Here is a 50,683-nt window from a genome sequence, read left to right on the forward strand (position 1 = left end):
CGGAAAGCCGCGATGAACCATTTAAAAGGGGTTGGTATAGATACCACCCCCTTTCTTTTTGATTGAATCAAAGCGGAGCTCATCAAACTAACGGCTTATTGCACCAATGATTCATCCCACTCGAATCGTGCAAACAATTTTTGCCACGTTTCATCAATACCCGCTTTCATTACGATTTCTTGCTCGGTAAATGGGTGGACAAAACGTAACTCCGACGCGTGCAGCAACAAACGGTGAGAATCAAACTCTGTACGATACAACTTGTTATGCTTACCATCACCATGGCTGGTGTCACCGACGATAGGATGACGTAGGTGGGCCATGTGGCGACGCAGCTGATGCTTACGCCCTGTCTTTGGCTGCATTTCCATCAAGCAATAGCGAGTGGTTGGGAACTTACCTGTTGAATACGGCACCTCAACTTTCGCTAACGGTTTGTAGGCTGTCACTGCATCCTGCGCTTCTTTCTCTTGCGAAGCGAACTTATCGGCAATTTTATCCAGCTCAACTTTTAGCGCGTAATCGAGAACGCCTTCTTCTTCGATCCAGCCGCGAACGATCGCGTGATAGGTTTTCTCCATCTTATGTTCAGCAAACATCGGCATCACTTGCGATGCAACTTCACTCGACAATGCAAACACAAGCACACCAGACGTCGGACGATCCAGACGGTGCAAAGGAAACACATGTTGGCCAATTTGGTCGCGCAGCGTTTGCATCACGAAAACTGTTTCGTGTTTATCTAACCAACTGCGGTGCACCAACATACCTGCAGGCTTATTTACTGCAACAAAGTACTCATCCTGATAAACGATCTCCAATTCCACTGGAGTAACAACTTGTGATGTTTCTTGTTCTGACATTGAGATTACTTACATAGTTCGTCGATGGTTCGGATGGTTACAAGTAGCTCAGCATAATGTGGTTCTTGCTTCCAAGCTTCCGCGAAATACGGTTCGATAGAAAAGCCACGCGGCAAAGGCTGGTTACTTTCCACTAACGCGCGCATACGTGCAATAAAAATCCATTGTAACCACTCATGGGGATGCAGCGTATCAATCGCGAAAGGTTCTGTGCTCTGTAACGCTTCTGTCGTAGGCATGGTTTGTTGCCACAGCTCATAGTGCTGTAATTGCGCTTCAAGTTGTTGAAGTAAGTCGACCAATTGGATGTTTGTTGCCATTAATTCCGTCTCGAACCTTGAATTAGCCGAGAATGATACCATTTCTTGTGAAAAGAACATTAGGATGTCGTATTTAATGGAAAACATTCAAACACTCACCCAGTTGCTTAGCAACAGCCAATGTGAGTATCAAATCTTCGACCTTGGTCGTCGTATCAAGACCATCGATCCACAAGTCTTCGCCGACGTAGAAAAAGGCCAGTGCCCTTACCCATTCCCAATGCAACGTAAAGCGCACCTCGCGATAGCGTATTGGAATGAACAAAAACAACCGTGGATTTGGTTTCTAAAATTTGAGCTGGATGAACGTGGTTTGCTAAAGCAATCCGATATCGGTAACTTCATTAAATACGTTGTAGAGGCGATGGGAACTCGTCTGAATGAGGAAATGTCGGAAGAGCAACAACAAAAGCTTTCTAACAACCCATATACTTTCAAACCCGCTGAAGAGAAGATGGCGGTATTTCATAGCCGAGTTCGCGCTAGTTTAGATTTACCCACCAGCCAGTATTACGAACATACTCAGCACTATTTCACTGGTGGTCTCGGTTGGGAAAACTGGCAAACCGTTGGTCTACAAGGTATTACTGATATGGCCGCACGCCTTGGCCAAGAGCAAAATGCGGTGACACTACGTAAGGCCTTAAACCATCTACCAAACGAACCACGCTACGCTCTGCTTGGTGCTTTAGAACATGTAGAACTGCAAGAGCGCCTAGCACAGCGTATTGCAGAACAAGCACAGCAAGAGATTGAAAGTGATGAGCCTGATCTGTTCCTATTATCTGCGTTAATCCGTGCTCTAGCAGGCGCATCGTCGGAAATTTCACTGCCAGTGTTAAACACAATTTTACAAAGCCCACGTTTAAGTCATCAAGAGGTCTTAATTGGTATCGCAGGCCGCACTTGGCACTTATTGGCTGATGCAAATGTCGCTGAGCAGTTTTTACTGCGCCTTGCTCAAACAGGCAACCAAGCACTCTTCAACCAATTATTTGCCGACTTAGTGATGCTGCCAGAACTAAGAATGGTTCTGCTACCTCTATTACACTCTAGCCCATCGGAAGAGCTAGCGACGGCATTAGTCAAATTACAGCAAGCGACCAAGGGATAATAAAGGATTAGGGATGATTGGTGACTTACTAGCCATTTTAGGACTGTGCTTTTTCTGCTTTTTGTTTTGGCAACAAAGACGCCAATCAGAATTAGCGAAAGCGGCTATTACACGCAAATGCGAGCAACTTGATCTGCAATTGGTCAGCATCGCATTTGGTGCACATAAAATGAAAACGCCAGACGGAATCTGGCGTTGGCATACAGTGTATCAATTTGAGTTCTCATCTCTTGGTGACGATTGCTACCAAGGAGAATTGACGATGATCGGGTTTAGGCCGCTGAACTTTCACCTACCGCCACATCGCTTGTAAATTCCATTTCAAAGTAAGGGCCGTATAGGTCCTTACTTTCTCTTGTCTTTGTAAATCCAAGTTTTTCCAGTACTGCCATGGATGCTTTGTGATGACTATTCACATTTGCTTTGACTTTGTGTAGTCCAAGCTCACGGCACGCCTTCGGGAAAAACGCCTTTAGCGCTTCTGTTGCTAATCCTTTACCCCAATAAGCTTTATCAAAGATAAATCCCAGCTCTGGTTCATGCTCCAGATTCGAAATGAACACGTGTCCCATATAGTCACGGCTGGTACTTTCAAGTACCGCCATACTGTAGACATTCTCATCATCCAGAATCTTCTCAAACAACTGTTTCGCAGAAGACACGGTATGTGGTCCATTCATCTCTGCGCGATTCTTAGCGCAGCAATTTAACATCACGAACTCTAGTTGCAACGACTCATTGTAGGGTAGAAGAAGCATTCTTCTGGTTACTATGGTCACATCTGTTCCTTGATTACAGCAAACTTAATTTATCCGCATAGCAGAAGCTCAAGAGCTATTCATTTGTTATGCGGTACATAACGCCTTTTAGAGAAGCCGAAAGTTAAACCAACTGATTGGAAAGGATATTGATCTGGATTGTTTTTTATTCAGTGTTATGAGGAATTTATAAATTATGTGATATTGACACTTTTAATTATCTGAAATTATGAAAGTGCAAAATAAGAAAGACCCCGACACTAGCGTATCGGGGTCATAGTCTTACTCGCAGCAGTCCGGCTACTAAATAGTGCTCCATGCATCATCCATAATAGTGGCTGATTCCGTCAGCTTAGTCCTTACGTCGCCGTCCTAGCGGTGTCCTTATCATCCTGATAGCTAACAATCCTCGTTAGCGCGCATCACTTGTTCCTTGAGCGGTGTCCATTGCATCTTCCTGATGCTGTCCTTACCTCAATCCTAAGAGGGGTCCATTGTCTATCCTTAGTCATCAACATCCTATTGATGATTGTGTCCTTACAATGTCCTGCGCTCCGTGCTTGATCACTCATCCTGAATAATCAAATCGTCGTCCTGACGATGACCAAATCCTTGGTGCTTTCCTGTTCCATGTCTGCTTCCTGCCGACAAGGTTTAATTTACGCTTTTCCTTGTAAATCACAATCAGCCCAAGATATTCTTTTGTTTGAAAACTTAGTTAAAAAGATGTTAAATCGTTATTTTTCAAAATCTTATGCCAACTAATTTCTTTTGTTCTGACGACGAAATCGTTTTCTCTCACAACCTCTGTGAGAGATCTCGCACAAGGGTCTGCCGAAATTGCCATTCGCTAATTTCAGCGCCTCAACGTATGATGACAGAAGTCATTTTAGTAGGGACAAAATATGTTAACTCAAGACGTCACTAAAGAGCTGGAAGCCGTGATGGAGCAGTTGCAACAGCAAGGTAAAGAGCCAACCGTTGCTCTGGTCAAAGCTCGAATGAAAACGCCTGTGCCTATGCCAGCATTAATCGCAACCATCAAAAGTTGGAAAAGCGCGAATCGCATTCCTAAAGTTGAAGTTGCGGTACAAACACCGAAAGAAGAAGATCGCATCACTGTTCTGGAAAACACGGTAGCTAAACTGGTGGCTCGTGTTGAAGAGCTTGAAGCCAAACTAAATGAGAAAACAGCATGAAATTATGGGTAGATGCAGATGCTTGTCCGAAAGTCATTCGTGAGACTATCGTACGTGCGGCTGAACGAACCGGTGTTGAGTGTACCTTTGTTGCAAACCACGTAGTTCCTGTACCAAAGCGTGCCAATATTCACTCTCTGCAAGTGCCTGCCGGTTTTGATATTGCGGATAACGAAATTGTTCGTCGTGTCGAAGCCAATGATCTGGTGATCACATCAGATATTCCACTTGCAGATGAAGTCATTAGCAAAGGCGCATTGGCACTAAGTTCACGAGGCGAGCTTTACACGAAAGATACTATCAAAGCGCGACTCAATATCCGTGACTTTATGGATACCATGCGATCAAGCGGTATTCAAACGGGAGGGCCAGCAGCGCTGTCTCAAACGGAACGTCGCGAGTTCGCCAATCACCTCGACAGAATCCTCGCAAAACGGTAGGCATTCATTTTTACCCACGAAAATCGTCGCCAGTGAAATGAGAACCTCAAAACTCCGTTCTTTGTTGTTATAACAAGAATGGAGTTTTATTTATGAACGCACGGATCGTCGTCCCCTTTTCATTACTTTTCTTTTCTACGACATTGCTTGCCAGCCAAGAACCCTTTGGCATTGTTGGCGGTAGTATCACCTCTGGCGAAAGCGCTTTTTCCGTCAAAGACACACCTCAGTTGGGTGCGACACCTAACTTGTTCTATTCCGGCCCTATCGGTTTTGTCGATGGTAGCTTAGCAAACTGGCAGGCGTTACCTTATGTGGGGCTATCAGCAAACTGGCGCTTCGCGGAAGTCTCCGATACGTTTGCCGATCTGCCAAACGGCATTGACGATCGTGATGGGAATGGTGAACTTGGTATTACTTTGGGCACTGTTGGCGCAAGATTGACTTATCTGCATGATGTCACCTCAGATCACAATGGTTACGAAGTTCAACTGCATCTCGGCCGGACACTAGAGACTTGGTTACCACCGTTTACCCTCACCCCCTTTCTAGAAGTCGATTACCGAGATAAAAAACTCTCTAACCATCTGTACAGTGTCTCTGCGCGAGAAGCGGCAGCATCAGGGCTAAGAGAATTTAAAGCCAATTCTACTTTTGTTTACCAAGCAGGACTTATTGGTCTTTATGAAGTCACACCATCTTGGATTGCAATCACCAAAGCAGAATTTATTCATCATGACAGTGACAGCACATTGATACAGCGTGATATAGGTTGGTCGTTAGAAGTCGGTCTAACCTATCGTTTCGCAGGTCTTTGAACGAAAAAAGCCTGCGATAAACGCAGGCTTTGATTGAGCTGAGTGAGGTGCCTATTAAGGCGTGTAGTATGTCGCTGCACCAGGACCTACTGGTAGACCGAATACGAATACCCACAGATAGAACAGTACACTCCAACCAACAAGGAAGACAATCGAGTAAGGCAACATGGTCGCGATCAGCGTACCGATACCTAGATTCTTCATGTAGCGCGTTGCTACCGCAAGGATAAGACCGAAGTAGCTCATCATTGGTGTGATGATGTTCGTCGTTGAGTCACCGATACGGTAAGCCGCTTGAATGGTTTCAGGAGCGTAACCGACTAGCATTAACATTGGTACAAAGATTGGTGCTGTTACTGCCCACTGTGCTGATGCTGAACCAATCATCAAGTTGATGAAGCCACACATTAGGATGAAGGCGAAGAACAGCATTGGACCAGTTAGACCAATTTCTTGAAGGAAGCTTGCGCCTGCTACTGCAAACACTTGGCCAAAATTCGTCCACTTAAAGAAAGCAACAAATTGCGCCGCGAAGAATACCAGTACGATGTACATGCCCATTGAAGACATTGACTTCGACATGGCATCAATGACATCACGGTCATTCTTCATCGTACCAACTACGCGACCGTACACAAAACCCGGTACCGCGAAGAAAACAAAGATAAACGCGACGATACTCTTCAAGAATGGAGAGCCCGCTACTGTGCCAGCGTCAGAACGTAGAACACCATCAGTAGGAACAATAGTCCATGCTAGTAGTGCAGACACTGCCAATACTGCGATACCCGCAAGCTTAAGGCCTTTTTTCTCTACGTCAGTTAGACCGCCCATCTTGTCTTGAGACAAGTCTTCAGCCGCTTCTTCGTCATTATATTTACCAAGTTTTGGTTCAACGATTTTCTCAGTAACAAATGCACCGGTAATCGCGATGAAGAAGGTAGAAACAAACATGAAGTACCAGTTTACTTCTGGACCAACAGAGTAAGTTGGGTCAATCATCTGTGCTGCTGTTTCAGTGATGCCTGATAGCAGTGGATCAACCGTACCGATAAGTAGGTTTGCAGAGTAGCCGCCCGACACACCAGCAAATGCAGCGGCAAGGCCAGCTAGTGGATGACGACCTAATGAGTGGAACAACATTGCTGCCAGTGGAATCAGTACCACGTAACCAAGCTCAGAAGCCGTGTTTGAAATGATACCAGCGAAAACAACGGTTACAGTAACCATGCGCTGAGAAGCGCCCATTACTAGGCCACGCATTGCAGCAGAAAGTAGACCAGAATGTTCTGCAATGGCAACACCAAGCATCGCAACCAAGACGGTACCTAACGGTGCGAAGCCAACAAAGTTTTTCACTAGATTTGTAACAATCAGCTGTAAGCCTTCAGCATTTAGCAAGCTTACGACTTGAATCATACCATCAGCAGCACGGCCAGGCGCACCCTCTGGGCGCGGATCGACAACGGAAACTTCAAAGTAACCAGCGATACCCGACATAACTAGGATTGCAAGACAGAAAATGGCGAAAAGTGTGATTGGGTGGGGTAAAAGGTTCCCCAAATATTCAACTGTATCTAGAAAACGCGTGAACAGCGGCTTCTTTGGTGAGTTTTGTTTCATTGAAGCAGATGAACTCATCTGTTCCCTCCTTGTATTTATTCCTGCGCATTTGTGACAAAAATGTCATAAAGCTTGCGCAGGGTACTCGACACAAGGGTTAAGTGAAAGTTCAAAACGTTACAGAATGTAACTCAAAGGCGGATTTATGACCCATTATCGATAAAAATATAGTTATATCACCCACATACAGATCATAAATCAGAATTATAAGTCACAACATCCCATAAATCGACACGATATTTATGGTTATTTCTGCACCGCCTTAAAGCGTGGGTTCGTTTTGCAAATAACGTATAAACGCCCTCTTCTTTTTACGATCTGACAATCTGGGTGACGGCTTTTTGCGCTCTTTAATGACTTAACAACCTTCATTTTTTACTCCTTATCTTTATTGAATTGACCAAAGCGGCGATTGAAGTTCGCAATACGACCTTCAGCTTGTACGACACGTTGCTTGCCTGTGTAAAACGGGTGAGAGGCAGATGACACATCCAGTGTGAAATATGGGTAAGTCTTGCCGTCTTTCCATTCAATGGTGCGATCAGTCTGTAGTGTCGAACCAACAACAAAGTATTCGTCTACGCTGGTGTCATGAAATACTACAGGACGGTATTCAGGGTGAATGCCTGGTTTCATACTAAAATTTCCCTCTTGAAGAATTGTTATAATATAACATATCAATTAGGAATCATTCTCAACAAAAAAGCAAGCGGAATTTTGTGGTACTTTAGTTTTCATCTTCCATGTATAAGACACCATATTCATGTATTCCATTGAGCCTATTGGCGTAATTGAAAGCCCATATAAAGAGAAGTTTGCGGTCCCTCGACAACCTCGCTTGGTGCCTGCGGCGCATTCACGTGTCAAACTTCAAGGCGCAGCAAATAGTCCAGAAGCCCTTCGTGGTTTAGAGCAGTTTTCTCATGTATGGCTACTGTTTTTGTTTGATCAGAACTTAGAAGCGGGATGGAAGCCCACCGTGCGTCCGCCTCGTTTAGGAGGCAATGAACGTGTTGGCGTCTTTGCGTCACGTTCTACTTTCCGTCCCAATGGCATTGGCATGTCGGCAGTGGAAGTCAAAGGTATTAGCAAGAAAGGCGATCAGATCTATTTGGATCTTGGTAACGTAGACTTGGTCGATGGCACGCCAATTGTTGATATCAAACCATACATCCCCTACTCAGATTCTATTACAGAGGCACAAGGTGGCTACGCAGAAGACGAACCCGAAACATCTCAGATCGGCTTTTCTTCAGCTGCACTAGCGGCACTCAAAAAGCGCAGCGATACTGAGTATGTCAAAACAGTGATCGAGCAGGTTCTGGCACAAGATCCTCGTCCGGCTTACAAGAAAAACAAGCCTGACAGTAAGGAATATGCGGTAAATTTGTTCGATCTGAACGTTAAGTTCACGGTTAGCGATAACTTAATAACAGTTACTGCGATTGAAAGCTTTTGACAAAGGCATTTGGCTGATATTATAAGCGGCTAACAATTTTCCCTTTGTGGGACCTCATGCTCCTGTCCATTCTGGCTTGAGTATCTAACTTTAATAAACGGATAAATTTAATGCGTACCAGTAATTATCTTCTTTCTACTCTGAAGGAGACTCCAAACGACGCAGAAGTAGTGAGCCACCAGCTCATGCTACGCGCGGGTATGATCCGTAAGCTGGCTTCAGGTCTATACACCTGGCTGCCTACTGGTCTACGTGTGCTGCGTAAAGTCGAAAACATCGTTCGTCAAGAAATCGACAATGCAGGTGCAGTCGAAACTTTGATGCCCGTTGTTCAGCCGTTTGAACTATGGGAAGAGACAGGTCGTTCTGAGAAGATGGGTCCTGAGCTACTTCGCTTTACTGACCGTCATACTCGTCCGTTTGTTCTTAGCCCTACAGCTGAAGAAGTGATCACTAGCCTTGTGCGTAACGAAGTGAGCTCTTACAAACAGCTTCCGCTAAACCTGTACCAAATCCAGACTAAATTCCGTGATGAACGTCGTCCACGTTTCGGCGTAATGCGTGCACGTGAATTCTGCATGATGGATGCATACAGCTTCGACATCGACAAAGAAGGTCTAGAGAAATCTTACCAAGCGATGCACGACGCTTACTGTAAAGCATTCGATCGCATGGGTCTTGAGTACCGTCCAGTACTTGCTGACTCTGGCGCTATCGGTGGTAGTGGTTCTCAAGAGTTCCACGTACTTGCTGAAAGCGGCGAAGACCTAATCGCATTCTCTACTGAGTCTGATTACGCAGCGAACATCGAAAAAGCAGAAGCGGCAGCACCTGCAGGTGAGCGCGCTGAGCCAACTCAAGAGATGACGTTGGTTGATACGCCAAACGCGAAAACAATCGCGGAGCTTGTAGAGCAACACGGTCTAGCAATCGAGAAGACAGTAAAAACTCTATTCGTTAAAGCCTCTGATGAAGTAGATGCTGACATCATTGCTCTTATCGTTCGTGGTGACCACGAGCTAAACGAAGTGAAAGCAGAAAACCTACCTCAAGTTGCTTCTCCATTAGAGATGGCATCAGAAGAGGAAATGCGTGCACTGATCGGTGCTGGCGCTGGTTCTCTAGGCCCTGTTGGTCTTGAACTGCCATTCATCGTTGACCGCTCTGTTGCTGTAATGAGCGACTTCGGCGCAGGTGCAAACATCGACGGCAAACACTACTTCGGTATCAACTGGGGCCGTGACGTTGAATTAGGCCAAGTTGAAGATCTACGTAACGTAGTAGAAGGCGATCCAAGCCCATGTGGTCAAGGTACGCTAATGCTTAAACGTGGTATCGAAGTTGGTCACATCTTCCAACTAGGTAATGTTTACTCTCAAGCGATGAACTGTGGCGTTCTTGGTCCTGACGGTAAAAACGTTATCCTAGAAATGGGTTGTTACGGTATCGGTGTATCTCGTGTTGTTGCTTCTGCAATCGAGCAAAACCACGACAAATACGGCATCATTTGGCCAGACGCACTAGCGCCTTTCCAAGTGGCTATCGTGCCAATGAACATGCACAAGTCTGAAGAAGTGAAAGAAGCGGCTGAGAAGCTGTACGCTGAACTGACGGCTATGGGTATCGAAGTACTATTCGATGACCGTAAAGAGCGCCCAGGCGTGATGTTCTCTGATATGGAACTTATCGGCATTCCTCACACTATCGTGATCGGTGATCGTTCAATGAAAGAAGGCAACTTCGAGTACAAGAACCGCCGCTCTGGTGAGAAAACAGCGATTGCTATGGCAGACATCGTTGAACACATTAAAGCTCAACTGCAATAAGCTGCAATAAGCACATTGTGCTGAATACAGAGTGATAAAAAGGGTTGGCTTCGGTCAGCCCTTTTTTACGTCTGTTTTTTAAGCCTTTTGGCCCTACCTAATATTGGCGCTGTTAATCTTTGGTTCAGACTCATCACCTTACACTGGATTCAATCTAGTAAGGAGGTCATTCATGGATCTAAAAAGTCTTCTTAACCAAGCGCTCAAATCAGACCTAATCAAGCAAGGTACCGATGCGATTGGTAAACAAACCAGCAATATCAAATCCTCATCAAGCTCTAGCCAACTGAAAACACTTGGTGCCGGCGCGATTGGTGGCGGTCTTATCGGCATGTTAATGGGCTCTAAAAAGAGCAAAAAGATGACCAAGAAAGTCGGTACAGGCGCACTCAAAGTCGGTGGCGCAGCGGCATTAGGTGCTCTGGCTTACAAAGTCTACAATGATTGGCAAGCGAAGCAGGACACACAGGGCGTCAACGAAAGCTTCGATCCTGATGACAACAAACATGCAAAACTGATCCTTAAAGCCATGATTGGTGCAGCCAAAGCCGATGGCCACGTCGATGAACAAGAAATGGCTCGCATCGAACAAGCACTGACAGAAATGGGCGCAGATGATCATGTAAGACAGTTGGTTCATCAAGAACTGCACAAGCCGCTCGATCCAGCAGAAATCGCGCGTTTAGCAACGTCGCCACAACAGGCATCAGAAATTTATCTGGCGTCGTTGATTGTGGCCGATGAGCAAAACTTTATGGAGAAAACGTATTTGCAGGAGCTTGCGAAGCAACTCAACCTTTCTCCAGAGGTCACTTATCAGTTAGAAGCACAATTACAGTGATGAATGTTTGCTCAAGTTGCGTGTTAACTTGAGCCAAAACAATTCTCTGCTTTGAGTTTCAAAACGGCTATGTGTATATTTGAGAGCAGTTATCATTTCTTAAGGATTTAGCCATGCAAGTATACGGCTGTTGTGAATTAGTTCGTGAGCTTTACGCTCAAATCGGTAGTGGCGATCAAGGCTACATTCCTCAAGCGATCTCGTGTGCAGTAAAAGCGTTAAACGACATCGCTGCCGACGAATCCCTACCAAAAGAAGCTCGTGAAAAAGCCGCGTTTGCAGCAGCAAACCTGCTGATTTCAGATTTTGAGGATAAGTAATGAATCTGGCAAATTTTGAGTCCATGGATCCAATCATGTTAATGAGCATCGTCAATATGAAGCTGCGTGACGACTTTGCCGGTGATCTGGATAAGTTGGTCGTATTTTTTGATATCGACCGTGCTGCGCTTGAAGCAAAGCTGGCGACGGCAGGTTTCGATTTCTTACCTGATGCAGGTCAGTTCCGTTAATCGTGAGCCGAGACGGATAGCAAAAACACGAATAGAAAAAAGGGCTTGATGCATTCATCAAGCCCTTTTCTTTTATGTTTTGAGTCAGCTTATTAGCCGAACGAAGCCCAGATAACAGTCGCCACGAGAATCGGACAAACAAACTTCACGTATGCAGGCCACAACTTACCAAACCAACCTTGGGTGAACTCAGGACAACCTTGTTCAAGCTCTTTGATTTTCGAGTGACGATTCCATACCCAACCACCAAACAGACAGAACAACAGTGCTGCCATAGGTTGTAAGTATTGCGTCGCGATAGTCGCAACCATGCCAAATAGTGCACCGAAGTTAAATACGATAACCACACTGAACAGCGCAATCAGGCCACCCAATACCCAGCTTGTCGTGCTGCGTTTAGTGTTGAATCGCTCACCAACCAGAGCAACCGGACATTCAAGCATCGAGATAGATGACGTCAGTGCTGCAATCGTCAGCAGTAAGAAGAACACGATTGAGAACAGTTGGCCAAGCAAACCTAAGCTATCAAACATCAGCGGTAGAACTGTAAATACCAATGTATCTGAACTTAATAGCGAACCATCTTCTGCATAGATTTGAACGCCTTTTTGCATCGCAACGAACATTGCTGGCATCACCACTAGACCAGCAATAAAGGCAACTGCGGTATCGACCATAGTCACGTTCATCGCCATCTTCGGCAGGTTCTCTTTCTTACTTAGGTAAGAGCCATAGATAAGCATCGAACAGCCACCGATGGTCAGTGAGAAGAAGCCTTGGCCCATTGCGGCAAGGATAAGTTTGCGATCCCATACTTTCTCGAAATCAGGCACTAGGTAGTGCTTCAAACCTTCCATCGCACCGTTTTGCGTCATGATGTAGATGAACAGCAAACCGAACAGAACAAACAGTGCTGGCATTAAACGTGTTGACCACTTCTCAATGCCCTGCTTCACGCCGCCTTGTACGATCAAAATGGTTAATACATAAAATGTAATCGTACCAAACAAGTTGCGTTCAACGCTGAAGCCTTTCAACCATTGTGTCGCCGCTTCCATACCCATGATGTCGGTCACTGCGCCCAACATAAAGCAGATCAACCAACCGCCTACAATCGAGTAAAACGCCAAAACCGCACTTGGCACACTCAGACCAATCCAACCAACTAGGCCGCCAAGCTTCTTGCCCACAGGGTTGTCTGTTAGAGAACGCATGCTGTCTACTGGGTTTGCTTGACCATGACGACCGATCGCCATTTCAACCACCAGCATTGGGAATGCAACGATAAGAATCATCACCAAGTACACCAACAAGAAGGCACCACCGCCGTTACTTGCTGCTTGGGTAGGAAAGCCCCAAATGTTACCTAGACCCACTGCAGCACCTGCTGCCGCTAAGATGAATCCAAGGCGTGAGCCAAAATGCTCACGAGGCTGAGAAGAAGTTTGTTGTGTCATACCACTCACACAAAATATCAATGAACTAGCTGACTAGTACATTATAGCAATACCTTCTACTCAACAAGAGTCATTAGGTTAATTACTCGACAATCAGATCAATTAGCAGACATTCAGTTTGTAAATTTCCACGTACATCTCATATTCGCCAAGTATCGTTTTTTGTCTTTTTGATGAATTTATAAATCAGCGTGAAGTGAGCCGAAAAATAATGAGCCGAGTTGTAAAGTACGAATAGTTCAACGTGATTTCGTGTTGAAAAGTGAAACATAACGCTTCGAATTTCTCTCCTGATGTCTATTTATCAACTAGTTATCTAATTAGTTCAACAGAACATCTTGTAACTCAAGGAGAGAAAAATGAAGGTCACGCTACTGCATGGTGCGGTCATCGCGGCACTCAGTGTCAGCTACCAAGCTCAAGCTTATAACTGCCAAAATTTATCAGCATGGGATGGTACCACCGTTTATAACTCTGGCGATCAAGTACGGACCCAAGGCGCAGCTTATGAAGCGGCCTATTGGACCCAAGGCAATAATCCGGTAAACAACTCGGGACCATGGGAGGCTTGGAAAGGCCTTGGGCAATGTGATGGTGGCGGTACAAACCTACCTCCAACAGTCTCATTCTCTTCTCCAACCGATAACGCACAGATACCAGAAGGCAGCGTAATAACGCTATTAGCCAATGCTGCTGATGAAGATGGGCAAGTGGCTCAAGTAAAGTTCCTTGCTGGGAATCAAACTGTTGCAATGGTAAGCCAAGCCCCTTTCCAAGCTAACTGGACAGCAGTAGAGGGTGTCTCTCAGTTAACGGCAATCGCCACCGACAACGAAGGTGCGGTAACCACAACCAATGTTTCTATCTTCGTTCAACCACAAACCGAATTGCCACCTCCAACCGTTTCTCTAACGAGCCCAACAGGTACAGAAACACCAAGTGTAGGTGACACTATTTCGGTAACGGCCGATGCAGCAGACAGCGATGGTTTAGTCACCCAAGTTGAGTTCTTCGTAAACAACCAATCCGTGGCTGTCGATACTGCGGCTCCATATGAATATGTCTGGACGGCGGCAGTCGGTACTCATACCTTCAAAGCGCAAGCAACCGATGATTCGAACCTGTCAACCATGAGCCAAGAAGTCTCGCTCGTCGTCAGCGACTCTAGTTCTGGCGGTTGTGCAGACGCCGTGCCTTATGTGGCAGGTAACCGCTATGAAGCAGGTGCACTCGTCTCTAATCTCAACCAGAAATATCGCTGTGATGTTGCAGGCTGGTGTTCTTCTGATGCAGCCTGGGCTTATGAGCCGGGTGAAGGTTTGTACTGGCAGGATGCATGGACTGGGCTAGGAGCCTGTTCGACACCGCCTCAAGTCGCTATCACCGCACCAAGCGAAGGCCAAGTATTACTCGCAGGCGACAATGTTGAAGTCTCGGCGGATGCCAGCGATGCAGACGGTAACGTGACTCAAGTGGAGCTCTTCGCCAATGGCACCAGTTTAGGTGTGGTTGCTCAAGCACCATACTCAGTCTTGTGGAATACAACGCTAATTGGTACCAATCAACTTAAAGCCGTTGCAACAGACAACGATAACAACACGTCCGAGTCTGTCGTTAACGTGACTGTGAGTGACCAAGATTTGGTGATTTCATTGACGTCACCGAGTACAGGTCAAACCGTCGGTTTAGGTAAAAATCTCGTTCTAAGCGCGGATGCAACCTCACTAACCTCTGGCGTGAAACACGTCGACTTTATGGTGAACGGTGCAATTGTCGCAACCGACACGACAGCACCTTACTCGGCGAACTGGACACCTGCCGCGATTGGTAGCTTTACGGTAAGCGCTCAAGCCACCGATCTTGCAGGTACAACAGCGCTTTCTGATGCGGCATCGATTACGGTTGTTGAACAAACTGAGAAACGTCATAAGTTGATTGGCTACTGGCACAACTTCGTGAACGGTGCAGGCTGTCCTATCCGCCTCGCCGACATGTCTGATGCATGGGATGTGATTGATATTGCCTTTGCAGAAAACGACCGTAACAGCGATGGTACGGTGCACTTCAACCTGTACTCTGGTGACATCTACAGTGATTGTCCTGCGCTAGACCCAACTCAATTCAAGCAAGACATGGCCGCACTGCAAGCTAAAGGTAAGAAGTTCGTTCTGTCTCTTGGTGGCGCAGAAGGCACGATTACACTCAACACAGACCAAGATGAAGCAAACTTCGTATCGAGCCTAACCGCATTGATTGCCGAATGGGGCTTCGATGGTTTGGATGTGGATCTAGAAAGTGGCTCTAATCTGCTGCATGGTTCGCAAATCCAAGCACGTTTAGGTGGTGCTTTGTTGCAAATCGAGCAGAACATGGGCGGTGATATGTACCTAACCATGGCACCTGAGCATCCTTACGTACAAGGTGGCTACATTGCTTATAGCGGTATTTGGGGCGCATACATTCCTGTGATTAACGAAACACGCAGCACACTCGACCTGCTACACGTTCAGTTATACAACAACGGTGGCTTGCCAAACCCTTACTTACCAGGATCGGCACCAGAAGGCTCAGTGGATATGATGGTGGCGCAATCTAAGATGTTGATTGAAGGCTTTGAATTAGCAGACGGCACCATGTTTGAGCCACTGCGTGATGACCAAGTCGCGATTGGCTTGCCGTCGGGTCCAAGTTCAGCTAACTCAGGTCAGGCGCCAACACAGAACATCCTAGACGCATTAGATTGCTTAACCAAAGGCACTTCATGTGGCACAGTGAAACCAGCATTCAACTACCCGAACTACGCTGGTGTGATGACATGGTCAATCAATTGGGATGAACACGATGGCTTTAACTTCTCGAAACCAGTGGGCGATAAGTTAACTCAGATGAATGCGGAATAACTCGTATAGATACTGAATAGTACCCATGTAAAAAGAGCGCCGATAACAGGCGCTCTTTGTTATTTGTGTTTCGCGAATTAAATCGTGAAGACTTGGTAATCTTTTAACACTGGGATCTTCTTCAGCAGATCTTGCTCTTCACCTGCCATATCATCCAGTGATTCACACAAATCTTCCGCTTGTTTTTCGACGTCTTTCGAATGCTCAGCTAAGCGTTCTTGTACCTTGGCTTGCAGTTCCGTCATGCTTTCAGACAGCGCAGTCAAGTTCAAACCACCGTCTTCTTTCATCTTGGCAGACAAAGCGTCAAATGCGCTGGTTAGGAATTCTTTGTTAAAGATTTCTTGTGCCTTTTCGAAGTCTTGTGACCATGATTCTGTCATCGAGTCAAAACTGTCAGCAGGCAGAATAAAATCACCGTCTTTGTAGTAACGGGCTTCTACATCGGCAAAGAAATCCTTTACCGCAACCTTAACGTTATCAAACGAATCAGGCGCATCAAGGCTTACTGCGATATCATCGATGATGTCATTTGCTAGGGCTAAGCCATCACTCGCGAGCTGTTTCGCTTGCGGAATATAAGCATTCATCTTCTCGCGGTAACTTTCAATTGCCGCTTTTTGATCATCATCTAGCTCGATCATTTCACCTTTGATGAACAGGTTATTGTCTTCATCGACGACCGCTTTTTCACCATTGGCATGTACGATTTCTAAGTTCTGACCATCCATACGAACTTCGTTGTTAATATCAACGCGACACTGAGCTGCGTAGCCACTGGCACTGATAGTCAACAAGGAGAGCGTGAGCAGTTTCTTCATTACTTTCTCTTTTTCATGATTATTCTGTTTAACTATAACAGCCACCTATGGGTGGGATGTCAGCAAATCGTCACGACTTCATAACAAGTTGTTTTATCGCCAATTTTCATCTCTACGTCCTCCCCTTCTTCTTTACCCATCAAAGCACGACCAAGAGGGGATTTAGGGGTAAGTACAAACACCTCTTTGCCTTGCCATTCGACAGTCAGTCCGCCCGAGCGAGGGCCGATAAAGAAGGCTTTTTCAACATCGTTCTCGTCCACTAATTCCACATAAGCACCAACCGCGATACGAGCATCAACAAAATCACGCAACACAAGAGTGCGGTACTGGCGAAGCTCTTCTTCACTTTCTTGTACGCGCATTGCCTGTCCATGCGCAAGATAAGATGCCTCAAGTGCTAGCGTATCGTATTTATGCTCAGGGACAGTTTCTTCATCTGTCGCAGCGTCAATAGCTCGCTGTGTAGAGGCGTGAGCAACTTGCAGCTTCTCTTCTAAGTGTTGAATGATAATTTGGACTAAGTCAGCTTTGTTCATACTTTTAGGGCGCGCATTAAGCATTTAGAATGTGGTAATTTAAAGAATCGTTTTCTGCGACAGTTTACCATCAAATAGAGGTTTCCCTATTATGCAAAGTGACCCACTTCAGCAAACACTTCAGTCTGTGTTTGGTTTTGATTCTTTACGATCAGGACAGCAACCCGTCATTGAAGCTGTGATGAGTGGTCATTCCGCTGCCGCAATCTTTCCGACTGGCTCAGGTAAATCACTGTGTTACCAACTGCCCGCGACTTTGCTACCCAATCTAACGTTAGTGATCTCGCCGCTTTTGGCTTTAATGAAAGACCAATTAAGCTTTTTACAAAGTCGAGGGATTCCTGCGGCATCAGTGGACAGCAGCCAAAGTCGCGAAGAAACTCAACAAGTAATGGCGGGCGTAAAAAGTGGCAAGATTAAAATCTTGATGATCTCGGTTGAACGCTTGAAGAACGAGCGCTTTCGAGAGTTTATTCGTCAAATTCCTATCTCTTTAATGGTGGTCGATGAAGCGCACTGTATCTCTGAATGGGGCCACAACTTCCGCCCTGATTACCTCAAACTTCCGCAATATCAGCAAGACCTCAACATCAAACAATCTCTATTGTTAACCGCCACTGCAACCCCTGCGGTTATTGAAGATATGCAGAAGAAGTTCAATATCGCGAGTGAACACATTACAGTGACTGGCTTTTATCGCCCTAACCTTAATATCTCCGTTATTCCTTGTGAAGAAGCGAATAAGCCCACTCAACTTGGCGATCTTATTACGGCTGCACCAAAACTTCCGACCATCGTCTACGTGACACAGCAGCAAACCGCCGAGCAAGTGGCAAAGTCTTTGATCCATTTAGGCGTCAATGCACATGCTTACCACGCTGGCATGAAAAGCGAAATCCGCGAACAGATTCAACATCAATTTATGGCGTCACAAATTGACTGCATTGTCGCGACCATCGCGTTTGGTATGGGAGTCGATAAATCCGACATTCGCCGAGTAATTCACTTTGACTTACCTAAGTCAATCGAGAACTACGCGCAAGAAATTGGACGTGCAGGGCGTGATGGCGAGCGTTCAGAATGCATTTTACTTGGGAATACTTCGGGCTTAACCGTCCTAGAAAACTTTGTGTTTGGTGATACCCCAGAACCGAGCTCAATTCATTATGTGTTGGAGCAAATTCGCGAGCATGCTCCTCAATGGGAAGTAATGGCTTTGCGTTTATCTCGAGACAGTAACATTCGTCAATTGCCATTAAAGACACTGCTAGTTTATTTGGAACTCGCCCAAGTTATTACCGCAAAATACAGTTATTTTGCTGAATATCGCTTCAAGTTTTTGCAAGATCAGCAATTCATTCTCAACCAATTTCACGGTGAACGTCGCCAGTTTATTGAGGCTATTTTTACCTGTTCGACAAGGGCCAAAGTTTGGTGTCAGGTTGATTTGGAAGCGCTGTGGATGCATTACCAATCGGAGAGAAGTCGAGTGGTTGCGGCTTTGGATTACTTCCATCAAAACGGCTGGATTGAGCTGGAAAGCAAACAACTAACAGATGTGTATTCTGTCCTTCCAGAAACTCAAAGCCAAGACGGACTCGCTCAGCATTTGGTTGAATTATTTCAATCCAAAGAACGCAAGGATATTGAACGTATCCATACCATGCTGAATTTATTCCAATCTGACGATTGCTTGAGTCATCAACTGGCCCATTACTTCGCTGATCACAATGCACCGACGCAATGTGGTCACTGCTCAGTATGTCGCGGGCACGTCGCTACGTTTCCAAGCTCTCAAAATGAAATACCTGAACTCACTCACCTATCAGCATGGATTAACGAATTCATCCAACTATCACCTACCGCCGTCAGTAATGCAGCGGTTTCTCGCTTTTTATGTGGCATTAGTACGCCACTTATCACTCAGTTAAAAGCGAGCAAACTGCAAGGTTATGGAGCAATGGCGAATGTCTCTTTCGAGCAAGTATTGAAACAAGTGGAAATCGCTCGATCCTAGAAAAAGCTCAATTGACGAGCTTGTGCTTCGGGCTTGAGCATCACACTCAAGCCCAGTAAACGAATTTCTCGACCATTTTGGCGCTTAAGAATATCACGCAGCAGCACCTTGAAATCCTCTAGTTCCAACTGGGGATGAATGTGCTCAATCGTCGTAAGCTGAAAGTCAGCAAACTTGAGCTTGATGCCTTGCTTGATGATCGATTTATCTGGATTGGCTTTCTCTAGCCGTTTTTCTAATTCTGGGTAGAGTTTTTCTTCTATTACTTTCCAGCATTCATCGTAAGTCGAGATGTTCTCGCTAAACGTACGCTCAACACCAACTGATTTACGTTCACGCTCTACCACTACTTCACGATCGTCAATACCGTGACTGCGTTTCCATAACGAAGCACCTTGACGCCCGAACTGACGCAGCAGTTCACGATAGTCACTGTTTTTAATATCTTCACATAAGTAGAACCCAGCTTGATGAAGTTTCTCCAAACTGACTTTGCCTACTCCAGGAATTTTTTCGAGTGGAAGTTTGTCCACCACCTCCTGAACTTTATCCGGCGGGATCACAAACTGACCGTTTGGCTTATTCATGTCAGAGGCTACTTTGGCAAGAAACTTAATCGGTGCGATGCCCGCTGATGCGGTCAATCCCAGTTCAACATGTATATCGTGGCGAATCGATTCGGCAATTAAAGTTGCAGAGCCTCGACATGCTGATGAGTCCGTGACATCGAGATAAGCTTCGTCTAAAGAGAGAGGCTCGATGATTTGCGTGTAACGCTCAAAGATGGCACGAATCTGCTGAGAAACTTGTTTATACACGTGCATGCGCCCCGGAACCACAAGCAGGTTCGGACATAGTTGTAATGCTCTTGCGGTTGGCATTGCACTGCGTACACCAAACTTACGTGCTTCGTAATTGCACGTGCTGATAACGCCTCTCTGCTTTTCATGCCCACCAACCGCAAGGGCGACTCCCCGATAATTTGGGTTATCGCGCATCTCAACGGCAGCATAGAAACAATCCATATCAACGTGAATTATTTTTCTTATTCTTTCAAGCACGATCTACACACAAAACAAACACTGTTTAAAAAAACAGTATAGCCATAAATAGCCGCTTTGAAAATAGTGTTATTTGGAGTCAATAATCTGAATTATTGATAGCACTGTATTCACATTTCGTTATTATTGATGCAAGTAACACTAAAAGTAGGGACACTTCTTTGAGTAAGAAAATACTGGTTGTCGAAGACAGTCGCGCCTTCAGAAACTATTTGCATCAAATCTTAAGCCAGGCTGGTTATGAAGTGCTTGCCGTAGAGAGTTTTGAAGAAGCTAAATCCTTTTTGATGAATGAACATGACTTATTATGTGCCATTCTCGACTATTGTTTGCCGGACGCACAGGATGGAGAGATCATCGACCTCCTCCTTGCTTGTAAGCATAAGGTCATTGTGCTGACAGCCATGTTTCAGGAAGATATTCGAGAGCAAATGTTGGCAAAAGGTGTATTGGACTACATCCTGAAAGACAGCATGGCATCTGTCTCTTATCTTCTGCCATTGCTTAAGCGCTTGACCAATAACCAGCACCACAAATGTTTGGTTGTTGATGATTCGATGACCGTTCGTCACCATGTTGTTCAGCTATTAGAACATCAATACATTCAAACGCTTCAAGCCGAAAATGGACAAAAAGCCATTGAGCTCATTGAGCAAAATCCCGACATCACCTTAGTTTTGACAGATCATGACATGCCGGTAAAAGACGGCATCACTATGATCCGAGAACTGCGCCAAAAGCTGGATAAAAACCAACTGGCTATCCTAGGCATCTCTGGCAGTGACGACCACACCATGACCGCACGCTTTCTGAAGGCTGGCGCTAACGACTTTTTATATAAACCCTTCAACCAAGAAGAATTTTTCTGTCGCGTCCATCAAATCTTAGACATGAAAGAAGCGACTACCGAATTGTTCCGGATGGCCAACCAAGATTCATTAACTGGCTTATGGAATCGTCGATTTTTGTTTGGTCAAGCTTGTTGCGGGTGTGAACAGCGCAACATCGCGATGCTAGATATCGATTTCTTCAAAAAGGTGAATGATAATTACGGGCACGACGGGGGGGATGCAGCCTTGGTGATGGTAGCGAATATCCTGAAGATCTATTTCCCAGAAGACGTGATTGCACGCTTTGGTGGTGAAGAGTTCTGTATACAATCTTGTGGCAGTTATGATGAATTCGTCAATCGACTGGAACAAATGCGTCAACGTGTAGAGAAAACACCCGTACCTTATCAGGACGAGAGTATTCAAGTAACGATTAGCGTTGGAGTATCAAACATCGACGGCAACCTTGACCAACAGATTAAGGTAGCGGACGACCGGCTGTATCAAGCAAAAGGGAATGGCCGAAATCAGACCATTTACCAGTAACGAACATTCACTGCTCAGAAAAAATAAAACCCAGCGCGAAGCTGGGTTTTTCTGTCTAGGATTCACATATTAAGCAATGCGATCTTTTTCCCATGCAGCAAGTTTTTCAACACGTAGTGCTTCACGAGCTTCACGCTTTTTACGTGCATCACATGGTTCAGGACAGTTACATACCTTCTCGATGCCTACCGCACCAAGACCACCACAACTGCCTTTCACTACCTTCTTCTGGAAGATGTAGCCAACTGCCATCGCGGCAATCACCGCAACAAAGACAGCAAAAGTAATTAGAAATGTACTCATTGGGACATGCTCACTAAGTTGTTATTTCTTCATGAACGGCTTGTATGCTTCCGAAGCCAGTTCTTTAAAACCATCGTCCGTTTTCACAATCATGAAAACTGGGATGTTATTTTCATTCGCGATTTCCATGCCTTTGTCTTCACCTAGCACCATAATACCAGTAGCAAGGCCATCAGCTGTCATCGACGACTTATCCAGTACCGTTACAGACACTACCTTATGATGAATAGGTTTGCCTGTTTGAGGATTGATGATATGAGAGTATCGCACACCATTGCTCTCAAAGTAATTACGATAGTCACCGCTTGTTGCAATTGCCATATCACCAGGCTCAATAATTTCTTGGATTGAGCGCTCATCAATAGTTGGCTTTTCAATCGCGATGCGCCATGGCACACCTTCGCGGTTAAGGCCTTTCAAGCGCATCTCACCACCAACTTCCACCATATAGTTGTGAATGCCTTGAGAGTGCAAGTAATCGGCTACTACATCCACCCCCCAACCTTTCGCAATAGTCGATAGGTCCACGTATAGGTTCGGGATGTCTTTTGACATCTTGTTACCTTCAACGGAAAGATGATGAATGCCAGTATTCGCTTTGCGTGCCGCCAGTTCTTCATCTGAAGGCACCACATCAGGGCGCGCTTCAGGGCCAAACCCCCAAAGATTAACCAATGGTCCTACCGTTACATCAAGTGCCCCTAAAGTAAGACCGTTAAGACGAATCGCTTCTTTCACTACCGTAGCGGTTTGTGGCGAGACTTCAAACGGTTCACTGGTTTGATGCTGATTAAATCGACTCAGCTCTGAATCTTCACGGTATGTCGACATTTGATCGTTCACTTCTTCAAGTAAGCGATCAATCTCTGCCTGCAAGACATCTGGTTTTGGTAAACCATCTTGCTCGATGTATTTGATGTTATAAGTCGTACCCATTGTTGGGCCACTTAGATGAATTTGATCTGCTGGTTGGTCACAGCCAGCTAAAACCAATAGAGAAGCGAATGCAACAAGCCATTTACTCACTTGTTTACTCCTATTGTTGTTAAATTGATATGGAAAATGGGTTCTCTTGAGATAAACCGATTTCCTATAGCAACTGTTGAATATCATTTTGTATTTTACAAAAAAGAATGGCTAGCTCTTAGAGAGCTAGCCATAGATTCAATCACTTAGAGGGATTAACCACCGAAGTCATCTAGTAGGATGTTTTCATCCTCTACACCTAGATCTTTTAGCATGCCGATTACAGCAGCGTTCATCATAGGTGGACCACACATGTAGTATTCACAATCTTCTGGTGCTTCGTGATCACGTAGATAGTTCTCGTAAAGAACGTTGTGAATGAAGCCAGTGTAACCATCCCAGTTATCTTCTGGCATAGGGTCAGACAGAGCACAGTGCCATACGAAGTTATCGTTGTCAGCCGCTAGGCCATCAAAGTCTTCTACGTAGAACATTTCACGCTTAGAACGTGCACCATACCAGAATGACATCTTACGCTTAGAGTGCAGACGTTTTAGCTGGTCGAAGATATGAGAACGCATTGGAGCCATACCTGCACCACCACCAACGAATACCATTTCAGCGTCAGTGTCTTTCGCGAAGAACTCACCGAATGGACCAGAAATCGTACACTTGTCGCCTTCTTTTAGAGACCAGATGAACGATGACATGATACCAGGTGGTACGTCTGGGTTGTTCGGCGGCGGAGTCGCGATACGAACGTTAAGCATGATGATACCGTGTTCTTCTGGGTAGTTAGCCATAGAGTACGCACGGATCGTTTCTTCGTTTACCTTAGACTCGTAGCGGAACAGGTTAAATTTATCCCAATCACCACGGTACTCTTCAGGTACATCGAAGTCAGCGTATTTAACGTGGTGAGCTGGCGCTTCAATCTGGATGTAACCACCAGCACGGAAAGGTACTGATTCGCCATCTGGGATTTGTAGCTTAAGCTCTTTGATGAATGTTGCTTTGTTATCGTTAGAGATAACTGAACATTCCCACTTCTTAACACCGAAGATTTCTTCAGGAAGCTCGATGTCCATGTCAGTTTTCATTGCAACTTGACACGCTAGACGCTCACCTTCACGTGCTTCACCTTTAGTAATATGGTCAAGCTCGGTAGGTAGGATGTCGCCACCACCTGATTTAACTTTTACGCGACACTGACCACATGAGCCACCGCCACCACAAGCAGAAGATACGAATACGCCAGCACCAGCTAACGCAGATAGTAGCTTACCACCTGGTTGTGTAACGATCGCCAGTGAAGGGTCATCGTTCACAGAAATTGTAATGTCACCTGTTGGTACAAGCTTAGACTTAGCGAAAAGAATCACTAGTACTAGCGCAAGTACGATCAGAGTAAACATCACTACACCAAGAATAATGTCCATTGACTATTCCTTAATTAATGCGGTTTACCCGACTTACAGTTGAACACCAGAGAAAGACATGAAGCCTAACGCCATCAGACCTACAGTGATGAACGTGATACCAAGACCACGTAGACCAGGAGGTACGTCTGAATACTTCATCTTCTCACGGATACCTGCAAGAGCAACGATTGCTAGCATCCAGCCCAAACCAGAACCGAAGCCGTAAACAACAGATTCAGCAAAGTTGTAGTCACGTTGTACCATGAAAGATACACCACCGAAGATCGCACAGTTTACTGTGATCAGCGGTAGGAAGATGCCAAGCGCGTTGTACAAAGGTGGGAAGAAACGGTCAAGAACCATCTCTAGAATCTGTACAAGTGCCGCAATTACACCGATAAAGGTGATGAAGTTTAGGAAGCTAAGGTCTACGCCCTCAACTAACGCGTTCTCTTTTAGAACTAGGTTGTAAACTAGGTTGTTCACAGGAACCGCGATAGTAAGTACTACCACTACTGCAACACCCAGACCAAAAGAGGTCTTAACTTTCTTAGATACGGCAAGGAAAGTACACATACCTAGGAAGAAAGACAGTGCCATGTTTTCGATGAAAATCGATTTAACTAGCAGACTGATGTAATGTTCCATGACGTCCTTACTCCTTCGCTTCGATTTGTTCAGGTCTGATAATGCGGATAGCCCAGATCATGAAACCGATTAAGAAGAATGCTGATGGTGCAAGTAGCATCAGGCCGTTTGGCTGGTACCAACCACCGTTGCTCACTAGAGGTAGTACTTCTAGGCCAAATAGTTTGCCTGAGCCAAACAGCTCGCGGAAGAAACCAACAGTGATAAGAACGAAACCGTAACCAAGACCGTTACCGATACCATCAATTAGAGATGGGATTGGCGCAGACTTCATCGCGAATGCTTCAGCACGACCCATTACGATACAGTTCGTAATGATCAGACCTACGAATACAGATAGCTGTTTAGAGATATCGTATAGGTATGCTTTAAGCACTTGGTCTACCACGATTACTAAAGATGCGATGATCGCCATTTGAACGATGATACGCACACTGTTAGGAATGTGGTTACGGATTAAAGAAACAGAGAAGTTCGACAATGCGGTTACGAATGTTACCGCTAGTGTCATTACAAATGCTGTTTCTAGTTTAGTTGTTACTGCAAGAGCAGAACATACACCAAGAACCTGCAACGCGATCGGGTTGTTATCCAACACCGGCGCCATAATGCTCTTTTTAATGTTTTGTGCGCTAGACATTAGTTCAGACCTCCGTCACGAACTTTTGCTAGGAATGGACCAAAGCCCATGTCACCTAACCAGAAGTCGAATGTACCTTGAACACCGTTACCAGTTAGTGTCGCACCAGATAGGCCGTCAACGCCGTGTTCAGAACCTTCTGGAGCACCACCTTTAACAATCTTGATTGCTGGTTTGTGGTTCTCGTCGAATAGTTTCTTGCCAACGAATTGAGCACGCCATGCTGGGTTCTCTACTTCACCACCAAGTCCAGGAGTTTCACCTTGCTCGTAGTAAGTGATACCAGACACAGTGTCACCGTCAGTTTCAACCGCAACGAATGCGTACATCATTGACCAAAGACCTGTACCGTGAACAGGGATGATAACTTTAGATACTTCATCACCGCTTTTCACTAGGTAAACGATACCTGTATTAGCACGACGTAGGATCTTAGCTTTGTCTTCATCAGCTGTTAGCTTGATAGACTCTGCTGGATCTTTCGCTGCTTTACGTTGGTCATAGTTAGCTGCTGTAGAACCGTCTTCTGCAGTCTCGACAAAGTCACCTGTTTTGAAGTCAACTAGACGAGGTTCAATGTACTCAGCAAATAGCTCAGGTACTTTTTTACCGTCAGCTTCAATGCCAGCAACTTCTACAATCTTTGATTGCTTATCTAGGACAGCGTTAGCTTTTTGCTTATCACGCAGGCCTACTGCCGCTGTTGATACGATGATTGAACAAACAAGGCTCAACCCGATAACAACACCCAGCGTCTTTTTAATGCTGTCGTTATTACTTGCCATAGCGTGCTAGTCTCCGCTTGATGTTCTTCTCGATAACTACATGGTCGAACAGAGGTGCGAATAGGTTCGCGAATAGAATCGCCAGCATCATACCTTCTGGGTATGCTGGGTTAACTACACGGATCATCACACACATTGCACCGATAAGGATGCCGTACCACCACTTACCACCGTTGGTAAATGAAGCTGATACTGGGTCCGTCGCCATGAAGAACATACCGAATGCAAAACCACCTAGAACTAGGTGCCAGTGCCAAGGCATGTTGAACATTGGGTTGGTGTCAGAGCCAATCACGTTGAACAACGTAGACACTGCAATCATACCGATCATTACACCCGCAATGATGCGCCATGAAGCGATTCGCATGTATACGATCATCGCTGCGCCGATCATTAGAGCTAGAGTCGATACTTCACCAATTGAACCTGGGATGTTACCGATGAAAGCATCCATCCAAGTGATAGGAGCGCCAGTGATGTTGTTGATCAACGCGCCGCTACCGCCGTGAGCCCATTGGCTAAGAGCAGTTGCACCAGAGAAGCCGTCAGCTGCTGTCCATACTACGTCACCCGAGATTTGAGCTGGGTAAGCGAAGAATAGGAACGCACGGCCTGCAAGTGCAGGGTTAAGGAAGTTACGACCAGTACCACCGAAGATCTCTTTAGCTACAACAACACCAAATGTGATACCCAGTGCCGCTTGCCATAGAGGTAGCGTTGGTGGAACGATAAGTGCGAATAGAATAGAAGTTACAAAGAAACCTTCGTTAACTTCGTGCTTACGCACCATACAGAAAAGCACTTCCCAGAAACCACCAACAATAAATACTGTTGCGTAGATTGGTAGGAAGTAAGTCGCACCTAGTAGCATTTTACTGCCAACACCTGCTTCAGCACCTATGGTGCCGCCAAGCATTTCTGTTAGCCAGTAGTGCCAGTTACCAGAGATAACTGTCGCTAGTTGATCACCAGCGTACATGTGGTTAAGTGCTGCGATAGCTTGGCCACCCGCGTTGTACATACCCCAGAACATTGCTGGGAATACCGCGAACCAAACCATGATCATGATACGTTTTAAGTCAACGCTATCACGGACGTGCGAGCTACGTTTTGTTACTAGACCTGGCGTGTAGAAAAGCGTTGCCGCTGCTTCGTACAGTGCAAACCATTTTTCGTGTTTGCCGCCTGGTTCAAAATGATGCTCGATATCCTCTATGAATTTCTTAAGCATGGATTACCCTTCCTTCACAATGGTATCTAGGCATTCACGAAGTAGCAGACCGTACTCGTATTTACCAGGACATACAAAGGTGCACAATGCTAGATCTTCTTCATCCAGTTCAAGCGCACCCAGTGTTTGAGCACTGTCAGTATCGCCTGCACATAGATCACGAAGCAGCAAAGTAGGTTCCATATCAAGTGGCATTACACGTTCGTAGTTGCCAATTGGAACCATTGCACGATCACTACCGTTAGTCGTTGTTGTCATGTTGAACAACTGACCTTTAAAGATGTGACCAAGGAAAGATTTCGTGATTGAGAATTTGTTTTTACCAGGAACAGCCCAGCCAAACAGTTCTTTCTCACGACCTTCACGGAGGACAGAAACCTGCTGATGGTAACGACCAAGGTAAGCATGTGGACCAGACGCGTGAGTACCTGAAAGTACAGAGCCTGAAATCACACGAACTTCACCTGGCATCAATTCGCTGTCAGTTAGGTCTTCAAGAGAAGCACCTACAACAGTACGAAGAAGACGTGGGTTATTCACTACAGGACCAGCAAGAGATACAACACGATCTGTGTATAGTTCACCAGTAAGGAATAACTTACCGAACGCAATAACGTCTTGGTAGTTGATGCTCCAAGCCACGTTTTGTGCATTTACTGGGTATAGGAAATGCATGTGGGTGCCAGCAAGACCTGCTGGGTGAGGGCCATCGAAGACGTGTTCTTCTACGTTAGACTGAGAAGAGCGTGGCAAACTAGTGCCAGATTTACATACGTAAACCTTGTCTTCTGTCAGGGCTGAAAGAATGTCTAGACCTGCAACGAATGCTTCTTGTTGTTCATTAATGATCAACTCAGGCTGAGCTGCTAGTGGATTAGTATCCATTGCAGTTACAAAGATAGCCTTAGAATTTGAATCGATTGCTGGAACCTTGCTAAACGGACGAGTACGTAAAGCGGTCCAAAGGCCAGAATCAACCAGTTGAGTCTTGATCGCTTCACGATCTAGATTTGCTAGTTGAGCTGCTTCGAACTTATCAAATGTTACCTGCTCTTCGCCTGCCACTTCAATCACTACAGATTGAAGAACACGCTTAGCGCCACGGTTAACTTCGATCACTTTACCGGCTGCTGGTGCTGTGAACTTAACGCCAGGGTTCTTTTTGTCTTCAAAAAGAACTTGCGCTTTTTTCACTTCATCACCAACGCGGACATGCATGGTAGGACGCATGCCAACGTACTCTTCGCCAAGCAAGGCGACTTTTTTGATGGTCTTACCATCATTAATCACCTGGGATGGAGTTCCTGCGATAGGAAGATCCAAGCCCTTCTTTATTGTAATCATACGCACTTGCACTACTTTTATCGGGAAAAAGATTCTTTTGATTGCGTAACTTTTAGACACGACATCAGTGTCCGGTTTCGATGTTGTTTAAAACATCAAAATCGCAACATCCTATTAATTATCTCGTCACAAATATTAGGCGAGATTTATCAGGTGCGGTAGTCTAGCATTTTTTAGGAACTTGATGCCATGACCAATCTTAGGAAAGGAGGGTTTATTTCGGTAGAATCGAGTGTAAAAGGTTAAAGAATAGTCATAACTTTGACCCATCGCACAAATGCCAAATCCCTTGCATCTGCTAAGGAAATAAAACATTCACGCTTTGAAACATGCGTTAATTTTCATTCATTTGTTGAAACACTGTTAACACATTTTTTAACCTTTATTTGTGCCACATTTTAATCCCGTAAAGATGTAAAACAAAAAAAGATGGTCGAAACCATCTTTCTAAATCAGTGTTTTAATCACACTCTAACGACCGCCACCCATACACATCGGACTATCTGGCGCACCGTCTTGCTCTTGTTTCCATTCTTCATTGGTGTAGGTGTGAATCGCCAATGCGTGAATGTGATTATCAAGTTCATCAGCCAGTACAGTGTGTACTTGACGGTGACGCCCAATGAGGCGCTGACCAGCGAATGCATCACTGACCACTATCACTTTAAAGTGACTTTCTGAACCCGGTGGAACGTTGTGCATGTAACTCTCATTGATCACTTTCAAATAATTAGGTTGCAACTCACTATGCAGTTTCTTTTCTATGATTTCTTGGATCATATTTCATCCTCATCGATGCCAATTCGCTAAGTATATACTCTCGATTGGCAAATTAAATAAGCGAACTCATATTCCCCTCTCTTTCAATGTGCAATGATTTAGCAAAAGCCTGTGAAAATCAGTAAATTTGACAGCTTTTTGTATCTTGAGCTCTCATCATTTGCGACAATAATCACTTATTTCCAAATTGACTTACGTTTAGCTATGAAAACCGAACTGAATCTTCACGAGAGAAGCCTATCGCTTCATCGTTTCCCTAAGCGCTCTAACGAGACTCTTCAAGCATGGGATGCGGGGGATGAGTACCTCATCAATCACGTGGAAGAGTTAGCAATACCAGATAACCAAAACATTGTTGTTATTAACGATAGCTTCGGCGCTTTGGCATGTTGGTTTTCGGACAATCACAATGTCACCCTCATGAGTGACTCCTTCATCTCACACAAGGGTGCACAGCAAAACCTCGAAGATAACCAATGTAAGCCAGTCGCCTTTCTCACTACGATGGACGATATCCCTGAGAATACAGACTTGGTCTTGATGCAATTGCCAAAAAGTAATCGCCACCTAGTTTGGTTATTAAGTCAACTACGTAAAACGCTACCTGACTCTTGCCCAATTATTGCCGTCAACAAAGCAAAAGAGATTCACACTTCAACACTTAAATTGTTTGAAAAACACTTAGGTGAGACAAAAACGTCTCTCGCGTGGAAAAAACATCGTTTGGTGTTTTCTAATGCTAATGCACTGCCAGTCATAGAAGTCGATCCGATGACCGTTTGGGGAGTAGATGGAGAAAACATTCAACTGAAAAACCTACCAAATGTTTACTCAGGCGAAAGTCTGGACTTAGGTGCACGTTTTATGCTTCAACACCTACCTCAAGATCCAACGTTGAAACACATCATAGACCTCGGCTGTGGCAACGGTGTGCTATCAGTAAAAATGGGCCAATTAAACCCTCAAGCCCGCCTAACGAGTGTGGATGAAAGCTTTATGGCTATCGAGTCAGCTAAACAAAACTTAGTTGATAACCTAGGCGAACCTTACGACATTCAATGCATTACAAATAACTGTTTGGATGGTTTTAACCCTGATAGTGCTGACATGGTGATGTGTAACCCGCCATTCCACCAACAACAAGCGGTAACCGACCATATCGCTTGGCAGATGTTCTGCGACTCTAAACAAATTTTGAACAAAGGTGGCAAATTACTAGTCATAGGTAACCGTCACCTTGGTTACGATGCGAAGCTAAAACGTCTGTTTGGCGATAAAAATGTGAAACTAGTCGCTTCTAACAGTAAGTTCGTGATTTTACAGGCAACAAAAGATCCTGCTAAATTAGGCGCAAAGCAATAAAGTCCTGACTTTAGCAACATGTTTAAAAGGAATAATAAAATGAGAAAACTGGTACTCGCGGCTTCGGTTGCCTTGCTTGCTGCATGTTCAGCGCCACAACAACCACAACTGAACCTACAGGCTGAATCGTCACTAAGCACTAACCCGATCGTGCAAGGTAAGACGTACAGCTTAACCAGTAAAGACGTTCGTGCAGCGCAATACGTTGCACTTGTCGATAACGGACGCTCTAACATTCTGCCAATCCATGCCAAGCAAAACCTACGTATTTCGCTAGAAGAGGCGCTAGAGAAACAGTTCTCTTCTCAAGGTTTTCACTCGGATTTAAACAGCGATAATTCTATTCAATTAGAAGTACAAGAAGCGCTAGTCAACGTTAAACATTCTGTGATGGAAAACGAGATGGACGCGAAAGTGATTCTTGAAATCACCGCAGAAACTCCGCAAGGCAAGCTAGTTAAGACCTATACTGGTACAGCTAAACGCTCAGGCACACTTAGCGCTTCAGACTCAGACATTGAACAAACATTGAATGATGTCGTGGCTTTAACTCTGAAGGAAATCGCAAACGATCCTGAGCTTCGTCAATACATGCAGGAGCGATTCTAATGTTACGCAAAGCGATTCTTTCTTTGGCACTATTAAGTTGCAGTGTTTTCGCAGGCCCTAAAGTGGCGTTTGAAACAACACTAGGTAACTTTACTGTTGAGCTTAATGAAGAGAAAGCACCTATTACTGTCGCTAACTTCCTTAAATACGTGGAAGATGGCAGTTACGAAGGTACCATTTTCCACCGTGTTATCCCTGGTTTTATGGCGCAAGGTGGCGGCTTCAACCAAGACATGCAGATGCAAAAAACTTACGCGCCAATCAAGAACGAGGGTAACAACGGTTTGAACAACGACCGAGCAACGATCGCTATGGCTCGTACAAACGCACCTGATTCTGCAACACGTCAGTTCTTTATTAACCTCGTCGACAATGACTTCTTAAACTATGGTGCTCGCCCACCTGGTTATGCGGTATTTGGAGAAGTGACGGAAGGTTTTGACGTCATTAAGAATATGGCGAAGCAGCCAACCAAGTCTATCGGTCGCATGCGCGATGTCCCAGAGACGCAAATCGTCATTACCAAAGCAACTCTACTCAAGTAGCCAAAACCATAAGCCCTTTGAATATTCGAAGGGCTTTCTCTTTTAGTGGCTCTATTTTAACGGATTGATTTATGTCTTCATTACCTTCCATCACTTGGTTGGAAACGGTAAAAAGTTACCTCGATAAACGCCTACTTTGGGTTTTCATGCTGGGTTGTTCCAGTGGTTTCCCTTGGGTCCTTATCGGATCTAATATGTCTGGCTGGCTAAAGGATGCGGGCCTGACGCTCTCTGCTATCGGTTACTTTGGTAGCGTGTTCGCGGTTTACGCGATCAATTTTATGTGGGCACCTCTGGTAGACCGACTTAAACTGCCCATTTTGCATCGTTTGCTTGGGCAACGTCGAAGCTGGATATTCCTTTGCCAAAGTATCGTGTTAGTAGCGACGCTGTTTATTGCCGGTGTAAACCCTGCCGAGAATCTTGTGTTGGCATCATTACTAGCACTCTGCATTGCGACCGCTTCTGCGACACAAGATATTGCTATTGATGCTTTCCGCATCGATACCTTCCCAAAAACAGAAGAATCTAAACTGCCACAAGCTTCTGCTATGGCGGTGATTGGTTGGTGGACGGGTTACTCACTCCCTGGGTATCTAGCCTTTATCAATGCAGACAGTATCGGTTGGAATGGTGTCTACTACGGAATGGCGTTTATTGTCATTTTACTGATGATTTTTACGCTGTTGGTCGGTGAACCGAAAACCCAACGAGAGCAACTTCAATCTGAAGCTGAGCAACGCCATAAAGAAGTGGTGGGTTCTAAAGTAGTAGCTTGGTTTACCGTAACGGTTGTAGAGCCCTTCTTAGACTTCTTTAACCGAAATGGTGTTCGCGTCGCTATCACGCTATTGCTGTTTGTTTTCTTATTTAAGATTGGTGAAGCTTTCTTAGGTCGAATGTCGATTGCCTTCTACAAAGAAATTGGATTTAGCAATGAACAAATTGGCTATTACTCCAAATTGATTGGTTGGGGCGCAACCATGTTGTTCACCTTTGTCGGCAGTATGTTTAATGTGAAGTTTGGTATCGTACGCGGCTTAATGATAGGTGGTATCGCAATGGCAGCAAGCAACCTGATGTTTGCTTGGATTGCGAAAGTGGGTCCAAACGAACATCTTTACTTGGCAACGATCATTGTCGACAACTTTACAACGGCATTCTCGACCGTTGCATTTGTGTCCTTCTTGACTATCTTAACCGGACAAGCCTTCTCGGCAACTCAATACGCCTTGCTTGCATCTCTTGGCAACTTTGGTCGCACTACCCTCGCCTCTTTCAGCGGGGAACTGGTGGATTATCTCAATGATTGGACGACTTTCTTCATACTAACCGCATTGATGGTTGTGCCTAGTTTGATCATGCTTTATTCACTCAGACACTACTTTACTGACTTGTTGGAAAAAGCACGCTTACGCGATTAGAGAGCTTTCTAAGAAACACTTACCTTAACTCTTCAATTTTTGGGGCAGTCACACACAATTGCTGCCCCACCATGTATACTTCTCACTACACCTGTGATTCTAACCCAATGAAATTCAAGGTAAGAATTACCCTACTCAACTCCGCAAGCTTTCTTACTTACTCTCATTTCTGTATGTAGTTTACTCCCTGTCGACGGCTAGTACGTTCTTGACGCTGCCGTTTTTATTTCATCTAAGGGAGTTAAATATGAATATCAACAAATTGACCTTATCCATTTTAGCAGGGCTTGCTTTCAGCGCTAATGCAACACAAGCACCAGAGCTTGGACGTAAGCCAAACTTACAAAGCACAAACTACGTACAAAATACATATGAGAAAAATACAGCCTCAAACCCACAGGTTTCTGCATATGTATCTAACTGGGGGCAATATGATAGAAAATTCAATATCGGTAATGTCGCTCATGGGTACGATAAGATCATTTTGTCATTTTTCGGTCTGTGTGGTACAGAAATTGGTGATCCTGCGATTACCAGTGCCGTTGAGTCGCTTAAAAACATCTGTCCTGCAGCTGGAGCAAAAGAACACGAAGTAATCAGCACCGACTTATGGGCTGATATCGCCACTACCGCCGGAGGGGCGCTGACTTCAGCAGACCAAGCAGCAGCAGGAAACCCGCATTGGGAAACAATTCCTTCCCTTGCTCAGCGCTGGTATCAAGGTGAAAATCGTGTAGCAGGTGTTCTTGGCTATGCTAAAAAAGCAAAAGCAGAGAACCCTAATCTACAAGTTGCATTTAGTATTGGCGGATGGTCTTTATCAGAGCCTTTCTCTCGCATGGCAAAAGATCCAGCAGCACGTAAAATTTTTGTCGATAGCGTTGTGCAAATTGTTCGTAACTATTCTTTTTTTAGTCAAGTTGATATCGACTGGGAATATCCTGGTGGTGGTGGTGCAGAAGCAAACGGTGCAGATCCCTCAGATGGTGATAACTACGCACTACTTATTCAAGAATTACGCTCAGCACTGGATTCAGCTAACAAACAAACCGTTAAGATTGCCATTGCCGCCGGAGCACCTAAAACCAAACTTGACGCTTCTAACCTAAAAATATTGACGGAAAATGGCGTAGATATCATTCACCTAATGACTTATGACTTTTTTGGAACGGGTTGGGCTGAAGAGATTGCACACCATACAAACCTACTTACTTACAAGTCAGATGGCTACTCCTCTGAAGCTTCTATTGATTATATGATCGATGTTCTTGGTATTGATGCAAGCGTCATCCATATTGGTTATGCAGCCTACTCACGTAATGGTAAAAATGCGGTTTTAGATTCCTATTCTCCGCTATCAGGCTCCTACGATAAAGATGCTACAGAAGTTCCTGGCTCTTATGAAAATGGCACGAGTGAATGGTACGACTTATCGGCAAATATGATGGATGTCACTGAGCAAAGTGGTATTCAGTTTAAAGACCCTGCATATAAATTGTATACCGATAAAATCGCTAATGCTGATTTCATTTACAACGCAGATAACGGCTTGTTTATGTCACTGGACACTCCAAGAACGGTGTATGCAAAAGCACAATATGCAAAAGAACGTGGCCTTGGGGGGATTTTCACTTGGATGGCAGACTATGGTGATGGTCTTTTACTGAATGCGGCACGTGAAGGTCTCGGTCAATCGGTTGTTGCCGGTAAAGAATTGATTGATATGCAAAACATTATCTTCCAGTGTGGTGAAAATGTCGCAACTCAAGAGGAATGTAACCGTCTAACCAATCAAGCAGAAGACATTGGTGTTGTCACTCAAGCTAATGCGGGCACTGATGTGACCACTCAGCTTGATTTAAACACTCGTTACAGCCTAGATGGTAGTAAATCAACGAGTAAAGCTGGCGAACTGACGTATAAATGGTCAAAAGGTAAGTTCACTGGCGTTGAAAAATCCATGGTTCAACTAATTAAAGGCCGTACAGCAAATGCTCAATTCAAGTTTAAGGATGGAGCAAAACCAGATTTGAGAGGAGTAAACCTGACGTTCAAGCTAACAGTAACAGATACAGAAGGTCATGTTTCTGAAGATACTGTTGTTTATCTTTTAGAGGGTGAAAACTCCGCTCCAATCTCTATTGCTAAGTCGAATAAACGAAGTGTCGAGCATGGTGCTGTCTTTAACCTATTGGGCCGTGACTCTTATGACAACGATGGTGATGCTCTAACGTATAAATGGACTCAACTCGAAGGCGAACCCGTTGAACTGGGAACAGGTAAACGCAAAAACATTACAAAGATCGCGACAACAACACTTTCAAATCAAGAACAAGTATTGAAATTCGCGCTCGAAGTCAGCGATGGTTTTGCATCGGACAAAAGTGAAGTTCAAGTTACTATCAGTCCAAGTGTTGCAGAAAATATCGCTCCCCAAGCTGTCTTTGATGCCCTAGGAGAAAAGGTAGTACGCAATACTATTACGTTGGATGCGAAAAAGTCATCTGACGATGGTTCGATTGTTGCTCATGCATGGTCAGTGTCTTTTGAAGGCAACTCGGTGACAGTATTAAATGCAGATAAACCTGAAGCCAAGTTCACCCCGACACAAGTGGGTAACTACCACGTATCTCTCGAAGTGACAGACAACTTAGGTGCAACTGGACAGATTGAACAAACACTTGTGATTGAGGACGCAGAACAAACAACATGGGTAGCGGGTAAAGTATACACTGCCGGGGACACTGTAATGTTCAACGGTTATGAATACATTGCTAACTGGTATACAACCGCACAACCAGGTACTGATACATCTTGGACAATGAAACGATTACCGGGTCAAGCAGCCCCCGCTTGGAATTCAAGCATGAGCTATGGTTCCGGTGCCGAAGTAACTCATAATGGTAAAACATGGTATGCAGCATGGGCGCCAGCATTTGGCGCTGAGCCAGGAGCAGATGCTTACAACGGGTGGAAAGTGAAGTAGTCCCTCCTATATATTAAGCAATAGTTTCAATTAAAAAAGCGCTTGGATTGCCCAAGCGCTTATCTCGTAATTGCCATGTACACAGCTATGGGTACATGCCTTTACCAAACAAGTTAAAGATTCTTGCTACGCCTTGTGTAAATATCATCGGCTCGGTGAGTACGGTTAAACATAAACAGTCTTCACCTGCTTTAGTAAATGGGCTGTGTTTAACAGACGCATCTCTGACAAGTACATCACCCACTTCGTAGTAACCATCTTCATCACTAAATCCACCGTGCAAAACCAACGTTGACTCTTGCCCTTTGTGTGTATGCTGAGGAATTCTCACGTCTTCACTTATGTACATAAGATTGACACGTGCATCTTCGCCCAAATCAATCTGTGCGCTGTAGACTTTACCACCGTAACTCTTCCATTCACCAACTAGATCAGAAAAACGACTCAGCGTTTTCGGCAACTTAAAATCTTTACCAGCCACGGCAACTCTCGCAACATCTTTTATGATAATGCTGTCTGATTTTGGCACAGCGGTGATGATGTCATTGAACATACTGTCAAATTCGACGTCATATTCCATCACCGAGCTTTCTATTACTACGTCGGCCTGCGCTGCTTCTAACTGGTTTACATACGCCCGACATTTTGAACAGGTTTCTAGGTGAGTGGCAACCACCAAACCAGAAACTGCATCAATGCTTCCCGAAGCGTACGCCTCTAACAAATTGTTATCTGGATGTTTGTTCATAATTGCTCCGTATGCATCGAATGCCTCAGTTTTTCTACCGCTAACCTCAATCGAGATTTCACAGTACCCAAAGGTATGTCGAACAATTCAGCGACCTGTTGGTGCGGCAGTTCTTGAAGGTACACCGCTTGGAGTACTTCTCTTTGGTTTTTCGGCAGTATGTCTAAAAATTTGACTACCTGATCTTTGAGCATATCTTGCTCTGGTGAGTAATGGTCAACCAAATCAGGCGGGTAATAATCTGAAGGCCAAATGTCGTCAGAATGAATATGTAAGTCTTTGCCTTTCTGCTTTCTCAGCAAATCAAAACAGAGATTACGAATTATGGTGTAAATCCATGTGGATAACGCACTCTTTGTACCATCGTACAAATGAGCTTTCTGCCAAACGGTTGCCATGGTCTCTTGTACCATCTCCAAAGCAACTTGCTCGTTTCCAACATGCTTGTAGGCGAACTGTTTCAACTTAGGCGCATAAAAACGAAAGACAAATTCGAACGCATTTTTATCCCGCGCCTTCACCTTGTCCATGTATTCATTCCAATCGCTACGCCCAAGTTTCTGCGGGCTTTCACTCATCATAATCGGCCTTAATCATTGGGAGGAGTGCCCTCCTCCCCCTTCGTCCTTAGTCTGTGATGTCATCAACGATTAGGTTGAAGCCACCATTGTTGCCATCATCGATAGCGACTACTTGGTATACGACGCCATTCTTTACCGTTACGGGTGCAGAATCTATGGCTACTGTAGATGGGTCACCGGCAACCGTCACCGTCACAAAATAAGACCCTTCCATCACGTATACGCCTTGTACACTTTCTTTATACGCAAAATTAGCTATTGCTGGATCACTTCCTTCGATTCCCGCGCTAGAAGTGAGATAAATATCGACCATTTCAGCCACAGGATTCGCAGCAGCATGCGTTACGTTCAAGGTTGCGCTGGTTGCAACTGCACGACGCATGTCTTCAACGACCAGTGGTTCTATTGCAATTGCAGGAGTGACAACACCAACTGCATAAACGCTATAATCCATACCGCCTTTCACTTCTAAACCGTCAACATCGATAATTGGATCCGTCGTTGTGCCATCGACAAACACATCAATATCATAAGCTTTTGGCGCAAGGTCCAAGTACCCTCGAATCCGTTTAAACTCCAAATCCGCAAGCGGAGCAAACGCAGCACCATCAACGTGGACGTCTACAACCGGAGCACCGTCAACTAAGTGCCCTACTCGCACTTCGGCTTGGCTTCCCATATCTTCAAGTATAGAAGAGCCAGAACCATCTAATACCACTAACTTCACCGGAGAGGTGCTATTTGAATCACCAGTCTTAATAGCAGCAATGGTCAAATTAGCATTGGCTGGGAGAGGAATGGTTCCCGAATCAAACGCTACTGTGTCACCCACGGCCAATCTCACTTGGTAATCGCCTGCAGGAATATTCAGCACATCCGTTGACGCTTTATAAGCGAGATTAGTAATCGGTGATGAATCTGCCAAGGCTGCACCGGGTGCAGTAACATAAAGGTCTACAGCTGGGACGCCAGAAGCGGCATGTACCACCTGAACATCTAAGCTGTTAGCATCCGCCATCGAAGTCGCGCTACGAGTAACAATTAAAGGTTCAACAGGATTTGGTGTTCCTGAAGCGTCACCCACGACAAATGCTGTATAGTTTAGGTCCGAGTCGAGATCTAATGAAGTTTTCGGTACGACAGTTACCGTTTCAGCGCCTGGAAGCTGTACATCAACTTGAACAGAGTTACTGCCCTCAGGTAACTTCACGTATCCCGACCCGACGCCGTAGTCTACGCCAGTTAATGCCGCTCCATCATTTATCCAAACGTTAGCCAACGGCGCGTCAGCGGAAGCATGTACTGCTTGAAGGTTTGAATATTCTATCGAGTCGCTATCTGAGCCGCAGGCAGCAATCCCTAGCACAGCAACCAGCGTTACTGCAGTTTTGGTTAGTCCTTTCATATCCTTGTCTCTCTTTGAGGTGGGGCTTCGATGGCATCATTAAGAAAATCGAGTGCCGGAAGACAGTCCTCTGCACTCACCAATCGTTCAAATAGAGCGCTGTCCAATGGCAATAGCTCGAGCCATCTTTGCACTACCCACGATGGGTCATCATAAAAACGATGTTGGTAAAGTGTCCCTAGTTGAGGAAACTGCTCGTACACGTGAGCGAGTTGATGGCTAAGGAAAATGAAGTCTGGTGACGACAAAGGCTGCTGCCAGTTGTCTAACCACTCAACCTCTGCATGACGCAAACCATCTGAGTCTGCTCTAATTCGCTTAACCGTAAACCGTTTTTCACCGACTACGGTGATACCAAGAAGCCCATCACTGAGTGTTTCAAAATCAACGATGGTGACCAAAGTTCCGATGGATGACACATTTCCCACCGCTTTAGGGTCCCCCTCACTACCGACAAGACAAACACCAAAACCCACGTTTTGGAGGCTGCATTCTTTTACCATTCTTGTGTAACGTGGCTCAAAAATACGCAGATTCATTTTGCCTTCCGGTAAAACTACTGAGGTTAATGGGAATAACATGACTTCTTTCATTCAAACGTCCTCTTTGGTTCCCACACTCATACGAACGGACTATTAGTCAGATCACTAACGATTTATGTTGGTTAATCGACTGGCTTAAAAAGTCATAAAAACGTTTACGCAAACGACACTCGTCACATATTTATTGCAAACTAATGCAACAACCAAAAAGTTCCGTGAAATAAATGAATTTCGTGACAAGCCTCACTAAAAACCTTCATTTTTGCATCCTTTATCACTTTCATTTGAGATTTTTATCGCTATTATTCCCGCCAATTGGAAAGCGCGGCACAGATTGCGTGTTCTGAATCATTACAAACATAGAGAGTCCCCTTATGCGTAAATCACTTTTAGCTCTTAGCCTTCTAGCGGCTACTTCAGCTCCAGTTATGGCTGCTGACTACTCAGACGGCGACATCCACAAGAACGATTACAAGTGGATGCAATTCAACCTTATGGCTGCTGTTGATGAACTACCTGGCGAATCAACGCACGACTACCTAGAAATGGAATTCGGCGGCCGCTCTGGTATCTTCGATCTTTACGGTTACGTTGATGTATTCAACCTAACTTCTGATCCAGGCAGCGACAAAGCTGACGCAGACTCAAAAATCTTCATGAAGTTTGCTCCACGTATGTCTCTAGATGGCCTAACTGGTAAAGACCTATCTTTCGGTCCAGTTCAAGAGCTATACGTAGCTACTCTTATGGAGTGGGATGGTTCAAACGGTGGCGTGAACACTCAAAAAGTGGGTCTTGGTTCTGACGTGATGGTTCCTTGGTTCGGTAAAATCGGTCTTAACCTTTACGGTACTTACGATTCAAACAAAAAAGACTGGAACGGCTTCCAAATCTCGACTAACTGGTTCAAACCATTCTACTTCTTCGAGAACGGTTCATTCATTTCTTACCAAGGTTACATCGATTACCAATTTGGTATGGATGACGATTTCGGTGCGCTTAACACTACTAACGGTGGTGCTATGTTCAACGGTATCTACTGGCACTCAGATCGCTTCGCAGTTGGTTACGGTCTAAAAGGCTACAAAGACGTGTACGGTCTTAAAGATGACGGTCTAGCTGGTAAAACAACTGGCTTCGGTCACTACTTCGCTGTAACTTACAAGTTCTAATAGAACCGATAAGTTCCCCAAAAATGGCGCCTCTTGGCGCCATTTTTATTTGCTTTCCTTTTTTCCCTCATTATCCTTGCAGCAAACCTTTTTAATGAGAGCGTTTGGTGAATATTCTCATCTTAGGTCCAGGAGCCGTTGGCTCACTTTGGGCGACTAAATTCAAACTTGCTGGACACAATGTTTCCTTATGGGGAAGAAGCTCAAACAGCGAGCAGTTGCTCCAACTTGATGACAACTCAGCAATCAGTTTTTCTAATCAGCACATCCCTTCTGTTCAAAATGCAGATCTGATTGTTGTGACAGTAAAAGCATGGCAGGTTGAAACCGCGATTGAGCCTCTTCTTCCTTACATCAACACTGACACCATCATAATGTTGATGCACAACGGAATGGGAACCGCACAACTCATCGAAACCAAACTTGCTGATAACCCGTTAATCGTTGCCACAACAACACACGGTGCTTTCAAACCAAGTAAAGAGCAGGTTCTGCATACTGGTCAGGGAAATACTCAACTGGGTGGCTTTAATGCTAAAGGTACTCAATGTGACTTCTTAGTGGAGGTGATGAATCACGCTTTGCCAGAGGTGAATTGGAACCCAAATATCAACGCTGCACTGTGGACCAAGCTTGCGATCAACTGTGCTATCAACCCTCTGACCGCCATTCATCAATGTAAGAATGGTGAGCTTGCCGATCCAGGATTTGCCTCCGAGTTAGCGAACATCACCCATGAGTTGGTGGAGGTAATGAATACAGAACAGATAAAGGTCGATTTTGATTCTCTTCACACCACCATTATGCAAGTGGTGAACGCGACAGCAGCCAACTACTCTTCAATGAGACAAGATGTTTTCCACCAACGTCGCACCGAAATCGATTTCATTACCGGTTATTTGCTGAAAGCTGCTGAAAAGCATCACATTAGTACGCCAGAGAACGCCAAACTCTATCAACGCATCAAACAGATTGAACAAAGCTGGACAGAACAATGAATAAAAAGATCTTAGTACCTATCGCGCCGGGCACAGAAGAAATGGAAGCGGTAACCGTTATCGACTTAATGGTTCGAGCAGGCTATGACGTAACCATCGCAAGCGCAGATTTCGATGGTGCACTGACTATGAAAGCGTCTCGAGGCGTGACACTAACCGCGGATTGCAAGCTAGTTGATATTGCCGATGACGAGTTTGATGCGATTGTTCTGTCTGGTGGTGTAGGTGGTGCAGAAACCTTCCGTGATAGCACCATCATGATTGAAATCCTGAAACAGCACATGTACGAAGGTAAGCTGGTTGCGGCAATTTGTGCAGCGCCAGCTTTGGTTTTGCAACATCACAACCTTTACCCTGAAGCCTTGATGACATGCCATCCAAGCTTCCAATCTCATATTCCTGAAGACAAATGGCGAGCTAAACGTGTCACCATGGATGTGAATCACAACCTACTGACAAGTCAGGGACCAGGAACCGCACTTGAGTTCGCGATGGAAATCATTATCAAACTTTCTGGTAAAGAGCATGGATGGATGGTCGCAGAACCGCTAGTTACCATCCCAACACTGCATTATCACGAGTTCGGTGACGAATAATGTTTGACGTAAACGCTGTACGCGAACAGTTCCCTGCCCTGAAGCAAGACGTAAACCAATCGCCTTTGGTTTACCTTGATAGCGCAGCTACAACGCAAAAACCGCAGTGCGTGATCGATGTGATTAGCCGTTACTACAGTGCACAAAATGCTAACGTGCACCGTGGTAGTCATAGCTTAACAGCCAACGCGACCAGTCAATTTGAAGCGGCTCGTGAAACCGTTGCGAATTTTATTGGGGCGAGCAGTTCAAAAGAAATCATTTGGACTCGAGGCGCAACCGAAGCACTAAACCTAATCGCGCAAACTTATGCTCGTAGCACACTCCAAGCGGGTGATGAAATCCTAATCAGTGAAATGGAACATCACGCGAACATCGTGCCTTGGCAAATTGTCGCGGAGCAAACGGGCGCGAAAATCATCAAGGTTCCGATGACCTCCGGTTGCCAATTCGACATCAATGCGTTTGAAGCACTGTTGTCGGAGCGCTGTAAAATCGTAGCGTGCGCACAAATCACCAATGTGACGGGCTCTCGTCAACCTATCGAGAAAGTCATCGCCATGGCACATGCGTTAGGCGCAGTTGTCGTTGTCGATGGTGCACAGGGCATTGTTCATGAACAGTTGAACTTGGCAGAGCTCGATGTCGACTTTTATGTCTTCTCTGGCCACAAGCTGTATGCACCTGCTGGGATTGGCGTACTGTATGGCAAGCTTGAACTGTTAGAAGCGATGCCACCATGGCACGGCGGCGGCAAAATGGTTGAAAGAGTCTCGTTTGAAAAAACCACCTTTTCTGCCTTGCCGGGTAAGTTTGAAGCGGGTACACCGAACGTCGCAGGCGCGATTGCTCTAGCGAAAGCTATCGACTGGTACCAAGACTTTGACCAAACCGCAGTAGAGGCACATCTGCATTCTCTGCAAGACCAAGCTTACCAGGCATTAAGCCAATTGGATGACATTCAAATCCTCGGTTATCAGCCGAATGCTTCAGTGCTTACTTTTGTAATGGATGGCGTTCACCACCAAGACATTGCCACGCTGCTTGATCAACAAGGTATCGCTGTTCGCGCTGGACATCACTGTGCTCATCCTCTGATGGATGCGCTTAACGTCAAAGGCACGGTGCGTGTTTCTTTTGGTATCTACAATACGTTAGAAGATGTTGAGAAGCTGATTGCAGCAGTCGAGAAAGCGGTCGATATGCTTTAACAATATAAATATACCCAAGTAACCTCGAGATGCTAGGTTCAGCGAGACTGACTTGGTTTGTAGACGCGGCAGCGATTTAAAGGTTTAATGTGTCTAAATCAAGAATCGACAACAAAGTATGCAAGCCAAGGCAGCTCGCCCTTTGGGAGCGTGTCATTGACCCGATTGCTGCGTCAAACAACTTGGAAAGAACTGACTATTACACTGCGTTGTTTTCCTTGCTCTCAAATCAATGACAACGCTCTGAATCCTGCATCTTGAAGTCACTTGGGTATACCACTGTAGATTTATAGAAAAAGGGTTGAAACCGTTTGGCTTCAACCCTTTTCTTTATTCTGTTCTTAGTGCGGTTTTAACTAACGCCAACTACTGAGCTTGTGCTTTGATCTGCTCAACAATCGCTTTCAAACCATTGCCACGCGATGGGCTTAGGTGAGCAATTAAACCTAGTTTTTCAAAGTAAGCATCAATATCAAACGCTTGGATTTGCTCTGCCGTTTTGCCATCGTAAGCCGCCATCACCAAGGCAATCAAACCACGCACAATACGCGCGTCAGAATCGGCGCAAAAGTGCCAAACGCCATTTTGCTCTTTGCTTACCAGCCACACTAAGCTTTCACAGCCAGATACCGTAACTTGCTCTGATTTAAGCTCTTCAGGCATTTGAGGCAGCTTTTTACCCCATTGGATCACCTGACGGTAGCGATCTTCCCAACCTTTAAATTGCTGCATGGTTGCGGCGATGTCTTCACTGGTGATGTCAGTGCCAAACGGCGAGACAGGGAAATCAGTCATGATGCGCTCTCTTCTCTGAATTACTTCTTATGCTTTTGGATCAGCTTTTCAACGATACGAGATACCGCAACAAAACCGAACGTTGCAGTTACAACCGTCGCCGCGCCAAAACCACTCGCACAGTCCATACGTTTTGGACCTTCTGCTGTCGATTTCACGCCACATACTGAACCATCGGCTTGTGGGTACTTCAATTGCTCGGTAGAAAACACACAATCGATACCAAATTTACGCGCTGGATTTTTCGGGAAGTTATGATGACGACGCAATGTGTCTTTGATCTTCTTCGCCAATGGGTCTTGGATTGTCTTGGTCAGATCCGCCACCATGATTTGAGTTGGATCGATTTGACCACCAGCACCGCCAGTTGTGATCACTTTAATCTTGTTGCTACGACAGTAAGCCAATAGAGAGGCTTTTGCTTTTACGCTATCGATCGCATCCAACACGTAATCGAACTCTTTGCTCAAGTACTCGTGCTGATTATCTGGTGTGATGAAATCGTCAATCAAATTGACCTTACACTCTGGGTTAATCAGCTTAACGCGCTCTGCCATCACTTCAATTTTACTTTGACCAACCGTGCCAGTCATCGCATGAATTTGACGGTTAATATTGGTCACACACACGTCATCCATATCGATGAGCGTCAACTCACCAATACCAGTACGTGCGAGCGCTTCTACCGCCCATGAACCAACACCACCAATACCAATCACACACACGTGTGCAGCACGAAGAATTTCTACTTCGCTGTTACCGTAGAGACGACGAGTGCCACCAAAACGTTGGTTATAGCTGTCAGATGCCGGAGTATCGAGTTCACGCATATTGAAGTTCCAGATGATCGATAGAAAAACAAAGAGTGCGATTTATACGCACTCTTTGAGGAAATGTCTAGATGATGAGAGGTGATTCCTCTCGCTAGGCAGCTATTGTAACTTCTCTGGCGGCAAAGCCCAAGGTGCTTGCGTTGGCGTGTTTTCCAAACCCAACTTCCACACGCGACCAAAGTGCTTGTAGTGACCCGCTTCTGTACCAGCACGTGGTCCCATACCGTGGTATAGATCGAGATGGTTTTGCTTCACCGCGCCGCCAGTGTCTAACACAATTAGAAGACGAAGCTGGTGCGCGCCACTCCATGTACCGTCTTTATTAAGCAATGGCACTTCCGCCAAAATTGGCGTACCCATAGGTAGAATCGAACGATCGCCTGCTACCGATGCCATTGGTAATAGTGGAATACCTGCAGAGCCCGTTACTGGCGCATCCGCTTGTGGAGCAAAGAACACATAAGAAGGGTTTTGCTCTAGCAACTCACGAACCGTTGCTTCATCATTCTTCATCACCCAGTCTTTGATGGCTTTGAGTGACATCTCTTCACGTGGCACTTCACCACGCTCAATTAGAATTCGGCCAATACTCACGTACGCTTTATTGTTCTTACCTGCGTAAGCAAAGTATTCCAGCGTATCGTCATCTTCGAAATGAACAAAGCCGCTACCCTGCACTTCCATCATGAATGGATCAATACGGTTGGGTGCGTAACCCAATACCAGACCTTGACCGTCTAACGCTCCGTTATAAATTTCTGCACGTGTTGGGCAGCTTGAACCACAATTTGGCTTGCCATAAACCGGGAACTTATATGTTGCATTTGGTTGATGACGCAATTCCATCACAGGAGAGAAATAGCCTGTGAACAACACGTTGCCCTTCTTATCACCACCACCAAGCTGCGCAGCTTGAATACCGTACGCACTGAGCGCAGTCGTATCACCACTCTGCAATGCCCATTCACTCAACTTCTCGTAAAGTGGCTGGTACATTTTTGCCATTGAAGGCGACTTAATCACAACCTGTTCAGCTTGTTTGTTGAACTCAGTGAAATCTTGCGGCTTGTTGGATTCAACGACATCAGCTTTGTTCAAGATATGCGAAAACTCGCCATCGTAATCTTGCTTAGCAAGTAGGTTTTGTTCTGGCTCAGTCGCACAACCAAATAACAGACTTAAAGAGACAATAGGAAGGAGTTTTTTAAACACGTGTTTTTTCCATAAAAGAAGATAGCAAAAGGATGGCAAACAAATGCAAACGACGCAATTGAAAAGCTGCGACAAAGTGTATCAGCGATAAGGCAAAGGCTTTAGTTGCTGCCGATTCATCCATAAAAATAGGAAGCTGGATAATAACAGCAATGTAATCAAACGATTGTCCGGACAATGTCTGATGGAGGTGGCAGGAATTTTAAGATACCCGAAAACGCCAGCCCTCTCACACTGAGACCCAGCGAGCAGTTACAGAAAGAATTTTACGAATATGAAGCGCTAGCGAATAGCTAGGTTCGAATGACCTTCTAGGTGAAAAACGGGCAGATAGTGGGCATTTGAATCCAACTTCATTTCAGAGTGATGCTGATCGAGAAAGTCAAATCGACGCACTGTAGAACCAACCTTATAAGAAAGTGTGTCGCCATCAAATTCGAAATCCGTTGCGACGGTTGAACCTCTCACCATTACACCACGCTCACTAAGAATAAACTCTTCACGAGCATATGGCGCCACGTCTTGCTCTACCCACTTGCCATAAATCACTGACTTAGAAATTGGTGGGTTTATATATCGAGTAATCAAATCACCATACATCATAAATACAACTATCGTACCTACGATCGCCGTTAGCATAAGCGAACGCTCAATCCATTTACGAAGTGGCGATTTTGTAGAGATATTTTGCTCTGATTGAGCAGCGATCGCAGCATTCTTATTTACAACTGAAGACATGAGGCTCACGTGTTTGAACTAGACGGGAACATTGTACCCTCATCAACCAAACACAACCAAGCATCACGCTCACGATGTTTGTGCTTTATTCCAAAAAATTACCTTGCCAACAATTGAATAAAAAGACAATATTAAAGCATAAATAAACACAAGGAATGGCTATAGTGAAAATTCGTAGTACTGCTCTAGTTAAAGGATTCCGTCAATCCACACCCTATGTTAACGCACACCGTGGAAAAACCATGGTTTTGATGCTTGGGGGCGAAGCCGTTGCCGATAAAAACTTTGGCAACATTATCAATGATATTGCATTGATGCATAGCCTTGGCATTAAGGTAGTTGTGGTTTACGGCGCAAGACCGCAGATCAACCAACTACTAGAGAAACAAGAGCTTACTACGCCATACCACAAAAACGTTCGAATCACAGATGAAGTCGCGCTTTCGGTAGTTATGCAAGCAGCAGGACAGCTTCAACTGGCGATAACCGCACGCTTATCTATGAGCCTTAACAACACGCCAATGGCGGGTACCCAGCTTAACGTTGTAAGCGGCAACTTTGTCATTGCTCAGCCACTCGGTGTTGATGACGGCGTCGACTATTGCCACAGCGGACGCATTCGTCGAATCGATACCGATGCAATCCACCGCACACTCGCTCAAGGCTCAATTGTGTTACTCGGTCCAATCGCCAGCTCAGTGACAGGGGAATGCTTCAACCTTCCCTCAGAAGAAGTCGCGACTCAACTAGCGATTAAGCTTGGTGCGGATAAATTGATTGGGTTCTGCTCTGAGCAAGGGGTTATTGATGATAACGGTAATGCCGTCGCGGAATTGTTCCCTATTGAAGCAGAGCATGTCATCACGAAGCTCATGGCAGACACCTCACCAGATTCCGACTATAACTCTGGAACATTACGTTTTCTCAAAGGTTCGATTTCTGCTTGCCGTGCAGGTGTGCCAAGAAGCCATCTTATTAGCTACAAAGTTGATGGCGCACTCATCCAAGAATTGTTCTCTTTCGATGGTATCGGTACACAGGTTGTCATGGCCAGTGCCGAACAGGTGCGTGAAGCGGACATCGATGACATTGGCGGTATTTTAGATCTTATTCGCCCACTAGAAGAACAAGGTGTGCTAGTAAGGCGATCTCGCGAGCAACTTGAGCAAGAAATTAATAAGTTCACCATCATCGAAAAAGACGGCTTGATCATCGGTTGTGCGGCTTTGTACCCATATATTGAAGAGCAAAAAGCGGAAATGGCTTGCGTGGCTATTCACCAAGATTATCGCGATGGTAACCGTGGATTATTGCTACTCAATTACATGAAGCATCGTTCAAAATCTGACAACATCAATCAAATCTTTGTGCTGACCACACACAGCCTTCATTGGTTTAGAGAACAAGGCTTTTATGAAGTGAGCGTTGATTATCTTCCGGGGGCAAAACAAGGACTGTATAACTTCCAGCGTAAGTCAAAAATTCTGGCATTAGACCTGTGAGAATTAAAGAAACGTAATTCAACCTAAACCTAAATAGTTATGCAAACCTTTACATTGACATTGGTCGCAATTTAACCTTTTCAATATACATACTGTTGGTTATAATCTGCGCAACAAACGGTCGTATTTTAAACAATCGGCAAATGGATCTAGGTGAATAACTATCACCCTAAAGTGCAGAGCAAGCTTGGCTGCTCTGCATGACGCATCAAGGACAGTTGTTACTCTTACAATGAATAAGATGAGCACTGTTATGAAAACCATTATTTGTAACTCACTTCAAAGCTTCTGGGATATGGCGGATAACCATTTTCTCGAAGGGCTCGACGTCCACTGCGTATTTCCCGTCAATGACGCCATTAAAGATTTTATCTTGGCTTATCAGCAACAATACAAAATTCGCAGCGTGTCATTTACCAATGCGTTTACACAAAATTAAAGAAGACCGAGCATCGCGCTCGGTCTTTTGGTATGTATGTTCAATAAAAGGCCATAATTAATAACGTCGAGAATATAACGAATAGAATGATTAGCAGTATCAACCAATAAACCAAGCTAACGTTAATCAGCCATTGAGGACTTAGACTGCGTACATCGCTCAGTCCTCTTTTTCGACCAAGTCGAGGAAACGCGATGGCAGCAAGCAAGCCCGTGCCATAGATAAGAGAGCCAAAATGAAAACCGGAACTGATGGCTAGCTCAACTTCCATATAATGCTCCCGTGTATAAGCGTATTGCTTAACCTCTTCAGGAGTGACACATGTAAGAATTATACCGACAATCAGATACCAAAAGATGAGCAGACCACCAGCTATAAAAAATACGACAAACGATAGCTCTACCAAAGACATGATAAGTCCAACTACCTTTGATAATTAAGAGATGGATAGCCATGTAATCATTGAGATAATGACTGTAAACATCAGAAGCAACATTACCGTTGTATAAAACACACACACATAAATAAACCCTCGTCCGCACACACTCCGAATATCTGCCAGCCCTCGCTTTCTTCCCAACAGGGGGAAACATACGCTAGCGATCAAACCAACTCCATAGATAAGAGAGCCAAAATGAAAACCGGAACTGATTGCTAGCTCAACTTCAGAAAAATGTCGCTCATTGAAAGCGTAGTGCTTTACATTTTTGGGTGTAAAGAAGACGAGAAAAGCACCTAGCACTACAAACCAAGTAAACAACGCAGCGCCTGATACAAAAAAAGCGATAAATGCGATATGTAGAAGCCAGGAAAAATCCACGGTCACACCTCATGCGACATTAAAGCTCAAACATTATCGTCGAAAAAGCATGGGGTTCAATGCAGTTCGAATTGCTCAGACATAAAAATGGCGGGATTACGACC

Annotated in this window: 53 protein-coding genes; 24 read left to right on the forward strand and 29 right to left on the reverse strand. The window is 45.0% G+C overall.

Annotated elements, in window-relative coordinates; translation table 11 throughout:
• Positions 1-95: 95 nt before the first annotated feature.
• Both truC and BCT11_RS13685 read right to left on the reverse strand, forming a co-directional pair.
• Positions 96-863 carry a tRNA pseudouridine(65) synthase TruC gene (gene truC, locus BCT11_RS13680; protein ID WP_038879143.1) on the reverse strand — a complete coding sequence of 256 codons (768 nt, stop codon included), beginning with the start codon at positions 861-863 and terminating at the stop codon, positions 96-98.
• Positions 864-868: 5 nt separating this feature from the next.
• Complete coding sequence (locus BCT11_RS13685) at positions 869-1,183, reverse strand: YqcC family protein (RefSeq protein ID WP_038864800.1); 315 nt, start codon at positions 1,181-1,183, stop codon at positions 869-871.
• Between the two features lie 76 nt (positions 1,184-1,259).
• On the opposite strand from BCT11_RS13685, the gene BCT11_RS13690 reads away from it, so the two are divergent.
• Together BCT11_RS13690 and BCT11_RS13695 are read left to right on the forward strand one after the other, a co-directional pair.
• Positions 1,260-2,297 carry a DUF3549 family protein gene (locus tag BCT11_RS13690; protein WP_102388529.1) on the forward strand — a complete coding sequence of 346 codons (1,038 nt, stop codon included), beginning with the start codon at positions 1,260-1,262 and terminating at the stop codon, positions 2,295-2,297.
• 13 nt (positions 2,298-2,310) lie between these two features.
• Positions 2,311-2,610 (forward strand): DUF3301 domain-containing protein, encoded by a 300-nt coding sequence (locus tag BCT11_RS13695; RefSeq protein WP_039976952.1) that lies wholly within the window; start codon positions 2,311-2,313, stop codon positions 2,608-2,610.
• Here the strand turns inward: BCT11_RS13695 and BCT11_RS13700 are convergent.
• Positions 2,570-3,055, reverse strand: coding sequence for a GNAT family N-acetyltransferase (locus BCT11_RS13700; protein WP_038864682.1), 486 nt, complete (start codon positions 3,053-3,055; stop codon positions 2,570-2,572). The two genes, BCT11_RS13695 and BCT11_RS13700, sit on opposite strands and share 41 nt — an antisense overlap.
• A gap of 905 nt (positions 3,056-3,960) precedes the next feature.
• Here BCT11_RS13700 and BCT11_RS13710 point away from each other — a divergent pair.
• From BCT11_RS13710 to BCT11_RS13720, 3 genes are all read left to right on the forward strand, one after another.
• Positions 3,961-4,254, forward strand: a complete 294-nt coding sequence (locus BCT11_RS13710) for a hypothetical protein (protein WP_042600062.1) — start codon at positions 3,961-3,963, stop codon at positions 4,252-4,254.
• Entirely contained in the window at positions 4,251-4,694 is a 444-nt protein-coding gene (locus BCT11_RS13715; RefSeq protein ID WP_038864678.1) for a YaiI/YqxD family protein, read from the forward strand. Before BCT11_RS13710 ends, BCT11_RS13715 begins: the two co-directional genes overlap by 4 nt.
• Positions 4,695-4,786: 92 nt before the next feature.
• A complete protein-coding gene (locus BCT11_RS13720; protein WP_102388530.1) occupies positions 4,787-5,512 on the forward strand; it encodes a MipA/OmpV family protein in 726 nt (241 codons plus the stop codon).
• A 54-nt stretch (positions 5,513-5,566) separates the two neighbouring features.
• Here the strand turns inward: BCT11_RS13720 and BCT11_RS13725 are convergent, their stop codons facing one another.
• From BCT11_RS13725 to BCT11_RS13735, 3 genes are all read right to left on the reverse strand, one after another.
• Complete coding sequence (locus BCT11_RS13725; RefSeq protein ID WP_102388531.1) at positions 5,567-7,153, reverse strand: AbgT family transporter; 1,587 nt, start codon at positions 7,151-7,153, stop codon at positions 5,567-5,569.
• Between the two features lie 228 nt (positions 7,154-7,381).
• On the reverse strand, positions 7,382-7,507 hold the full coding sequence (ykgO, locus tag BCT11_RS13730; RefSeq protein WP_005380299.1) for a type B 50S ribosomal protein L36: 126 nt from the start codon (positions 7,505-7,507) through the stop codon (positions 7,382-7,384).
• Between the two features lie 3 nt (positions 7,508-7,510).
• Positions 7,511-7,771, reverse strand: coding sequence for a type B 50S ribosomal protein L31 (locus BCT11_RS13735; RefSeq protein WP_038864672.1), 261 nt, complete (start codon positions 7,769-7,771; stop codon positions 7,511-7,513).
• Between the two features lie 127 nt (positions 7,772-7,898).
• On the opposite strand from BCT11_RS13735, the gene tsaA reads away from it, so the two are divergent.
• The 5 genes from tsaA (at position 7,899) to BCT11_RS13760 (ending at position 11,772) form a co-directional block, all read left to right on the forward strand.
• Positions 7,899-8,594 (forward strand): tRNA (N6-threonylcarbamoyladenosine(37)-N6)-methyltransferase TrmO, encoded by a 696-nt coding sequence (tsaA, locus tag BCT11_RS13740; protein ID WP_038879134.1) that lies wholly within the window; start codon positions 7,899-7,901, stop codon positions 8,592-8,594.
• Positions 8,595-8,704: 110 nt separating this feature from the next.
• Entirely contained in the window at positions 8,705-10,420 is a 1,716-nt protein-coding gene (locus BCT11_RS13745) for a proline--tRNA ligase (protein WP_063344108.1), read from the forward strand.
• 172 nt (positions 10,421-10,592) lie between these two features.
• Complete coding sequence (locus tag BCT11_RS13750; RefSeq protein WP_102388532.1) at positions 10,593-11,261, forward strand: tellurite resistance TerB family protein; 669 nt, start codon at positions 10,593-10,595, stop codon at positions 11,259-11,261.
• Positions 11,262-11,374: 113 nt separating this feature from the next.
• Positions 11,375-11,581, forward strand: a complete 207-nt coding sequence (locus BCT11_RS13755; RefSeq protein WP_038864665.1) for a YaeP family protein — start codon at positions 11,375-11,377, stop codon at positions 11,579-11,581.
• Positions 11,581-11,772, forward strand: a complete 192-nt coding sequence (locus BCT11_RS13760; RefSeq protein ID WP_038864663.1) for a DUF4250 domain-containing protein — start codon at positions 11,581-11,583, stop codon at positions 11,770-11,772. The genes BCT11_RS13755 and BCT11_RS13760 overlap by 1 nt, the downstream gene beginning before the upstream one ends.
• Before the next feature lie 92 nt (positions 11,773-11,864).
• Here the strand turns inward: BCT11_RS13760 and BCT11_RS13765 are convergent, their stop codons facing one another.
• Entirely contained in the window at positions 11,865-13,229 is a 1,365-nt protein-coding gene (locus BCT11_RS13765; protein ID WP_005436738.1) for a sodium-dependent transporter, read from the reverse strand.
• A gap of 359 nt (positions 13,230-13,588) precedes the next feature.
• Here BCT11_RS13765 and BCT11_RS13770 point away from each other — a divergent pair, with 359 nt between their 5' ends.
• Entirely contained in the window at positions 13,589-16,129 is a 2,541-nt protein-coding gene (locus BCT11_RS13770) for an Ig-like domain-containing protein (protein WP_102388533.1), read from the forward strand.
• 77 nt (positions 16,130-16,206) lie between these two features.
• On the opposite strand, the gene BCT11_RS13775 is transcribed toward BCT11_RS13770, so the two are convergent.
• Positions 16,207-16,950, reverse strand: coding sequence for a YggN family protein (locus tag BCT11_RS13775; protein WP_102388534.1), 744 nt, complete (start codon positions 16,948-16,950; stop codon positions 16,207-16,209).
• A gap of 59 nt (positions 16,951-17,009) precedes the next feature.
• Positions 17,010-17,489: a GreA/GreB family elongation factor gene (locus BCT11_RS13780; RefSeq protein ID WP_054756493.1), complete on the reverse strand. Its 480-nt coding sequence runs from the start codon at positions 17,487-17,489 to the stop codon at positions 17,010-17,012.
• 91 nt (positions 17,490-17,580) lie between these two features.
• Between BCT11_RS13780 and BCT11_RS13785 the strand changes: the two genes are divergently transcribed.
• On the forward strand, positions 17,581-19,506 hold the full coding sequence (locus tag BCT11_RS13785) for a RecQ family ATP-dependent DNA helicase (protein WP_039976943.1): 1,926 nt from the start codon (positions 17,581-17,583) through the stop codon (positions 19,504-19,506).
• Here the strand turns inward: BCT11_RS13785 and dinB are convergent.
• Complete coding sequence (gene dinB, locus BCT11_RS13790; protein WP_042603798.1) at positions 19,503-20,531, reverse strand: DNA polymerase IV; 1,029 nt, start codon at positions 20,529-20,531, stop codon at positions 19,503-19,505. The genes BCT11_RS13785 and dinB overlap by 4 nt on opposite strands.
• A gap of 197 nt (positions 20,532-20,728) precedes the next feature.
• On the opposite strand from dinB, the gene BCT11_RS13795 reads away from it, so the two are divergent.
• On the forward strand, positions 20,729-21,943 hold the full coding sequence (locus BCT11_RS13795) for a diguanylate cyclase (protein ID WP_102388536.1): 1,215 nt from the start codon (positions 20,729-20,731) through the stop codon (positions 21,941-21,943).
• A gap of 69 nt (positions 21,944-22,012) precedes the next feature.
• On the opposite strand, the gene nqrM is transcribed toward BCT11_RS13795, so the two are convergent.
• The 9 genes from nqrM to bolA form a co-directional block, all read right to left on the reverse strand.
• Positions 22,013-22,246 (reverse strand): (Na+)-NQR maturation NqrM, encoded by a 234-nt coding sequence (gene nqrM / locus BCT11_RS13800; RefSeq protein ID WP_102388537.1) that lies wholly within the window; start codon positions 22,244-22,246, stop codon positions 22,013-22,015.
• Between the two features lie 21 nt (positions 22,247-22,267).
• Positions 22,268-23,272 (reverse strand): FAD:protein FMN transferase, encoded by a 1,005-nt coding sequence (locus BCT11_RS13805; RefSeq protein ID WP_045466474.1) that lies wholly within the window; start codon positions 23,270-23,272, stop codon positions 22,268-22,270.
• A gap of 155 nt (positions 23,273-23,427) precedes the next feature.
• Positions 23,428-24,651, reverse strand: a complete 1,224-nt coding sequence (nqrF, locus tag BCT11_RS13810) for an NADH:ubiquinone reductase (Na(+)-transporting) subunit F (protein ID WP_038864647.1) — start codon at positions 24,649-24,651, stop codon at positions 23,428-23,430.
• Between the two features lie 33 nt (positions 24,652-24,684).
• Positions 24,685-25,281, reverse strand: a complete 597-nt coding sequence (nqrE, locus tag BCT11_RS13815; RefSeq protein ID WP_102388538.1) for an NADH:ubiquinone reductase (Na(+)-transporting) subunit E — start codon at positions 25,279-25,281, stop codon at positions 24,685-24,687.
• A gap of 7 nt (positions 25,282-25,288) precedes the next feature.
• Positions 25,289-25,921 carry an NADH:ubiquinone reductase (Na(+)-transporting) subunit D gene (locus BCT11_RS13820; RefSeq protein WP_005436651.1) on the reverse strand — a complete coding sequence of 211 codons (633 nt, stop codon included), beginning with the start codon at positions 25,919-25,921 and terminating at the stop codon, positions 25,289-25,291.
• Positions 25,921-26,706 (reverse strand): Na(+)-translocating NADH-quinone reductase subunit C, encoded by a 786-nt coding sequence (locus tag BCT11_RS13825; RefSeq protein ID WP_038864645.1) that lies wholly within the window; start codon positions 26,704-26,706, stop codon positions 25,921-25,923. The genes BCT11_RS13820 and BCT11_RS13825 overlap by 1 nt, the downstream gene beginning before the upstream one ends.
• Complete coding sequence (locus tag BCT11_RS13830; protein WP_005436648.1) at positions 26,696-27,937, reverse strand: NADH:ubiquinone reductase (Na(+)-transporting) subunit B; 1,242 nt, start codon at positions 27,935-27,937, stop codon at positions 26,696-26,698. The genes BCT11_RS13825 and BCT11_RS13830 overlap by 11 nt, the downstream gene beginning before the upstream one ends.
• A gap of 3 nt (positions 27,938-27,940) precedes the next feature.
• The gene (locus tag BCT11_RS13835) at positions 27,941-29,281 is read right to left on the reverse strand and encodes a Na(+)-translocating NADH-quinone reductase subunit A (RefSeq protein WP_038864644.1); all 1,341 of its coding nucleotides are present in this window, start codon (positions 29,279-29,281) and stop codon (positions 27,941-27,943) included.
• Positions 29,282-29,752: 471 nt separating this feature from the next.
• Positions 29,753-30,061, reverse strand: a complete 309-nt coding sequence (gene bolA, locus BCT11_RS13840; RefSeq protein ID WP_005427328.1) for a transcriptional regulator BolA — start codon at positions 30,059-30,061, stop codon at positions 29,753-29,755.
• A 204-nt stretch (positions 30,062-30,265) separates the two neighbouring features.
• Here bolA and BCT11_RS13845 point away from each other — a divergent pair, with 204 nt between their 5' ends.
• The 5 genes from BCT11_RS13845 to BCT11_RS13865 all read left to right on the forward strand — a co-directional run bounded on the left by BCT11_RS13845 (position 30,266) and on the right by BCT11_RS13865 (position 36,987).
• Positions 30,266-31,423 carry a methyltransferase gene (locus BCT11_RS13845; RefSeq protein WP_102388557.1) on the forward strand — a complete coding sequence of 386 codons (1,158 nt, stop codon included), beginning with the start codon at positions 30,266-30,268 and terminating at the stop codon, positions 31,421-31,423.
• A 39-nt stretch (positions 31,424-31,462) separates the two neighbouring features.
• Positions 31,463-32,032, forward strand: a complete 570-nt coding sequence (locus BCT11_RS13850) for a YajG family lipoprotein (RefSeq protein WP_102388539.1) — start codon at positions 31,463-31,465, stop codon at positions 32,030-32,032.
• The gene (locus tag BCT11_RS13855; protein ID WP_102388540.1) at positions 32,032-32,577 is read left to right on the forward strand and encodes a peptidylprolyl isomerase; all 546 of its coding nucleotides are present in this window, start codon (positions 32,032-32,034) and stop codon (positions 32,575-32,577) included. The genes BCT11_RS13850 and BCT11_RS13855 overlap by 1 nt, the downstream gene beginning before the upstream one ends.
• 71 nt (positions 32,578-32,648) lie before the next feature.
• Positions 32,649-34,001, forward strand: a complete 1,353-nt coding sequence (locus BCT11_RS13860; RefSeq protein WP_102388541.1) for an MFS transporter — start codon at positions 32,649-32,651, stop codon at positions 33,999-34,001.
• Positions 34,002-34,248: 247 nt separating this feature from the next.
• Positions 34,249-36,987 (forward strand): glycosyl hydrolase family 18 protein, encoded by a 2,739-nt coding sequence (locus BCT11_RS13865; protein WP_102388542.1) that lies wholly within the window; start codon positions 34,249-34,251, stop codon positions 36,985-36,987.
• 85 nt (positions 36,988-37,072) lie between these two features.
• Here the strand turns inward: BCT11_RS13865 and BCT11_RS13870 are convergent, their stop codons facing one another.
• From BCT11_RS13870 to BCT11_RS13885, 4 genes are read right to left on the reverse strand one after another with little or no spacing between them, the layout of a single operon-like run.
• Positions 37,073-37,735 (reverse strand): ChrR family anti-sigma-E factor, encoded by a 663-nt coding sequence (locus BCT11_RS13870; RefSeq protein ID WP_102388543.1) that lies wholly within the window; start codon positions 37,733-37,735, stop codon positions 37,073-37,075.
• Positions 37,732-38,316: an RNA polymerase sigma factor gene (locus tag BCT11_RS13875; RefSeq protein ID WP_038864633.1), complete on the reverse strand. Its 585-nt coding sequence runs from the start codon at positions 38,314-38,316 to the stop codon at positions 37,732-37,734. Before BCT11_RS13875 ends, BCT11_RS13870 begins: the two co-directional genes overlap by 4 nt.
• A 46-nt stretch (positions 38,317-38,362) precedes the next feature.
• Entirely contained in the window at positions 38,363-39,721 is a 1,359-nt protein-coding gene (locus BCT11_RS13880; RefSeq protein ID WP_102388544.1) for a DUF4397 domain-containing protein, read from the reverse strand.
• On the reverse strand, positions 39,718-40,314 hold the full coding sequence (locus tag BCT11_RS13885) for an LON peptidase substrate-binding domain-containing protein (RefSeq protein ID WP_042603805.1): 597 nt from the start codon (positions 40,312-40,314) through the stop codon (positions 39,718-39,720). Before BCT11_RS13885 ends, BCT11_RS13880 begins: the two co-directional genes overlap by 4 nt.
• 323 nt (positions 40,315-40,637) lie before the next feature.
• Between BCT11_RS13885 and BCT11_RS13895 the strand changes: the two genes are divergently transcribed.
• The 4 genes from BCT11_RS13895 to csdA all read left to right on the forward strand — a co-directional run bounded on the left by BCT11_RS13895 (position 40,638) and on the right by csdA (position 44,240).
• Positions 40,638-41,435 carry an outer membrane protein OmpK gene (locus BCT11_RS13895; RefSeq protein WP_038864630.1) on the forward strand — a complete coding sequence of 266 codons (798 nt, stop codon included), beginning with the start codon at positions 40,638-40,640 and terminating at the stop codon, positions 41,433-41,435.
• Between the two features lie 107 nt (positions 41,436-41,542).
• Entirely contained in the window at positions 41,543-42,433 is an 891-nt protein-coding gene (panE, locus tag BCT11_RS13900) for a 2-dehydropantoate 2-reductase (RefSeq protein ID WP_102388545.1), read from the forward strand.
• Positions 42,430-43,029, forward strand: a complete 600-nt coding sequence (locus tag BCT11_RS13905) for a DJ-1 family glyoxalase III (protein WP_039976932.1) — start codon at positions 42,430-42,432, stop codon at positions 43,027-43,029. The genes panE and BCT11_RS13905 overlap by 4 nt, the downstream gene beginning before the upstream one ends.
• Positions 43,029-44,240 carry a cysteine desulfurase CsdA gene (gene csdA / locus BCT11_RS13910; RefSeq protein ID WP_102388546.1) on the forward strand — a complete coding sequence of 404 codons (1,212 nt, stop codon included), beginning with the start codon at positions 43,029-43,031 and terminating at the stop codon, positions 44,238-44,240. The genes BCT11_RS13905 and csdA overlap by 1 nt, the downstream gene beginning before the upstream one ends.
• A 366-nt stretch (positions 44,241-44,606) precedes the next feature.
• Here the strand turns inward: csdA and csdE are convergent, their stop codons facing one another.
• The 4 genes from csdE to BCT11_RS13935 all read right to left on the reverse strand — a co-directional run bounded on the left by csdE (position 44,607) and on the right by BCT11_RS13935 (position 47,818).
• On the reverse strand, positions 44,607-45,035 hold the full coding sequence (gene csdE / locus BCT11_RS13915) for a cysteine desulfurase sulfur acceptor subunit CsdE (RefSeq protein ID WP_039976929.1): 429 nt from the start codon (positions 45,033-45,035) through the stop codon (positions 44,607-44,609).
• 20 nt (positions 45,036-45,055) lie between these two features.
• Positions 45,056-45,865 carry a tRNA cyclic N6-threonylcarbamoyladenosine(37) synthase TcdA gene (gene tcdA / locus BCT11_RS13920; RefSeq protein WP_005427322.1) on the reverse strand — a complete coding sequence of 270 codons (810 nt, stop codon included), beginning with the start codon at positions 45,863-45,865 and terminating at the stop codon, positions 45,056-45,058.
• 102 nt (positions 45,866-45,967) lie between these two features.
• Positions 45,968-47,080: a murein transglycosylase A gene (gene mltA, locus BCT11_RS13925; protein WP_042603808.1), complete on the reverse strand. Its 1,113-nt coding sequence runs from the start codon at positions 47,078-47,080 to the stop codon at positions 45,968-45,970.
• A gap of 282 nt (positions 47,081-47,362) precedes the next feature.
• The gene (locus tag BCT11_RS13935; protein WP_038864621.1) at positions 47,363-47,818 is read right to left on the reverse strand and encodes a DUF2850 domain-containing protein; all 456 of its coding nucleotides are present in this window, start codon (positions 47,816-47,818) and stop codon (positions 47,363-47,365) included.
• A 164-nt stretch (positions 47,819-47,982) separates the two neighbouring features.
• Between BCT11_RS13935 and argA the strand changes: the two genes are divergently transcribed.
• A complete protein-coding gene (argA, locus tag BCT11_RS13940) occupies positions 47,983-49,320 on the forward strand; it encodes an amino-acid N-acetyltransferase (protein WP_102388547.1) in 1,338 nt (445 codons plus the stop codon).
• 253 nt (positions 49,321-49,573) lie between these two features.
• A complete protein-coding gene (locus tag BCT11_RS13945) occupies positions 49,574-49,759 on the forward strand; it encodes a hypothetical protein (protein ID WP_005427310.1) in 186 nt (61 codons plus the stop codon).
• A 40-nt stretch (positions 49,760-49,799) separates the two neighbouring features.
• Here the strand turns inward: BCT11_RS13945 and BCT11_RS13950 are convergent, their stop codons facing one another.
• Both BCT11_RS13950 and BCT11_RS13955 read right to left on the reverse strand, forming a co-directional pair.
• Positions 49,800-50,171, reverse strand: a complete 372-nt coding sequence (locus tag BCT11_RS13950; RefSeq protein WP_102388548.1) for a hypothetical protein — start codon at positions 50,169-50,171, stop codon at positions 49,800-49,802.
• A 24-nt stretch (positions 50,172-50,195) separates the two neighbouring features.
• Positions 50,196-50,579 carry a hypothetical protein gene (locus BCT11_RS13955; protein ID WP_042603811.1) on the reverse strand — a complete coding sequence of 128 codons (384 nt, stop codon included), beginning with the start codon at positions 50,577-50,579 and terminating at the stop codon, positions 50,196-50,198.
• Positions 50,580-50,683: the final 104 nt, after the last annotated feature.

The organism is Vibrio sp. 10N.222.52.B12 (assembly GCF_002875385.1).
In the GTDB taxonomy this organism is placed as follows: domain Bacteria; phylum Pseudomonadota; class Gammaproteobacteria; order Enterobacterales; family Vibrionaceae; genus Vibrio; species Vibrio jasicida.

Excerpts from the sequence above, each read along its gene's own strand:
- truC (WP_038879143.1), bottom strand. The coding sequence starts at position 863 with ATGTCAGAACAAGAAACATCACAAGTTGTTACTCCAGTGGAATTGGAG.
- BCT11_RS13685 (WP_038864800.1), bottom strand. The coding sequence starts at position 1,183 with ATGGCAACAAACATCCAATTGGTCGACTTACTTCAACAACTTGAAGCG.
- BCT11_RS13690 (WP_102388529.1), top strand. The coding sequence starts at position 1,260 with ATGGAAAACATTCAAACACTCACCCAGTTGCTTAGCAACAGCCAATGT.
- BCT11_RS13695 (WP_039976952.1), top strand. The coding sequence starts at position 2,311 with ATGATTGGTGACTTACTAGCCATTTTAGGACTGTGCTTTTTCTGCTTT.
- BCT11_RS13700 (WP_038864682.1), bottom strand. The coding sequence starts at position 3,055 with ATGCTTCTTCTACCCTACAATGAGTCGTTGCAACTAGAGTTCGTGATG.
- BCT11_RS13710 (WP_042600062.1), top strand. The coding sequence starts at position 3,961 with ATGTTAACTCAAGACGTCACTAAAGAGCTGGAAGCCGTGATGGAGCAG.
- BCT11_RS13715 (WP_038864678.1), top strand. The coding sequence starts at position 4,251 with ATGAAATTATGGGTAGATGCAGATGCTTGTCCGAAAGTCATTCGTGAG.
- BCT11_RS13720 (WP_102388530.1), top strand. The coding sequence starts at position 4,787 with ATGAACGCACGGATCGTCGTCCCCTTTTCATTACTTTTCTTTTCTACG.
- BCT11_RS13725 (WP_102388531.1), bottom strand. The coding sequence starts at position 7,153 with ATGAGTTCATCTGCTTCAATGAAACAAAACTCACCAAAGAAGCCGCTG.
- ykgO (WP_005380299.1), bottom strand. The coding sequence starts at position 7,507 with ATGAAGGTTGTTAAGTCATTAAAGAGCGCAAAAAGCCGTCACCCAGAT.
- BCT11_RS13735 (WP_038864672.1), bottom strand. The coding sequence starts at position 7,771 with ATGAAACCAGGCATTCACCCTGAATACCGTCCTGTAGTATTTCATGAC.
- tsaA (WP_038879134.1), top strand. The coding sequence starts at position 7,899 with ATGTATTCCATTGAGCCTATTGGCGTAATTGAAAGCCCATATAAAGAG.
- BCT11_RS13745 (WP_063344108.1), top strand. The coding sequence starts at position 8,705 with ATGCGTACCAGTAATTATCTTCTTTCTACTCTGAAGGAGACTCCAAAC.
- BCT11_RS13750 (WP_102388532.1), top strand. The coding sequence starts at position 10,593 with ATGGATCTAAAAAGTCTTCTTAACCAAGCGCTCAAATCAGACCTAATC.
- BCT11_RS13755 (WP_038864665.1), top strand. The coding sequence starts at position 11,375 with ATGCAAGTATACGGCTGTTGTGAATTAGTTCGTGAGCTTTACGCTCAA.
- BCT11_RS13760 (WP_038864663.1), top strand. The coding sequence starts at position 11,581 with ATGAATCTGGCAAATTTTGAGTCCATGGATCCAATCATGTTAATGAGC.
- BCT11_RS13765 (WP_005436738.1), bottom strand. The coding sequence starts at position 13,229 with ATGACACAACAAACTTCTTCTCAGCCTCGTGAGCATTTTGGCTCACGC.
- BCT11_RS13770 (WP_102388533.1), top strand. The coding sequence starts at position 13,589 with ATGAAGGTCACGCTACTGCATGGTGCGGTCATCGCGGCACTCAGTGTC.
- BCT11_RS13775 (WP_102388534.1), bottom strand. The coding sequence starts at position 16,950 with ATGAAGAAACTGCTCACGCTCTCCTTGTTGACTATCAGTGCCAGTGGC.
- BCT11_RS13780 (WP_054756493.1), bottom strand. The coding sequence starts at position 17,489 with ATGAACAAAGCTGACTTAGTCCAAATTATCATTCAACACTTAGAAGAG.
- BCT11_RS13785 (WP_039976943.1), top strand. The coding sequence starts at position 17,581 with ATGCAAAGTGACCCACTTCAGCAAACACTTCAGTCTGTGTTTGGTTTT.
- dinB (WP_042603798.1), bottom strand. The coding sequence starts at position 20,531 with ATGGATTGTTTCTATGCTGCCGTTGAGATGCGCGATAACCCAAATTAT.
- nqrM (WP_102388537.1), bottom strand. The coding sequence starts at position 22,246 with ATGAGTACATTTCTAATTACTTTTGCTGTCTTTGTTGCGGTGATTGCC.
- nqrF (WP_038864647.1), bottom strand. The coding sequence starts at position 24,651 with ATGGACATTATTCTTGGTGTAGTGATGTTTACTCTGATCGTACTTGCG.
- nqrE (WP_102388538.1), bottom strand. The coding sequence starts at position 25,281 with ATGGAACATTACATCAGTCTGCTAGTTAAATCGATTTTCATCGAAAAC.
- BCT11_RS13820 (WP_005436651.1), bottom strand. The coding sequence starts at position 25,921 with ATGTCTAGCGCACAAAACATTAAAAAGAGCATTATGGCGCCGGTGTTG.
- BCT11_RS13825 (WP_038864645.1), bottom strand. The coding sequence starts at position 26,706 with ATGGCAAGTAATAACGACAGCATTAAAAAGACGCTGGGTGTTGTTATC.
- BCT11_RS13830 (WP_005436648.1), bottom strand. The coding sequence starts at position 27,937 with ATGCTTAAGAAATTCATAGAGGATATCGAGCATCATTTTGAACCAGGC.
- BCT11_RS13835 (WP_038864644.1), bottom strand. The coding sequence starts at position 29,281 with ATGATTACAATAAAGAAGGGCTTGGATCTTCCTATCGCAGGAACTCCA.
- bolA (WP_005427328.1), bottom strand. The coding sequence starts at position 30,061 with ATGATCCAAGAAATCATAGAAAAGAAACTGCATAGTGAGTTGCAACCT.
- BCT11_RS13845 (WP_102388557.1), top strand. The coding sequence starts at position 30,266 with ATGAAAACCGAACTGAATCTTCACGAGAGAAGCCTATCGCTTCATCGT.
- BCT11_RS13850 (WP_102388539.1), top strand. The coding sequence starts at position 31,463 with ATGAGAAAACTGGTACTCGCGGCTTCGGTTGCCTTGCTTGCTGCATGT.
- BCT11_RS13855 (WP_102388540.1), top strand. The coding sequence starts at position 32,032 with ATGTTACGCAAAGCGATTCTTTCTTTGGCACTATTAAGTTGCAGTGTT.
- BCT11_RS13860 (WP_102388541.1), top strand. The coding sequence starts at position 32,649 with ATGTCTTCATTACCTTCCATCACTTGGTTGGAAACGGTAAAAAGTTAC.
- BCT11_RS13865 (WP_102388542.1), top strand. The coding sequence starts at position 34,249 with ATGAATATCAACAAATTGACCTTATCCATTTTAGCAGGGCTTGCTTTC.
- BCT11_RS13870 (WP_102388543.1), bottom strand. The coding sequence starts at position 37,735 with ATGAACAAACATCCAGATAACAATTTGTTAGAGGCGTACGCTTCGGGA.
- BCT11_RS13875 (WP_038864633.1), bottom strand. The coding sequence starts at position 38,316 with ATGATGAGTGAAAGCCCGCAGAAACTTGGGCGTAGCGATTGGAATGAA.
- BCT11_RS13880 (WP_102388544.1), bottom strand. The coding sequence starts at position 39,721 with ATGAAAGGACTAACCAAAACTGCAGTAACGCTGGTTGCTGTGCTAGGG.
- BCT11_RS13885 (WP_042603805.1), bottom strand. The coding sequence starts at position 40,314 with ATGAAAGAAGTCATGTTATTCCCATTAACCTCAGTAGTTTTACCGGAA.
- BCT11_RS13895 (WP_038864630.1), top strand. The coding sequence starts at position 40,638 with ATGCGTAAATCACTTTTAGCTCTTAGCCTTCTAGCGGCTACTTCAGCT.
- BCT11_RS13905 (WP_039976932.1), top strand. The coding sequence starts at position 42,430 with ATGAATAAAAAGATCTTAGTACCTATCGCGCCGGGCACAGAAGAAATG.
- csdA (WP_102388546.1), top strand. The coding sequence starts at position 43,029 with ATGTTTGACGTAAACGCTGTACGCGAACAGTTCCCTGCCCTGAAGCAA.
- csdE (WP_039976929.1), bottom strand. The coding sequence starts at position 45,035 with ATGACTGATTTCCCTGTCTCGCCGTTTGGCACTGACATCACCAGTGAA.
- tcdA (WP_005427322.1), bottom strand. The coding sequence starts at position 45,865 with ATGCGTGAACTCGATACTCCGGCATCTGACAGCTATAACCAACGTTTT.
- BCT11_RS13935 (WP_038864621.1), bottom strand. The coding sequence starts at position 47,818 with ATGTCTTCAGTTGTAAATAAGAATGCTGCGATCGCTGCTCAATCAGAG.
- BCT11_RS13945 (WP_005427310.1), top strand. The coding sequence starts at position 49,574 with ATGAAAACCATTATTTGTAACTCACTTCAAAGCTTCTGGGATATGGCG.
- BCT11_RS13950 (WP_102388548.1), bottom strand. The coding sequence starts at position 50,171 with ATGTCTTTGGTAGAGCTATCGTTTGTCGTATTTTTTATAGCTGGTGGT.